The following is a 40687-nucleotide window of genomic DNA, read 5'->3' as shown; positions in this document are numbered from 1 at the left end:
TCTCAGCGAAGAAGGCGAACTATACGCCCCTACATCCACCCTGTCAACTACTTCCTCCTCTTATTTTTATACAATCCACCAAACCACTGTTCTAATAAGGTTTATTTTTACCGCTCTCGCCTCGGTTATTGGTCTTCATTCAGTCATTTAACTCAATCCCTCACTTCTTATGACTCTTATCTTGCTTCGTTTGCGTTGGTGAGATGATTTGTAATATTTGCTGACGCTTTTCTTGGCTTAATTTGGTCAAATCTAATGTCTGCTTGGCGAGTACACTATATATCTCCTGCTCTGTTGTGTTTAATGCCTGCCAATGTTTTGCGATTGTGGTGCTATCGCCACGTTTTATTGGCCCTGTAAGGGCTTCTTCCGGAACCATTGTTTGTAGTTGGTTTAGATTTTGCTGCATGAGCTGATTTACCAGTCGTTCAGCCAGGCTTTTCGGTATAGACAAAGAAGTAAGTATATTACGTGCATATGCATTTAAGGTAACTAGAAAATTAGCACTGGCTGATAGTGCGGTGTGATAGCGGCTTTTCTGGTTTGCATCAATAATAAAGCTATTTAATTTTGCAGCCTGAGCCAGTTGTTGCAGTATAGGTAAAGCAACTTTATCGCCTTCTATGGCGCACATGTGTCCGGCTAATTGATTTAAGGCTATTTCGATTGAGGCAAAAGGAAATACCGGATGCAGGGAGCCTGCCAGTACTTTATTTTGGTTTGATTTTAATATTTTGCTGTCTAATGCACCGCTTAGGTGAATAACTAATGAATTGGGTGTTAGGCAATGATTTTGTTGAATTTGCCAGCTTATTTTTTCGATAGCCTGATCGCTGACACCTATAACATAAATATCAGCTGGCGGTAGATTGCTCAATTCTTGGCATAGTTGAACAGAAGGTATATGGTTTTTAAGATTTTGCGCTGTAGTGAAGCTGCGATTCCATGCTGCCTGTATATTTATTTGCTTGCTCTGATGCCAGATGATGGCGAGGCTGGAGGCTACTTTACCGGTACCGATGATATTTACACGCAGTTGGGATGACATATTGAGTTGTGGTTGAATGGTGGGGATATTGGTCATTATGGGTTTTATAGGGTTGATTAGGTAATTATTTTGCTGAAGGATATGAGTTGTAATTGAAGCCGCTTAACCAAAACGGTACACTTCGGTACTTACTCTTTATTCTAATCATAATTTTTTGGGCAAACACGTTAATGAAACCAGCTTTTAATGTGAAATCCGCGCGTCTAGATACTTTGTCGGTACAGTTGCTGACAGATGACCTGACTTTGATTAACCATGAATTAAAGCAACGTGCAGAGCGTTTTGGTAATTTGCGTAATATGCCTTTTACACTTGATCTGCACAATCTTGCCAATCCGGCAACATTGGACTTGGCTAAAATTGTGGCACTGTTTTCACGTTATCATTTGCGTATTATTGCTATCCGTCATTCTGATGCAGCCTGGGTCAGCTTAGCCAAACAACATAATATAGCTTTCAGTATTTTACCGGAAGAACAGGCTAACAGTAGGGTTAAAGCTGTGGCTGATGCGCTGGTTCAGCCTTCTGCCGATGTTAATGACAAAATAAATTCTTCAGTTGCTGCAAGTGCTCTGCCTACGTTGGTCATTGATCGCACCATAAGAACTGGTCAGCAAGTATATGCGGAAAAATCAGATTTGATTGTTCTGGGTTTGGTCAGTGAAGGGGCGGAAATCATTGCTGATGGCAATATTCATATTTATGGTCCTTTACGCGGACGAGCTCTGGCCGGTGCGGCGGGGAATAAGGAAACACGTATTTTTGCTCAGTCTATGCAAGCTGAGCTGGTATCTGTGGCCGGTATTTATCGTATTTTTGACCAGCAGTTGCCGGCGCATCTGGATCGCCATCCGGTACAGATTTTCCTGCAAAATGACCGGCTGGTACTCAGTGCGATTCAGGCGCATTAGTTAATTCAGGGACACGCATCGGTGTGTGGCTGATTTGTGAATGTTTTGTAGATTCGTTTATATAACAAAAGGAATTTAATTGTGGCAAAGATTATTGTGGTGACGTCAGGTAAGGGCGGCGTGGGTAAAACCACGACCAGTGCCAGTATTGCAACTGGACTGGCTTTAGCCGGCCATAAAACTGCGGTAATTGATTTTGATGTGGGTTTGCGTAATCTGGATTTGATTATGGGTTGTGAGCGCCGAGTGGTTTATGACCTAATTAATGTTATTCAGGATGAAGCTACGCTGAATCAGGCATTAATCAAGGATAAACACTGTGATAATCTTTATGTGTTACCTGCTTCGCAAACTCGTGATAAGGATGCACTGACCCGTGATGGGGTGGAAAAGGTGCTGAAGGATTTAACAACGAAGATGGGTTTCGAATATGTGGTTTGTGACTCACCGGCAGGCATTGAGCAGGGTGCGTTGATGGCCTTGTATTTTGCGGATGAGGCAATTGTTACCACTAACCCAGAAATTTCCAGTGTGCGTGATTCTGACCGTATTCTGGGTATTTTGTCGAGCAAATCCAGACGAGCTGAAACCAACAGTGAACCGGTAAAAGAACATTTGCTGATTACGCGCTATTCACCTGAACGTGTAGACAAAGGTGAGATGCTGTCTGTACAAGATATTCAGGATATTTTACGTATTCCGCTGATTGGTGTGATTCCAGAATCCCAGAACGTATTGCAGGCTTCTAATTCTGGCACGCCGGTAATTTTGCAGGAAAATTCGGTAGTGGCGGAAGCTTATAAAGATGTTGTTGCGCGCCTGCTGGGTGAAGACCGTCCAATCCGCTTTGTGGATGCTGAGAAAAAAGGCTTTCTCAAGCGTCTGTTCGGAGGTTAAGACATGTCTATAATGGATTTTCTTTTTGGCAAAAAGCAGCAATCCGCTCAGACAGCGCGTGACCGTTTGCAGATTATTATTGCGCAGGAACGCGCTACTCAGACTCCGGATTATTTGCCTACGCTGCAAAAGGAACTGTTGCAAGTACTTTCAAAGTATGTCCATGTTTCTTTAGACGATATTCATATTTCTCAAGAAAAGAAAGATGGTATGGATGTCTTGGCACTTAATATTACTTTACCGGAAACAGGAAAGAAAAAGGCCAGTGAATGACGCTGACTGAATTGCGCTATATTGTGGCTGTTGCTCAGGAAAAACATTTTGGGCGTGCTGCCCAGCGATGTTTTGTTAGCCAGCCTACTTTATCTATTGCAATTAAGAAGCTGGAAGAAGAGCTGGGGCTGACTTTATTTGACCGCAGTAGTAATGAGGTAATGACAACTGATGCTGGTCAGCGCATTGTGCTTCAGGCTCGCCGTGTGCTTGAGGAGGCTGACCGCATTAAGTTGATGGCCAATCAGGAGCAAAGTGAGCTTGAAGGAATTTTCAAACTAGGGCTGATATTCACTATTGCTCCCTATTTGCTTCCAAAGCTGATTTTATCTCTACGTCAGCTGGCGCCAGAAATGCCTTTACAGCTGGATGAAAATTATACGGATGTTTTAAAAGAATCGCTTAAGCGAGGCGATTTGGATGCGATTGTTGTTGCAGAACCGTTTCAGGAAAACGGTTTGCAAACGATACCGCTTTATGATGAACCTTTTTTTGTTATTGTGCCTAAGGGTCATGCATTTGAGCATTTGGACGAGGTAACGCCGAAACAGCTGGGTGAAGAACGGGTGTTGCTGCTGACTGAGGGTAACTGTATGCGTGATAATGTGCTGGATAGTTGTCAGGAACTGGCTTCGCGCCAGAAAATTCTGGGCCTATCGAACAGTATTCAGGGCAGCTCTATTAATACCATCCGGCATATGGTGGCCAGCGGTTTGGGTATCAGTGTGATGCCAGCGACTGCTTTAACGGATAATGATCATTTATTATTCAGCATTATTCCTTTTTCAAAACCGACACCTGAGCGAAGAGTGGTACTGGCTTCACGTCGTAATTTTGTCCGGCCTAAGGCTTTACGTATTATCAAATCAGCTATCCTGTCTTCGCAGTTAACCGGCGTGAAGTTTATCCATGATGTGGATTAATATCTCGCTTTTATGAAAAACGTCTGTGTCTAAGCAGGCGTTTTTTCATTAGTCAGTTTGATTATCAGTCTTTTTCAAAATGGATAATTTGGTCTATAGCTATGGTTTGTTTTAGCAGATAAACCTGAAGCGTTTGAATGAGACATTTAGATTTTAAAGGAATTTTGCATGATTGCTTTAATACAACGCGTTAAGCAAGCTAATGTGGAAGTAAATGGCGAAACAGTTGGTCAGATAAAACAGGGATTACTGATTTTATTAGGTGTTGAACAGGGAGACGATACACAAAAGGCTGAACGTCTTTGCGATAAGGTACTTGGTTACCGTGTTTTCAGTGATCAGGATAATAAAATGAATCTGAATGTTAGGCAGATAGGCGGGCAAGTATTGGTGGTATCACAATTTACACTGGCTGCAGACACTAAAAAAGGCACCAGACCTAGCTTTACTAGAGGTGCTGCGCCGGCTGCAGCAGAACGCTTGTATGATTATTTCGTTGAATTGTGTCAAAGGCAGATTTCCACTGAAACCGGTATTTTTGCAGCCAATATGCAGGTCTCTTTGGTAAATGATGGACCGGTAACTTTCTGGCTTCAGGTTTGATAATTTTCTACGATTGTTTTTGCTATTTTGTAATCAGTGATATTTAATACCGGTTTAATTCCTGCCTGAGTACGCGGATATTGGCCTGCCTATCATTAACATTCTGCTGCCAACGCTGAATCTGAACGGCGATACCTTGTTTTTGCGCTTGACGCAGTTGCTGTTGTGCAGCAGCCAGTGCCCGCTGTTCACTGACGATATCACGTTGTACAAGCTGTTTCGGTGTTGGCTTGGGTACGATGATTATTTTGGCTGGGACGGTAGGTTGGGTATTCTTGATTTTAGGTGATGCTTCTGACTTCGGCATTTGCTGACGCAGTAGAATACCGATTTTAGGAGCTGGAGGGGTTTTCATTAGGTCGCCATCACGTCCGAATTCAGCGCTGTACCATAACCGCTGTAACTGTTCTAAACCAGGTGCATTCTGATTTTCTAATGAATATTTTTTTAAATTGTCACCATCGGTAGGCGGATGTTTGGCTATCTGGCAGTGCACGTCTAAAGGTTTAGTTGTGTAACTGACATGGTTATTGGCCAATGGACATGCATACCATGTCACTTGTGTCGGTTCGCTAGCGGTAACATTGGCAGTTGAATTATCTTCAGCCCAAGCTAGATTTAAATATGTTGACAATAGTATGCCGATACTGAGATGGAGGCTGAGTTTGAACTTGTTTTGCATGGCTAAGGCTCATTGCGTCTAATCTGAATCAAACACCCTAAACAAGTTTGTATCACATTTATTCTGCTTTTGGTATTTAATTCCAAATTATACCTGTATGGTATCTGGATATAATTTTGTAACAAATTATTGATGTATCTTTGCTTCCTTTAATTTTATTATACCAAAAACATAATTATCATGTTTCTTGTTGCGGTGGAATCTGGTACTTTCTATTGTTTGATAATGTATTTGAGTAGCGGTTTTTAATGTTGGGCGCAAAAACAGCCTTGCAGATGATCATTAACTAGTCCCATTGATTGCATAAATGCATAACAAGTGGTGGGACCGACAAAACTAAAACCGCGTTTTTTCAGCGCTTTTGACATGGCCGTACTTATTTTTGTCTGAGTCGGCACTTCGGATAAATGCGAATAATGATTGATAATCGGCTGATGATTGACAAACGACCAGATAAAATTAGCAAAATCTTCTCCCTGTTCTTGCATGGAAAGATAGGCATGCGCATTATGGATAATTGCCTGTAATTTGCCCGGATGGCGTATCAGTCCCGGATTTTGGAGTAATGGCTCAATATCATTGATGGTTATAATTTTTTGCGGATTGAAATCATAAAAGCAACGCCGGTATTCAGCACGTTTTTTTAATACCGTTATCCATGATAGTCCGGCCTGCTGGCCTTCTAGACAGATTTTTTCAAACAATTTTTGGCCGTCTTTCTGCACATGCCCCCATTCATTATCATGGTACTGCTGATATAGTGGATCAGCGTTGACCCATTCACATCTTGTTATTTGTTTTTGCATTTTATGTTTGGCACTGGATTGAAGGAATTAATCTGTCTGAACATTTATGATATTTAGTTTAAGTATGTCTGAATGAGTGTCACGATGCCTAATAGACAGAACAAGACGCAGGCACCTATGCGGATGCGGTTTAAGGGCAATCGTTGCATGAGCCAATTACCAAAAAATATGACTGGAACATTTGCCAACAATAAGCCTGCTGTACTGCCCATAACTACAGAAAATAAATCCCGATACTGTGCTGCCAGCAATATGGTAGCAATTTGGGTTTTATCCCCTACTTCAGCCAGAAAAAACAAAACAGATGTAGCCACAAACGGCCCGTAGCGCATGAATCGGGTATCTACACCATCATCCTTATCTGGTTTTAATAGCCACAATCCCACGACTAAGAAACTGATACCGACTACCCAGCCCATTAACTGCGGGGTAAAAAATCGTGCGACTTCTACGCCAAACCATGCTGAAACAACGTGATTAAGTAATGTGGCACATAACATACCAGCAATAATGGCATATTTACGCGCAAAGCGGGTAGCCAAAAATAATGTCAGTAATTGAGTTTTATCGCCAATCTCAGCCAATGCAACAGGAACAACGGAAGAAAGAAAAGCATGAATCATTATGAGATACCGTAGGCGGGCATAGACAAAAGACACGATAAAACGCCCGCCATTGCAGTTTTATCCTGTCTCAAGTCTCGTTAATCCACCATCTGGTTAGACGTTACGACCATACAGCAAATGCTGCAAATATGTTGATCGTAACCACAGGTATTGGAGATATTACCTGTGAAACTACTCCCTTAAGGCACTGCATCATAACCGAATCCGGACGATATTAACAAGCGAATTTCTGAATTGACGCATTAAATTTGATTTTAAACAATAAAACAGGCTGCCAAACCTTTTGGCAGCCTGCTGCTGTGAAGATAACAGATTAATAGTAACCCAAAACTTTCCACCAAACTCCGCCAATTACAACGAAGATAGCAAGTTCAATCACGCTCATGATGAAACCAATTTTCCACCATTCACCTAGGGTCACAAAGCCGGAACCGAATACTACAGGTGAGGTACCGGTGGCGTAATGAGTCAGGGTCATCATAATGCTGGAAGCAGCAGCCATCATCAGCGCAAACAGCATGGGCGGCGCACCCAATGCCAGACCAGCTGAGTAAAAGGCGGCAAACATAGCGGTAATATGAGCCGTGGTGCTGGCAAACATATAATGTGCATACATATACGCCAGTAATAATAGTGTACAGGCACCCATCCAGCCCATACCCAGACTACCAATACTGCTTTCCAGTACCCCGGAGAACCATGTAATCAGTCCCAGTTTATTCAGGAACGTTGCCATCATTACCAATGCAGCAAACCAAGTGATGGTATCCCACGCACTTTTTTCTTTCAGGATGTCATCCCAGCTCAATACGCCGGTTAAAAGAAGAAGCGACAAACCGATAAACGCGGTGGTGGTCGGATCTACCGCAAAGGATTTACCGAACAGCATGGCCGGAATACCTGCCCACAGAATCAGCAATACCGCAAAAATACCCAGCATGATTTTTTCATCACGTGTCATCGGGCCCTGTTCTTTCAAACGCTCTTTGGCAAAAGCCACTGCATTCGGAGTGTGCTTGATTTCAGGCGGATACAACCAGTAGATAATCAGTGGCATCAAGAACATCGCTACTAAACCGGGTACCAGCATGGCCAGCGCCCAAGTACCCCAAGAAAGATGAATATCGCTGTTGGTGGCTTTGGCTACCAGATCCACAATCAAAGGATTGGGTGCTGTAGCGGTAATAAACATAATTGAACTGATGGGATTAGCGTGGTAATTTACCAATGCCAGAAATTTACCCATGCGTTTTTCGGTGCCCTTTTCAGGGTCTGAATCATAGCTGGATGCTATAGATTTCATGATTGGGTGAATGATACCACCACCACGGGCTGTATTACTGGGGGTTACTGGAGCCAATAATAGTTCCACCACTGCCAGACTATAGGCCACACCCAGGGTACGTTTACCCCACAAGCCGATAAACAGGTAACCAACACGAGCGCCCAAACCAGTTTTCAGCAAACCACGAGAAATCATGATTGCTACGCCAATCAGCCAGATAAGTGGATTACCAAAGCTGCTTAAAGCATCATTCATGGCTTTGCTGGGTGTGTCTGCAGTAACACCAGTTACGGCTACCAGCATAATAGCGATGATAGACAGCGCACCAATGGGCATAGCTTTGCCGATAATAGCTGCAATCACACCAACAAACATAGCCAGCAAATGCCAAGCTTGAGGAGAAACCCCTTCTGGTACCGGGATGGCAAACCAGACTATCAGGCCGATTAACAGCGCTACGGCAGCGGGAATGGGCTTGAACCCAATTTTGACAGGCATACAACTTACTCCTAATCATGAAGAAATAGATACAGCCAGACAGAAATCATTAATGTCTTGAGTGATTGTAAACTCATATTGAAAAACACCGTCTGACATAGCGCAAATTAGTATCAGACGGCATCGACAAAAGCAGGATGATTTTACTGTTTAAGCCTGAATGAATATAACATACAACCATGTAAGCAAACGCTATTGATATTAAAGCAGACATTAGGGGTGCAATAATTTGGATAAAATTTGCAAAACTATGCTTGAAATCGTATCAGGTATACCCATTTACGATTCATTAGCAATAGTATAACGGTGGTTTCATACTGCCTATTTGCAACTGTAAGATAATGCTGCAAATCACGAAATTAAATAATTAGGAGATTTTAAATATGGCAAAAGTAATCGGTATTGATTTGGGTACGACCAACTCATGTGTTGCCATTTCAGAAGGTGGCCAGACAAAAGTAATTGAAAATGCGGAAGGTGCACGTACCACACCTTCTATTGTGGCTTATCTGGACGACAATGAAATTCTGGTTGGTGCACCTGCCAAACGTCAGGCAGTCACCAACCCTAAAAATACTATTTATGCAGTAAAACGTCTGATTGGACGTAAATTCGACGATGCTGAAGTACAGCGCGATATCAAATCCATGCCGTTCCAGATTGTTAAAGCCAATAACAACGATGCATGGGTGGAAGCACATGGTGAAAAACTGTCTCCTCCGCAGGTTTCTGCTGAAGTACTGCGTAAAATGAAAAAAGCAGCCGAAGATTATCTCGGTGAAAAGGTTACTGAAGCTGTTATCACTGTGCCAGCCTATTTTAACGACAGTCAGCGTCAGGCTACCAAGGATGCCGGCCGTATTGCTGGTCTGGATGTAAAACGCATTATCAACGAACCTACAGCTGCTGCTCTGGCCTTTGGTATGGACAAAGGCGAAAAAGGCGACCGTAAAATTGCCGTTTACGACTTGGGTGGCGGTACTTTCGATATTTCCATTATTGAAATTGCCGAAATTGATGGCGACAAACAGTTTGAAGTACTGGCTACCAATGGCGATACCTTCCTTGGTGGTGAAGATTTCGATCAACGTTTGATTAACTACATCATCGATGAATTCAAAAAAGATCAGGGTATCGACCTGAAAAATGATGTAATGGCATTGCAACGTCTGAAAGAAGCCGCTGAAAAAGCCAAAATTGAACTTTCCAGTGGACAACAAACTGAAATCAACCTGCCTTACATCACCATGGATGCGACTGGCCCGAAACATCTGGCCATGAAAATCACCCGTGCCAAATTTGAAAGTCTGGTTGAAGATCTGATTACCCGTTCTATCGAACCTTGCCGTACTGCCATCAAGGATGCTGGTTTAAGTGTGAACGACATTAACGATGTGATTTTGGTAGGTGGCCAGAGCCGCATGCCGAAAGTACAGGAAGCTGTAAAAGATTTCTTTGGTAAAGAACCACGTCGCGACGTTAACCCTGATGAAGCAGTGGCTGTTGGTGCAGCAATTCAAGGGGCAGTACTGGCCGGTGACCGTAGCGACGTATTGCTGCTGGACGTAACCCCGCTGTCTTTGGGTATCGAAACCATGGGCGGTGTGATGACCAAGCTCATCAATAAAAACACCACTATTCCGACCAAAGCAACTCAGACATTCTCTACTGCTGAAGACAATCAAAGTGCTGTAACCATTCATGTATTGCAGGGTGAACGTGAACGTGCTTCTGCTAATAAGAGTCTGGGACAGTTTAATCTGGGCGACATTCCGCCGGCTCCACGCGGTGTACCACAAGTAGAAGTAACTTTCGATATCGATGCTAACGGTATTTTGCATGTTTCTGCCAAAGATAAAGGTACAGGTAAAGAAGCTAACATTACTATTCAAGCTTCATCTGGATTGAGCGAAGAAGAAATCGAACGCATGGTAAAAGATGCAGAGGCCAATGCAGAAGAAGACCGCAAACTGGCTGAACTGGTAAGCAGTCGCAATCAGGCCGAAGCTCTGATTCACTCCGTGCAGAAATCTTTGAGCGAATACGGTGATAAACTTGATGCAGCTGAAAAAGAAAAAATCGAAGCAGCCATTAAGGAAGCTGAAGAAGCTGTTAAAGGCGAAGACAAAGCTGCAATTGATGCTAAATCAGAAGCACTGGGTTCAGCCAGCCAGAAGCTGGGCGAAATGATGTATGCTCAGGCTCAGTCAGAAAGCCAACAGGCTGGAGCACAAGCTGATCAGGCTCAAAGCAAAGGTAACGATGATGTTGTTGATGCTGAATTTGAAGAAGTAAAAGATAAAGAGAAAAAAGACTAAGTTTTTCCTTTAAAATAAAACCCCGCTAACAAGCGGGGTTTTATTTTAGGCGCGTCAAGGAAGAGAAAGTCTTTTTACTGAGAATAATATTGCTCACAAGCTGAATTTGGATATTAAGAGGAGTATAAATAATTATGCAGGCATACGTTCTGGCTACTAACAAAATGTTGCTTTACTCTTCAGATTTTGGTTAACCTAGCAAATACCCTGCGTGATTGTAAAAAAAACAGACATGTCTGTGAAACGGCCGTTACAATAAGTACATTAATTATTGACTATAAATATATTTCTACCGGAGTAAAAGATGAACTTTTATATTTTGCTTATCCTGCTGGGCGTTTGCTGTGCCATTTTAACAGCCGGATTTTGCGGACGTTCTCAGCGCTGGGGACCGTGGACTATGCTGGCAGGCATCAGCTGTCTGCTGATTCTGATTATGTTGATGATTTATAAATTGTCCCGTGTTGTCGGTTTGTAACTTACTGGTGTTCAGTCCGTAAGATTCAGGCGAAAATTCAGGATAATAATTACATTTACCAAAAAACTGAAAATTAGGTATCTACATGCAAAACAAATTAAGCAAAATAACCTGTATTGAAGATTTGCGCAAAGTGGCCAAGCGCAAAGTACCGAAAATGTTTTACGACTACGCCGATACTGGTTCATGGACAGAAACTACCTATCATGCCAATACCACCGATTTTCAGCCGATTAAGCTGCGTCAGCGTGTACTAACTGATATGACCGGCCGTACACTGGAAACTACTATGGTAGGGCAAAAAGTGAAAATGCCGGTTGCAATCGCTCCTACTGGCCTGACTGGTATGCAGCATGCCGACGGAGAAATTCTGGCGGCGCGCGCTGCTGAAAAATTCGGGGTCCCATTCACTCTATCCACTATGTCGGTCTGCTCCATTGAAGATGTAGCAGAAAACACCAGCACTCCTTTCTGGTTTCAATTGTATGTAATGCGCGACCGCGAATTTATGCGCGACCTTATTCGCCGTGCTCAGGCTGCCAATTGCTCTGCTCTGGTCGTTACTGCTGATTTACAGGTAATGGGGCAGCGCCATAAAGACATTAAAAATGGCCTATCTACCCCCCCCAAACCCACTTTGCGCAACTGGATTAATCTGGCCACAAAACCGGAATGGTGTCTGGCTATGCTTAATACCCAACGCCGGACTTTCCGCAATATTGTTGGTCACTGTAAAGGCGTAGCTGACATGTCTTCACTGGCTTCATGGACAAGCGAACAATTCGATCCGCGTCTAAGCTGGAAAGACATTGAAGAAATCAAGAATTTATGGGGCGGTAAATTGATTATCAAAGGGATACTGGATGCTGACGATGCTGAAATGGCAGTCAAATCCGGTGCTGATGCAATCGTGGTATCTAATCATGGCGGTCGCCAGCTAGATGGCGCTCCCTCTACCATTCACGCTTTACCCAATATCATCTCTGCCGTGGGCAACGACATCGAAGTATGGCTAGACAGTGGTATCCGTACAGGTCAGGATGTATTAAAGGCCATGGCCATGGGTGCCAAAGGTACACTGATCGGCCGTGCCTTTCTGTATGGCCTGGGTGCATATGGTGAGGACGGCGTAAGACGCGCTCTCGAAATCATCTACAACGAATTAGATACCACCATGGCTTTTACCGGCCACACCGATATCAAAAAAGTTAATACCGATATCCTGATACCCGGCACTTATCCTGTTGCCAGTTAATTCTGCTTAAATGAGCAAGTTTAAGGCTATTTGTCTATGACAAATAGCCTTTTCTGCTGTTACAGATAAATCAATCTATGTTTATCACCATTCTGCCGCCATACAAACAAGCAGCAACAGGTGACAAAGCCACAACAGGCGGCTATGCTTGCATTTTTATTGCTCTATAGGTTGTTATGAACATCACTGAGAAAATTGCTGACGAACTGAATGTAGCTGCGGCACGAATTCAGGCTGCGATTGACCTACTGGATGATGGTGCCACTGTACCGTTTGTAGCCCGCTACCGCAAAGAGGCCACTGGAGGACTAGATGATACGCAATTGCGCACCCTTGCCGAACGCCTTCAGTACCTGCGCGAATTGCAGGAACGCAAGCAGACTGTCCTGTCCAGTATCGAAGAACAAGGAAAACTCACTGATGAGCTGCGGCAAAGTATTGCTGCAGTAGATAACAAAACCGCGCTGGAAGATATTTATCTGCCCTACAAACCCAAACGCCGTACCAAAGCACAAATTGCGCGAGAACACGGACTGGCACCACTGGCCGAAGCTCTGCTCAATCAGCCGCAGCTGAATCCAGAAGCAGAGGCGCAAAACTATCTGAATGAAAATGTAGCCGATAGCAAAGCTGCACTAGACGGTGCGCGTGCCATACTGATGGAGCAGTTTGCCGAAGATGCTACGCTAATTGGCCATCTGCGCGATAAACTGTGGCGAGAAGGTGAAATCCACGCCACCGTACTCGAAGGACAGGAAAGCGCTGGCGAAAAATTCAAAGATTATTTTAATCACCGCGAACCGATACACAGTATGCCCAGCCACCGCGCATTAGCTGTTTTACGCGGACGCAATGAAGGCATACTGGCACTAAACCTAAAATATCAACCGGACGATAAACCAGTCGGCGAACAAAGTATTTACGAACAGTTGATTGCCGAGCAATTTGGTATCGCTGACAATGGCCGCCCTGCCGACCGTTGGCTGCGCGACACCGTACGCCTGAGCTGGCGCGCCAAAATCTTCCTATCGCTGGAATTGGACGCCCTCAACCGGCTAAAAGAAAATGCTGACCAGGCTGCCATCAGCGTATTTGCGCAAAACCTCAAGGATTTACTGTTGGCAGCTCCGGCAGGTCGTCTCACCACCATTGGCCTCGATCCCGGTATCCGTACTGGCGTTAAAGTCGCGGTAGTAGATGATACCGGCAAACTACTGGAAACCGCCACCATCTATCCCCATCAGCCCCGTAACGACTGGCAGGGTGCCCTCAACACCTTGATGCATCTGGTTAAACAGCATAATGTACAACTGATTGCTATTGGGAATGGCACCGCCAGCCGCGAAACCGACAAATTAGCAGGCGAACTGATACGCGCCTTGTCCGACCGCAAACTACAAAAAATTGTTGTCTCCGAAGCCGGCGCTTCTGTCTATTCCGCTTCCGCACTGGCTGCCAAAGAGTTTCCTGAGCTGGATGTTAGTCTGCGCGGTGCCATATCCATTGCCCGTCGCCTGCAAGACCCGTTGGCCGAATTGGTGAAAATTGACCCCAAATCCATCGGTGTGGGCCAGTATCAGCATGATGTGAATCAGACCCAGCTAGCCAGAAGTCTAGATGCCGTAGTTGAAGACTGTGTGAATGCCGTTGGCGTAGATGTTAACACCGCTTCCGTAGCATTGTTGGCGCACATTTCTGGCCTCAACAGCACGCTGGCGCAGAATATTGTCACCTATCGCGACCAGAATGGCGCCTTTGCAAATCGTCGCACTCTGATGAACGTACCGCGTCTGGGCAGCAAAACTTTTGAACAGGCAGCCGGTTTTCTGAGAATTCAGGGTGGTGATGAACCACTTGACGCAAGCGCCGTACACCCAGAAAGCTATCCCATCGTTGCCAAAATGCTCCAAACCACGCACCTGCGTGCCGAAGAACTCATTGGCAACCGCAGCGTCCTCAAAACCTTGAAACCGAGCGATTATATCGACAGCCACGTTGGTCTGCCGACCATCAACGATATTCTTGCTGAGCTAGAAAAACCTGGCCGCGACCCACGCGGCGAATTTCAGACTGCCACCTTTGCCGACGGTATTGAAGACATAACCGACCTTAAAAGCGGCATGATACTTGAAGGTGTAGTTAGCAACGTAGCTGCATTCGGTGCATTTGTTGATATCGGCGTACATCAGGACGGTCTCGTCCATGTTTCAGCACTGGCCAACCGCTATGTTGCCGACCCGCGTGACGTTGTGAAAGCCGGCGATGTGGTAAAAGTAAAAGTTGTCGAAGTCGATGTCGCACGTAAACGCATTGCTTTATCCATGCGCCTAAACGACGAAACCAAACCAGCAGCATCCAGAAGTGACCGCCCACGCAGACAACAAGACAAAACCGGACATAACAGCGGCATCACAGATAATGCCATGGCCGCAGCATTTGCCCGCCTGAAACAATAGCTGGCGCACCAATATAACCCATATAACAACAGGGGGGTTGATACCCCCCCTTATTTTGTAGCCTAGCCAGCAATGCAGAACTAGCGACAATCTTTACCAGACAAAGTGATGCTTTGCTGTGAATGATCCTGAAACGTATACACATAAACAAAATCAAATCCACCCAACAGCATTCGCCGTGTCAGAGGCTGACGACAGCTGTGCATGAGCTCTTTTTTCACAGAATCAACATTAAAATTATCTCGCTTACGCTTTTCGTCCAGCATCGTATATGAATAATAAATCGTGTGATTATGGCGTACAGCTGCATTAAACCTTATCTGCTTATGCTGCTGTGGCAATTTTTTTTGCAACACCATCAGCTGCTGATCAACAGAAGTAGTTAATGCTGGATCGATTACCAGCGGCATATGCCGCGGCTGGCTGGCGGCAGAAGCTTCCACAGCATCCACAGCTTGCTGATGGCAACCTCCCAGCAGACACATATAAAACAGCCCGCAAATTATTTTTTTCATAGTACGCTTTCCGTAGTGGCAAATTCGTTATCCGGCTGTACGAACACTAGCACCGCCTCTCCCCTATAATTGATTGGATAACGAAAAAACAGTGTAGCACGTCCGCGCTAATTTTCTACTTGTTTAATCACCTGATTCAAATCGTCCATATTTAGGTTTTTACGCAGATACTCCTCGCTCTGGGGCAATGCAATTTCTATTGACTGCTTACGTTCAAACGCCAGCTCCGCTTTGGCAGCACGAAAATCAATCACATGTCCACCTAGTTTGCGTGTGGTATCAATAAAATGCAAATGGAAGCCGGCTACCGACAGCTCCTTGAAAAACTCCGGCGTCCAGAACCCAATCAGCGAACCGCTGACAGCCTCCACTGTATCCACCACCTGTTGCTTAAACACCTCAACCACAGACGGATAGGGTTTCTGCTGCGCATACGGGCGGCGGATTTTCAGTTCATCAAAACGGGCATTGATTCTCACCGCAACAAACACATTATCCATAGGCAAATAGTTGGACAGATGGGTATACAGATTGTCTTTACAGATATCCACCACATCTACCACCTTGTCTGGTTGAAACGTGGTAACCTGCACAAATGGCAACAGCTCTTCATCGCCCATCACCTTTACCGCTTTATCGCCATCAGCCTCCAGAAAATCCTGATCAATGATTACCTCACCTGCTAACGCGTGCGAGCAACCCAGACCAAAATTGCCATATTTTTTTACCTCCCCAACCGCAAATACCCCATCGAACAAGCCTGCCATCAAAGCATTAATCGTAGAAAACTGCCGGATTTCTTTTTGCATGTATATTCTCCTACATAATTTATTTACATATTAATTAATTGTATTCCATTTAGCAGTTTATAGCTAATATCAGCCATCAAGCATATGTCGAAAAAATGAATTATCAATAAATCAATCTACATAGATTTTTTCCTTAAGTACGCTCTTCAATATTTTTCGGCAGATTAGTTTGCTTTACGAAGGGAGCAGCCATTAACAACGCTATCAAATATCAGACTACCAGCATCACAATAACAACATCACCTGCATGATTGCAAAACGCCTCTGTCCGGTATGTTTCATCGAACCAGCGGATAGAAAGTACAAATATTCAGTATTTATGAACTGGCCTCCATCAACTATGATTGTTAGCCTACACCCACTAATTTCGATACAAACATCAAAATCATCTGTAAACCACTGCTTGATCATCAGCAATTGTCCAAACACGAGCACTAGTCACCACACTCACCGGCAACCTAAACAGAAGCATTAACTGTATTTAGCCTAAACTCGCCCACACAGCATAAACATATTGTCATAATATCTTTTTCAAAAATGGAAAATATTGGCGGTTTTATTTTCATAGATTGTTCTTAACGAATATTGATAGTATCTGGAACAATTAATTTAATTTTGGTGTAGCAATGAAAACCTTTATTTATTTTTTTCTCGCCGCTAATGCTGAAATCAGTGGCTGTTTTTCTTTCTGGGCATGGCAACGTATGGGTAAATCTGCATGGTGGACATTACCGGGCACATTATCGCTGCTGCTATTTGCATGGCTGCTCACTTTGGTAGAAAGCAATATTGCCGGCCGAGCCTATGCAGTATATGGTGGTATCTACATCTGCTCATCACTGCTGTGGTCATGGATAGTAGAAAAATCCATGCCAGATAAATGGGACATCAGCGGCGCACTGGTATGCCTCCTCGGCGCTGCCATGATATTGATGGCACCACACAGCTAAGATTGTAATTCATAATTTATTCAGACAGATTATCCCGTAATAAAGCATGGAAAGTGACAAGTAGGCAGGCTACGTCTAAACTTGTACTTTAGCTGAACAGACAATGGCTGTAGATAATTATGCTACTAAAAAGTTTACTTTCGCTGTCATTAGGTACTTTTGCGCTGGGCATGGCAGAATTCAGTATGATGGGTATTTTGCCGGATGTAGCTGCTACTTTGCATATCAGCATTGCACAGGGCGGGCATTTTATCGCTGCTTATGCGATCGGTGTATGCTGCGGTGCATGGCTGCTGGTATTAAGTTACCGCCTACCGCCGAAAACTATTTTGCTGTCACTGTCGGTACTGATTGCCATCGGCAATCTGCTGGCATCCATTGCACCCGGCTATAACACGCTGCTCGTAGCGCGTTTTATTTCCGGCCTACCGCATGGAGCGTATTTTGGTATCGGCTCGATTGTTGCCACTAAACTGGCGCCACCTGGCCGTTCCGCGCAGGCTGTAGCGATGATGATTGCGGGTATGACGGTTGCCAATCTACTTGGCGTACCCGTAGGCACATGGCTAAGTCTGCATTTAAGCTGGCGGCTGGTATTTGCTTTGGTAGCCGTGGTGGCAATTGTGCTAATTTTTACCTTACAGCGTTTTATTCCGCAGATGGAACGGCTACCTGATACCGGCATTCTGGGGCAATTCCGTTTCCTGAAATCAGCCGCACCATGGTTGATCTTAGCGGCTACCACCTTTGGTAATGGCGGCATTTTTTGCTGGTTCAGCTATATCCGTCCCTTATTAACACAGGTATCCGGTTTCAATGGCAATCAGGTCAGCCTACTAATGGTACTGGCTGGTGCCGGTATGGTAGCAGGAAACTGGTGTGGCGGCCGTCTGGCGGATCGCTATACCCCCGGCCAGGTAGCTGCCAGTTTGCAAGGGCTGGCCGCAGTGTCATTGTTACTGATTTTTGTGTGTTCATCTGTCGGCTGGCTGTCGGCCACACTGATGTGTGTATGCACATTCTGTCTGTTTGCAGTATCAGCACCACAACAGCTCCTATTGCTGCGCTTTTCGCCCGGTGGTGCGCTACTGGGTGCAGCCAGCGTACAGATGGCGTTTAATCTAGGAAATGCCATTGGTTCATACAGTGGCGGCGTGGCCATCAGCCATCAATGGGGTTATCAGTATCCGGCACTGCTCGGGGTACCGTTAACTTTAATCGGCTGTGCCTGCCTACTGTGGTTTCACCGTCGCTACGAAAGTCAAGGACGAGCAATCTGAAGCATACGGAGGTAATGATGAGCGATACAATACCGGAAAATATCCAGCAACGCCTGCAACTGGCAATTAAACATGGTAATCAGGCCGAGCAGCAGCGTCTGTGGCATGAGTACAGTAGTCTACAGGGCTTTAGCAACGAGTGGGTCATGTCAGCACGACTGGGTCAGGACGGCTATACGGAGGAACAGGCACATATGGTAGCCTGTCTATTTGGCCGTTGTTAGCATGCACAATGACACAACAGGAATATATGACTGAAATTATTATTGAAACCCATCCACTAGCACCGTTTCTGCCAGCCAATGCAAAGCTTCTAATGTTAGGGTCCTTTCCGCCACCGGCCACACGTTGGAAAATGGATTTTTACTATCCGAATCTGCAAAATGATATGTGGCGCATATTCGGGCTGGTGTTTTTTCAGAATAAAAATTATTTTCTTAATAATGATCTAAAAGGCTTCAATGAGCCTTTAATTCGCGCTTTTCTTAACCAACGTGGCATTGCCATCAACGATACAGCCTTTCAAATCAAGCGCCTGCAAAACAATGCGGCGGATAAATTTCTCGAAGTGGTAACACCAGTAGATTTATCGGCATTACTGGTACAGATTCCAGACTGTCGGCACATAATGACCACAGGCGACAAAGCCACCACCACTTTATTGCAACTGCTCCCGGCAGGAACTCCGGTACCAACTATCGGCCATCCCAGTGAAACCATACTAAACGGACGGCAGCTGACCCTTTCCAGACTGCCTTCTTCTTCGCGAGCTTATCCACTCGCACTTGAACGCAAAGCACAGGTTTATCAAGATTATTTTACTAACATCGGTTTATTAAACTGATTTTTAATTTTCGGGAAAACATTAATGCATATTCTTATTTTCGGTGCCAGCGGCGGCGTGGGCAAAGCTTTGGTCGAACAGGCACTGGCAAACGGTGATGAAGTGACAGCAGTAGTACGTTCGCAGAAAAAACTTAATATCCAACACCCTAAATTACATATTCGTCTTTGTGACGTGTTTGAGAAAGCCGATGTAGCAGCATTGTTTACAAACAACAGCCATTACAACGCAGTGGCCTCGGCTCTTAACACCAACCAAGGCATAAAGCCAGGCAATGATTTGGAACGTATGCTGAGCAATATCACCCCACAAATGCAACAGTATGGCATTAAACGCATCGTTTATTGTGCCTCCGCCGGCGTAGACAATGAGCTAGAAGGTGAACGCGGACAGGCCGCAATGGAGTTTTTACGCCACCCGCTGGCTGACCATCGTGCCGCTATAGCGCAAATTCAGGCGGCCGGTTTAGACGCAACCATCGTACGCCCACTTGGCCTAACCCACGACACCCTAACCGGAAAATATACTGAGGCAGCACAGGGCATACCAGCAGGCAGTGGCCGCATAGCCCGAGCCGATGTGGCGCACTTCATGCTAAAAGCGTTACATGATGATGCCTATATCGGCCAGTCTGTCGCTTTGTCTGGCGTATGAATACAAAAACTACTGCCAGAGCCAAGCTCTGGCAGTAGTTTTATTTTAATCAATTGTCTGCCACAACAGATAATCGGATTTTTATTTGTGAATTTTTTGGTAAAACGACGCTTCACCCTCGGGGCGGGTTTTAAACCTTTTATGCAGCCAGTAATATTGTGGCGGCTGCTCTCGTACTCGTGCTTCGATAAAATCATTCATTCGTTGCGTATCGGCCACTATATCTTTACTGGGGAAATTATCCCATTGCGGATAAAACCGCAAGGTAACCTTGCCATCTGATTCCCGTGTCGGAATTGCTGGAACCACTTTAGCATTGGTTAAAGCAGCGATACGGCTCAGCCCAGCAATCGTCGCTGTGGGAATGCCGAAAAAGTTTACAAAAATCGATTCTCTTCGTCCGAAATCCTGATCGGGCAAATATAAAAACGGCGCACTGCTGCTTTTGATTTTTTTAATAATCGCACGCAGCCCTTCAGTGCGCCCTATCAGAAACACATTATTATAGCGATGGCGTCCCTTGAGAATCTGCTCATCCATCTGTTTATTTTTCTGATGTGAATACACACTGATTAAAGGCACATCTTGGTTGAGCGCATACACCGCCGCTTCAAACGCAGTAAAGTGCGGATAGAGTAAAATTACTTTTTCACCGGCGGCCAGCGCTTCATCAAGATAATGTTTGTCTTGATAGCGCACCAATTTTTTTAAACGCGCGGCATCACCATACCAGTACAGCCCGTATTCCAGCAGCAGCATAGACATATGATAGAAATGTTCGCGCAATACTTTACGTCGCTGCTGTTCCGTCCATTCGGGAAAACAATGGCGCAGATTAATCAAACCAATTCGCCGCCGTGGAGCAACTGCATAATAACTCAGCCAGCCCACACAGCGTGCCAGCGCATGAATCGCCCCTAATGGCAGCAACTGCAGCACATATAAAAAAGCAAAAGCCAGTTTCATCATCATTACAATCTTACCTACTGGTTATTTTCAACCAGTCCAGCATTAAACGCCGTCTATTGTACACAAGCTGCTGTCAATTTACATTCACAGTTGTATCTAAGCCCTTTTCTTATCACTCACAGCCAAACAAAACCGGTTCATAAAAACACGGCCTGTATCGCAAGTACACAGGCCGTATCAGATAACCCAAGCTAGCTTAATGAGCTCCGCCACCTCCGCCACTGCCAAATGGCGGTTTAGCAAACCACACCAGCACAATCAGAACTAAAAATGTCATGCCATACAGCCAGAATAAATCATTGGCACCCATAATATGCGACTGCTGACCGATAGTCTGCTCGATTGAGCCTAATGGCTGCACCCCACTCATACCCAGCTGACTCATTCCCTGAATCGACTCATTCATAGTACTGTTATAAGGATGAATGTTCTCCACCAATTGTGTATGGTGTAATGCTTCGCGTTTATCCCACAATACATTAACCATCGACGTACCAATACCGCCGGCTAAAATTCGCACAAAATTAGAAATACTGGAAGCACTGGCAATCTGAGAACCAGACATATTCGACAAAGTGATTTGGGTTAACGGCATAAAGAACATCGCCATTCCAATACCCTGCACAAACTGCGGCCAGAATACATCCATAAAACTCATACCGGCATTAAAATTAGTCCGCCAGAAGAAACAGATGGCGTAAACGGTGAAACTGATGGTCACCAATACCCGCATATCCAGCCGGTTGCCAAACTTACCAATTAGCGGCGACAGCAATACTGGGAAGATACCAATCGGTGCCGTTGCCAGCCCTGCCCATGTTGCAGTATATCCTAGCTGCATCTGCAACAGCATCGGCAATAGCACAATTGCCCCCATATACGTCATATAGGCAGTACTGAGCGTAATCACCCCTACAGTAAAATTACGGTCCTTAAACAAGCGCAAGTCTACAATCGGATACTTGGCATACCATTCCCAGATAATAAAGTAGCTCAGGCACACTACCGCAATTACCGCAAGCGTAATGATTTCATTGGATGAAAACCAGTCTAGCTCATGGCCACGGTCAAGCATCATCTGCAATGCACCCACACCCACTACCATTAGCGACAGACCCATACGGTCAATAGGCTGGTGTTCAGTTTCGGTTTCACGTTTTTTGAGCATCTGCCAAGAAATACCGGCAGCCACCAAACCAATTGGTACATTAATAAAGAAAATCCAGCCCCAATGCCAGTTGTCACTGATGATACCGCCAAGAATCGGCCCAAAAATCGGCGCCACAATAATCACCATCGACCACATCGCCAACGCCATCGGGCGTTTTTCCGGCGGATAGGCTGCCATCAGCAGACTTTGTGACAGCGGAATCATCGGCCCAGCCACTGCACCCTGCACCACGCGGAAAAACACCAGCAAGGCCAAACTAGGCGCAATACCACATAAAAAAGAGGCAAGCACAAACGACAGTGTCGCCACCACAAATACTTTTACTTCGCCAAAGCGTCGCGCCAGCCAGCCTGTGAGTGGTACCGAAATAGCATTGGCCACGGCAAACGCCGTAATTACCCACGTACCCTGACTATTGGCTGCACCCAAATTACCAGTAATGGTGGGCAAAGCCACATTGGCGATAGTGGAATCCAGTACCTGCATAAATACGGCTAGTGACAGCGCCACCGTAACCAGAGCAAGAGCCGGACCTTTCAAGGGAGAATGCGTCATTCAAGCAAAGCCTTAATACAAAAACCTTCTCGGTGTAGCGTCAGCTCATTTCATGCCTCATGAGCACGAATATTCCTACTCACCAGAGAAAGCTTCTGAAATTAAAATAAAAATCAAGCCAGATCAACATCGCAGTAACCGCCACTGGCAAGAGAACAATCACCCTGCGCCAGCAGCAATCGGATCATAATTAGGCAGAACAGAATTAGGGCGCGTACTGGGCAAAAATTTGCTCAATCATATTATTGATTGGCGTCCAATCAATCGCAGCCATATTGCCATTAGTAGGAATCGCCGTAGCAGCAGTTAAATCCTGACCATCCTGATTACGCGTATTCACTTCTACATCCATAGACAGACCTACCCGCAGCGGATGCGCAGCCAGCTCTTTAGGTTCCAGCGCAATCCGCACCGGCACACGTTGTACAACCTTAATCCAGTTACCAGTCGCATTCTGCGCCGGTAAAAGGGAAAACGCAGCACCAGTACCGGCAGACAGACCAGCCACCCTACCGTGATAAGTCACTTTACTGCCATACACATCCGCTTTAATTTCCACCGGCTGACCAATACGTATTTTCGCCAGCTGGCTTTCCTTAAAGTTCGCATCTACCCAGACATTATTCAGTGGCACCACCGCCATCAGCGCCGCACCAGTTGCCACTTTCTGGCCTACCTGCACATTGCGTTTTGCTACCTGTCCATCCACCGGAGCCTTGATTTGCGTACGCTGTAAATCCAGCCATGCACTTTTCAGATGACTAACAGCGGTCATCACAGCTGGCTGCTGACGCAGCGGCACATTGTGGCCAAGCACAGCTTTAGCTGCATTTTCCTGCCCCTGCATGGCCTTCAGGTTTGCCTGCGCTTCCACTACCGCATCACGGGCATGGCTTAATTCTTCCGCAGAAATTGCATCGGTACCAGCCAGACTCTGGCGCCGCTGTAAATCAGCTTGCAAACGTTTTAACTGGGCCTGTTGCGCCGCCACCTGTGCACTGGCCTGATGCGACTGAGCCGTCTGCTGCTTATTCTGACGAATCGCATTAATCAGCTCATCATGCGCCCGCTCAAACGCCAGCTGCATATCACTGTTATCCAACTCTACCAACACCTGGCCTGCCTTAACAGTCTGTGTATCATCCACGTTTACCTTTTGCACCGTGCCGGTAATTTGCGGCGTAATCTGCACCAGATGGCCATTCACATATGCATCATCAGTGGATTCCTCATGCTGCCATACCAGCAGATACATCAGCAGAAAGCCCAGCGCAATCAGCACAAATACCACCGTCAGCAACACCAGCTTACGCTTGCGTCCGGCGGGCACACGTTCTGACTGCGGTTGTACCGTTGGTTGAGAGGTAGTCACTGCCTCATTGGTTTGCTTTTGTTCACTCATACGTCAATAGCTCAAGAAAATAGGAAATTAACACTCAGTTACTGATTATTGCCACTTGCAGGAATTTTAAAACCACCACCAAGCGCAGCATGCAGGTTATTCCAGCTCTGTTGCCGCCACGCAGCGGTTTTTGCTAAATCTGCCTGAGCACTTAAAGCTGCATCCTCGCGTTGCAACTTGGTAAGCGCATTCTCCAGACCAGCTGCATGGCGTCTACTGCTGGATACAGCATTTTTCTGCGCCACTTGCCACGCCTGCTGCTGTAAAGGCAAGGCTTCAGAACTACGCTGATAGTCACTGACAGCATCGGCTGCTTGCTGCAAAGCCGTCAGCACCGTTTTATCGTATTGCGCCACCTGCTCATTGTAAGCAGAACGTTTACCAGCCAAAGCAGCCTGCAAACTGCCTGACGTAAATATTGGCAACGAAATAGCCGGCACAATACCCAGCATGCGTGAAGAAGAATGCACCAAGTCAAACGCATCAACATGCGCCAAACCTGCCAGTCCTTGGATTTCTATATTCGGATAAAACGCTGCTTGTGCCGCTTTAATTCCAAAATAATCCGATTGCAGTAAAGCTCGTTGCGCCGCAATATCCGGTCGCTGCCCCAGAATATCGGCATGTAAACCATTTACCGCCACTTCTGGCACTTTCCCCAGCGGCTGCGGTACCACCGCTGGCATCTGAGTAGGTGAAACACCTATCAGCGCAGCCATACTGTGCCGGGCACGCTCTATATCCGCCTGCGTCTGGCGCAAAGCGCTTTGCATAGCCAGTACATTTTGCGACACAGCATATTCATCACTTGCTGGTTGAAGACCAGCACGAATCCGATTCGCCACCAGTTTCTGCAACGCTTGATTCACCGAAATACGCTTTTGCAACACATTAGCCTGCTCCTGCAACAATTGCCATTGCGTATATTGCGACACAATACTTTGGCTTAGTAGCAACCGTGCCTGCTCTTGCTGATAAGCAGCAGCCACACGCGCACCTAGTGCTGACTTAATCAAATTACGCTGCTTACCCCAAAAATCAAAAGTATAATTAACTGCCAGCGCAGCCATTTCATTACTGAACACATGATTCGGGTCATCACCCGCTCTGTTTGAATCTGGTTTCGGATTTAGGTAAGCGGCCACACCATTAGCCTGCAAAGCTACCTGTACGCCAGCCTCCCCTTTGGCTCCACGCCATTGCGCTTCAGCCTCAGCAAAACGAGCAGCGGCCACGCGCAAATCCGGTGCACTGGCTAGCCCCATATCCATCAACTGGTTCAGCAACGGCTGATTCAGACCGAGCCACCAGCTTTGCTTAGCCTGTATAGTTTGACCGGCTGGCAAATGCAGCTGGGCTGCATCCTGCGGGCTTTGTAACTCAGGCTGGCGGCCAAAATTGGCACAGGCAGACAACAACAGCAAAGCCAGCGGGCTGACAAGAGATAACTGACGCAATCGGCGCGCAGATACAGTTAATTTCATGCAAATCTCAGCAAAAAGTTAAGCAGCAGTTAATAACTTTGTTAAAAGCTGCTGCAATTGTTCATATTCTGGTTCACTCAGGGCTGACCATACCCTCCGGTGCACCTCATTGGTTTCCGGACTGACACGTTGAATCAAATCCTCACCGGCCTTAGTTAATTTCAGCGTAATTTTGCGCCGATCTAAAGGATGAGTTGAACGAGTAGCCCAGCCATTCACAACCAGATCATCAGATAAACGCGTAGCACTAGTACGGGTGAGATTAAGAATATTGCTTAGTTCCGAAGGTAAAATCTCATGATTTGGCCGCGCATACACAGCCAGCAGCGCATGCCACAAGCTTTCGGACAAATGGTGTTTATGCAAACGCTCATTCAGCTGATTGTGAATCGTCGCATGCACCAAACGCACCAGACGGCTTAGCATCACCAGCTGAACATTCATGCTCGGCATTTTCACTGCCAGCACCCCCAAAGTAGCTTCCAGTTCGGCAGCAGGAAGAGAAAAACCCATTTCAGAGCACCTCAAAGTCCATAAAATAAGCCATTATAATAAATTTATCACTTATTATAAATGGAGCTTATAGTTTGGCAGAGAATATTCCAACCCCAAAATAGTCACTAAAGCATCAAATTTTTAAAATTTTTTGCTTATCAATCTGCATGCTACAAAATTAATTTACACCACCCATCCCATACCAACATTATTTTCCGGTACATCAGCATAATCAGTAGCTCAACAAACTGAACCATCAGACAACACTAGCAAAAACCATCAGCCGCCAGCTGTATCGTTGCAGAAAAGAAACATCAAGCTATTCAACCACACTAAACAGCAGCCCGAATAAAATTATCCAATTCGCAAATACAACTTATTAATAAACCGCTACAGACATCAATCGGATAAGTGTTTCCTAAACAAAATAAAAAACAATTACCCCAAACCACCCTAAATCGTTAAGACCATAATTATATTTAATAACAGATTAAATATTTAGAGTTTTTGAAATTTTTTACGCCGTATTAACCAGATACCGGCTTTTTCTGGCTAGTGTCAACAACCTTTCACACCAGCCAGCAACAAAATTGCACCATACACTATGTACAAAACTCCCGTTTTCTTAGCAAACCAACCACCAATACGCACACAAACTGTCACTTCAGCTCATTTCACGACCAATCGTCAGCCTGCTTTAACCATTATTTTTCTCTTTTATACAAATATCCTTATCAGCTGCATACAACAAAAAACAGGCTGCTTAAAAGCAACCTGTTTGTATCAACCCATCCAAATTAGATACCCGCAGCCTCACGCAGCAACTGAGCTTTATCCGTACGCTCCCAAGTAAATTCCGGCTCTTCACGTCCAAAATGGCCATATGCTGCTGTTTTAGCATAAATAGGACGCTGTAAATCCAGCATTTTAATAATTCCTTTCGGACGCAAATCAAAATGCTGTTGCACAATCTCAATAAGCCGACTCTCCTCAATCTTACCGGTACCGAAAGTATCGATTGCAATCGAAGTCGGCTGCGCAATACCGATTGCATAGGAAATCTGAATTTGACACTGGCTAGCCAGACCGGCAGCCACAATATTTTTCGCCACATAGCGGCAAGCATAAGCAGCAGAACGGTCTACCTTGGTGGGATCCTTACCCGAAAATGCGCCACCTCCATGCGGCGCTGCACCACCGTATGTGTCCACAATAATTTTGCGTCCAGTTAATCCACAGTCGCCCTGCGGCCCACCAATCACAAAACGTCCGGTCGGATTAATCAGATACTGAGTATCTTCAGTTAGCATTTCAGCAGGTAATACCGGCTTAATAATCAGTTCCTTCACCGCCTCAACCAGTTCCTCACGCCCGATTTCGGGATCATGCTGCGTAGACAGCACCACCGTATCAATGCGCTTCACCTTACCGGTGTCACTATCATATACACAAGTCAGCTGAGCCTTTGCATCCGGACGGAGCCACGGCAGTTCACCGCTTTTACGTACTTCACTCTGGCGCTGCATGAGACGATGCGCATAATAAATCGCAAACGGCATCAGCGTCGACGTTTCATCACAGGCATAACCAAACATCAGCCCCTGATCACCGGCACCCATATCCAGATCCAACCCCTCACCCTCATTCACACCCTGCGCAATGTCAGGCGACTGTTCGTCATAACAAACCATGACTGCACAGCCACTGGCATCAAAACCCAGCTCGGATGAGTTATAACCAATACGCTTAATCGTATCGCGGGCAACTTGTATATAATTAATATGTGCGCGTGTGGACACTTCGCCGGCCAACACACACAAACCGGTATTAACCAACGTTTCAGCAGCTACGCGCGCTGAAGGATCCTGCGTCAGGATAGCGTCTAAAATAGAATCGGATATCTGGTCGGCAACTTTATCCGGATGTCCTTCCGAAACCGACTCAGAAGTAAACAGAAATTCACTCATAATTGGCGGATACTTTCTGATGCTAATATTGCTTTATGGGCAGTTATAGATGCTTTTGTTACAATGTCGCCCAAATTTTGATTTGAGATACAGAACAGATGCAAAAGCTGGTTTATTTCGTATTTTCCTTATTGGCGTTAATCCCCTTGCCAGTTTTACAGGGCATCGGCTCAATACTGGGGCGCCTTGGCTTTTACTTCGCCACCAGTGAACGTGAACGCACAACCAAAAATCTGCATTTTAGCAAAATTGCTGCCAACGACCAACAAGCAGAAAAACTAGTCAAATCCATTTTTGCTGAAACTGCCAAGAGCGGATTAGAGCTGTCCATCGCATGGACCCGCTCCAGCAACCACATCGTATCCTTGTTCAAAGAAGTGCACGGCTGGAAACACATTGAAGAAGCCATTGCAAATAAACACGGGCTGCTCCTTATTACCCCGCATCTAGGCAATTACGACCTTGCCGGCCGCTACTTGAGCGAAAAACTGCCATTCCCTCTCACTGCCATGTACCGGCCACCCAAAATAAGCTGGCTGGAAAGCATCATGAATAACGGCCGCGTGCGTGACAATGGCTACACCGCACCAGCCAACATGCAAGGCGTGAAACAAGTAGTACGGGCATTAAAAAACAAAGAAGCCACCATCATCTTGCCTGATCAGGTGCCTGGAGAAGGTGAAGGCGTCTGGGCCAACTTTTTCGACCGGCCAGCCTATACCATGACACTGGCTTCACGGCTCGCCATCATGCCTAATGTAACAGCCCTATTCTTTTGCGGCGAACGCCTATCCCATGGCCGCGGCTTTGCCCTGCACATCGCCCCACTTACTGGCACACTCACCGGCAACAGAGAACATGATGCACAAATCATTAATAACAATGTTGAAGAGTGGGTTAAACGTTTTCCCAGCCAATACCTATTTGGCTACAACCGTTATAAACAGCGCCAGAACAAACCCGCACCCTAGGCTAAATCATTATATATAAATAGAAATTTAGCCAATTTCCAATATCGTGTTGTTTATCTGAAAAAAATAATTACACAGACATGGCAATCTTCTCAATTAAAATTGACATCAACACACTTTGTAGCAGCACATAAAAACAATTCAAATATGTGCTTTTAAACATAATTAATTATCATTAAATTTATAAAAATAGCATCTCAACAAATAAAATTTTCATTCAAGATAATTAATTAAACCCAATAATCACCATAAAACAATCACACCACAACTGAACTAAAAAAATGTTTTCCTGACCTTTGTTTGCGCTATAGTGCTTGATTAGTTAGCGTTAGCAAATTAATACGCTTGTCGATAGATTAACCATCATCATTTACCATAACATATTGATTTATATTTAATTTAAATATATAAAAGCAATGATACAACATTCAAATTACGGCAGCACCTGCCCGAAATCGCACAACAGGTCAGTCAGGAACAGATGGTAAACTTCAGCGGCATCCTCGTCAGTCTTACAGGCAGCTTACCCCAAAGTCTCAGCACACCGACTATTCAAAGCAGCGCCATACATAACTTACCTTGCTAGTTGCTCTTACAAAAACTGCTTATCAAGTTAACTCATAAGCAGTTTTTGTAAGAGCAAGAAACAAATTTTTGTATCAAATTGCTGCCATACGGCTAATATTCAGAATCCTCAATTACAATATAATACAACTAACTTACGAAGACATCACACCAACTTTCAATGTTGGTACTTGTTGTGTTTTTCTCGACCTTATTAGGAAAAGCACAGATTAGACACTAAACAACTTGCTACACAAATTTGGAAAACCACAAATCTTTGTAGCCAGAGAAAATACTGTACTTTTGTGATATGCATTTCATCTTTCTTACTAAGCGTACCCAATACTTCCAGAATTTGGTTGCTCAAATGATTAAATATTCACTTCAATCAATTAATTCTCGGTTTTACATACACGCTTAAGTTTACAAATTCTAGAATTGAATATTTTCAATTTCAAATTGAAAATAATATTCAGTTTTTTACAACACTAATTCTAAAATAATTTTACATATAAATCATTTAAAAACAATTATATATACAAAAATAAATGCATTTGATTTGATAAGAATTTAGATTTTAATAATCAATATAGTGGAATTTAATTAAGTATAATAAAATTTTAATCAAACAAGTAGTTTAATAAAGTGTTCTACTATCTCAATATGTATTCGAATAAATATTATGAAATATGAATTCCAAATTTCTAATTCTATACTAGAATGGATTGCACACTCACGATCAATGGATGTTAGAACTTTCGCGCAAGATATCGTGGAAACCGAAGAACAAATTGAAAAATTCGTCAATGGTATAATAAATAAAACTCAGGCTTCACGTATAGCTAAACTGGCAAACATTCCTTTCGGATTTTTATTTTTAGATAAACCACCAGAAATAACACGCCCAACATTACCAGATTTCAGAAATACACAACAAGCTGTACCTTTGAGTACTGATTTCTATGATACTCTTGAAGATATAAATAATAAGATAGAATGGTATAGAGACTTCCTCAAAAAAGAAGACATATTTAATAAACTTGATTTTGTAGGACGTGTTAATTACAAAATTTCTGAACCGGAATACGTTGCTCAAAATATAGCAAAGTCTATTGGTTTTAATATCGAAACCGATTTAGATTCATTCAAAGAAGAAAGTGTATATTTTAAAAACTTAGTAACTCGATTTGAGAATCTCGGTATTTTGATTTTTCAGAATAGTATTGTCAAAAACAATACCAAAAAACCGTTAAGTGTCAATGAATTCAGAGGATTTGCAATTACCGACGATTATGCTCCCGCTGTTTTTATTAATACTAAAGATTCAAAAAGTGCTCAAATTTTCACATTGCTTCATGAAGTTGCTCACCTATGGATTGGAAAAGAAGGGGTGTCTAATTGGCCTGATAACGATAATGCCATGGAGGCATTTTGTAATGATGTAGCAGCTCATTTTTTAATGCCTAATGATATGTTTAAGCAAAAATGGCAGAAAGAAAGAGAGAGATTCCCTAATTCTGATATATACGACACTATTAACGTAATTAGTAGGAAATTTAAAGTCAGCAGACTTGCTACTACAATTAAAGCGGTAAAACTGAATTTAATTGCTAGTTCTTACATCAATAGTGTGAAAAATCAACATAATGGACAACAATCAAAGAAAGCAAATACAGGCGGTGATCCTTATAGAAGTTATCCTCTACGCAACAGCACGCGCTTAACTAAAATAATTCTGACACAAACAATAAATCAACATATCTTGATATCAGAAGCGGCCAAATTATTAAACCTGAAATCACCTTCAGTAATGAATCTATATAGCAAAATGAAGGATAATATTTAGTATGGGAAAATTCTTAATTGACGCAAACGTTTTTATTCAGGCAAAAAATTTTCATTATCAATTCTGTTTCTGTCAAGGATTTTGGAATTTTTTATTAAATCTCCATGAAAAAAAGATTCTTTATTCGCTCAAATCCGTTTATCATGAATTAGTTGAGGTTAAAAAAGATGAGTTAGCAATTTGGGTACAAAAAAATATACCTGAATCATTTTGGCTGGATGACTATGACGCTATAGAAAAATATGCTGAAATTATTAAGTGGGCTCATAATAACCCAAGTTTTAAGCCAGTGGCAAAAAAAAATTTTGCTGATTTGACAACTGCGGATCCATGGCTAGTCTCATATGCGGCTACATTTAATTACTCAATAATTTCTCAGGAAAAATCTAATCCATTTTCACCTAGAAAAATTTATTTAGCCGATGCAGCCAAAGAGTTCAGAGTCCCCTATTTTACTATTTATGAATTTCTAACAGAATACGCCAAAGCAGACTTTTGCTGTAAAGAAATTAATGAAATTTCTGATATTGAAAACCCATCTGAATAGTATTAATTTTCAGATTAATTTTCTGTCTATTTATCAAGCATACAAAAAAAGAGCCACATGGCTCTTTTTTTGTATTTGTAAACTGTGTTGGCAGTGGCAATACAGATTAACGTTTTGAGAACTGTTTCGCACGGCGTGCTTTGCGCAGACCGAATTTTTTACGTTCAACTTCACGTGCATCACGAGTAACCAGACCAGCAGCAGACAGAGTTGGTTTCAGCGCTGCATCGTAGTCAATCAATGCACGGGTAATACCGTGACGAATCGCACCAGACTGGCCGGTTTCACCGCCGCCTACAACGTTTACTTTAATGTCGAAAGATTCTAGATTTTCGGTCAACACTAATGGCTGACGTACAATCATGCGGCCGGTTTCACGACCAAAGAATTCATCCAGCGGACGGCCATTCACAATAATCTGACCGCTACCTTTTTGCAGGAAAACACGAGCCACTGAACTTTTGCGGCGACCCGTGCCGTAGTAATATTTACCGTTCATTGCGTGTCCTTAGATTTCCAAAACTTTAGGTTGTTGAGCAGCATGGCCATGTTCTGAAGTTGCATATACTTTCAGTTTTTTTATCATAGCGTAGCCCAACGGGCCTTTAGGCAACATACCTTTAACGGCTTTTTCCAGCGCACGGCCAGGGAACTGGTTTTGCATTTCAGCAAAGGTACGCTCGTAGATACCACCCGGGAAACCTGAGTGGCGATAGTATTTTTTGTCAGTCTGTTTCTGACCAGTTACACGCAGTTTGTCAGCATTGATTACAATGATGTAATCGCCAGTATCAACATGTGGCGTGTATTCTGGCTTATGTTTGCCACGCAGACGGCGAGCGATTTCAGCAGCCAGACGACCCAGAACTTTGTCTTGAGCATCAACCACATACCAATCGCGCTTCACCTCATGCGGCTTAGCTGAAAAGGTTTTCATAGGAGCTAATCCAGATAAATATACGAAAGCTTCTAATATTAAAGATTAATCAAGTGATTGTCAATTGCTAAGCTTGGTCATACAACAATCTCTCTATCCTCAGCAACATAGGCAGGCTGTGCTTTTCACGCTTGCCAGCCTGTCTAACCGATGCGCCTGAAGGGCGGTAAACATGCCAGTAATTGCTTGCCGTAGCGCGCTGTCAGAATACGGTTATCCAGAATAGTTACACGGCCATAATCTGTTTCGGTACGAATCAGCCGTCCAACGGCCTGTATCAGCTTAATGCTGGCTTCAGGCACGGTAATTTCCATAAAAGGATTGCCGCCACGAGCTTCTATCCATTGATTACGGGTTTTTTCAATCGGATTATCCGGCATCGCAAAGGGCAACTTAGCAATGATCACCTGTACACACATTTCACCCGGTAAATCTAACCCTTCAGCAAAACTGTCGAGTCCAAATATAATGCTGGGTTTTCCATCGGTAATAGCCTGATGATGGCGCTGCAAGAGAACTTGCTTAGGTAGTTCTCCCTGCACCAGTAACAAAGGTAAATGGCTGTCGGGTAATTTCAATGCCACTTCTTGCATCTGCCGGCGGGAAGAAAACAGAACCAACGTTCCAATGGCTTCGTTTTCATTAATCAGTTTTGGAAGCCACTGTACAATTTCGCTGGTATGAGCAGCTGCATCTTTCGGACTGGCAGTCAGTGCAGGTATATATAGCTCCCCTTGCTCGGCAAAATGAAACGGGCTATCTAGTGCCAGCATAGTGGTATCTGTTAACCAATTAAGGCCAGTTTGTTTTAGCAGCAAATCAAAAGTACCCAACGAGCGTAACGTTGCCGAGGTCAGTAAAGCGCCTGCCGCACGTCGCCATAGACCACTGGCCAGTTTGCCGGCACTGGTAATCGGAGAAGCATTAAAACTGTAATCAACTTTATCTTTACTCGTTCGGGTAATCCATTTAGCCAGTGGTGCTTCCCCTTCGACATTTTCAGTTGCGAGTAAATCCCAAACATCAACCACTTGCTCTATACGCGCCAGCAACATACCCAGATCACCGCTAAGCCGGTCAAGCAAACTGCTGTCCTGATTTTTATCACGTCGTGCAGCCGATAGAGCCTCATTCAGGCTATTGATGTGTTTAAGCAGCATGCGTGCGGCCAAAGCGGTATTATCAACCAATATTTTCAATGTAGCTGGGATGACGCCATCCGGCCACAACCAGCTACTTTCATCATGGCCATCTTGTGCCGCTAGGCTGGGTTCATCAGCCAAATGCATCATCCATTCCTGCAAATTTTCCTGCAAAGCGGAGGCTGCCTCTGTAGCCATTACAGCAAGTTCACTTTTATCCAGCACACCAGCTACTTTATCCACAACATTACCAATGCGTTCTAAAAACCATAATGCTTGATTCAAGCTATGTTCAGCCGCAAACTGCTGCAAAGCTTTGTGTGGCAAATGGTGCGCCTCATCTATACAATAAAAGCTATTGGAAGGTGATGGCAAAATAACCCCACCACCCATACCGATATCAGCCAACAATAAATCATGGTTAGCCACCACCACATTTACAGTTTCCAGCGTTTCTCGCGCCAAAAAAAACGGACACTCCGGTCGATTGGGACACCCAGCTTTCAAACAGCCGTGGCGGTCATTGGTAACTTTCTGCCACAGACCATCATCAATCTGTTGCGGCCACGTATCTCGATCTCCATTAAAAGTACGGTCAGCAAACTGGTCGGCCATATCACGTAATACCGCCAGCTCCTCACTTTTAGGTTTCCGGTCCCACAACGCCTGCTTTGGTTCGAACCCTTGTAAACTATCCTGTGCGTTCAATTGGGTTAATTGATACAGTTTATAGGGACACAAATAGCGACCACGCCCTTTGGCGAGTGCAAAGCTGAGATTCAGACCACTGTGTCTGACCACAAAGGGTAAATCACGCCCTACAAGCTGCTCTTGTAAAGCTACAGTGGCACTGCTGACCACCAGAATTTTGCCGCGGGTCTGCGCCATAATACCGCCGGCCAACAGGTAGGCCAGACTTTTGCCTACACCTGTAGGCCCCTCCACCACTACAATTGATTCTCCATTGCGCTGTGGTGCTTCTCCACCATCCTCCTGCTGTTGAGTGCGTGAAAATGCATTGGCAATCGCGGCCACCATCTCCCGCTGTGCCTGACGTGGCCGGAAATTAGGCAGACTTTTGGCGATATTCTGGTAATGTTCGCGTATCGCGTTTTTTTCTAAATCTGTGAGCATAACTAGTCAGACAAAATCAAATTGCATAAACACTTATTCTATTTAGTAGTAAAGTTATTTAAAATCAGTATATTCGCAACGTAATTCCAATTATATACTGATATTCCATATTAAATTTCAGCAGGTCCATCATGAACAAAATTATTTATCTTGTTATAACCTGTCTGGTAGCCACAGGCTTGATAGCCTGCTCCAAAACACAACAGGATAACGCATCCGCCACAACGGCTACTAAAAAAGAACTCGTGTTCGGTGCATCCGCCATGCCCTACACCACCATCTTTGAGCAAGGCGTTAAGCCAATTCTGGAAAAACAGGGTTATAAAATTAAAACCTTGAATTTTTCCACGCTGGAAGTGAATAATCAATCTGTAAATAATGGACAGGTTGATTTCAATCTGGATCAGCATACTGCCTATCTGAATGTTTTCAACCGTGAAAAAGGCACACATCTATATCCGCTAGTGCATATTCCAACCGTACCAGCTGCCATTTATTCAAATAAATACACCTCCATCCAGCAGGCACCCAACGGTGCCAGCGTACTGATTCCAAGCGATCCGGCTAATACCTCACGTGCATTACGTATTCTGACCGATAACCACTTAATTCAGTTAAAACCCAACACCAATCCAATACTCGCAACCACACGAGACATTGCCAGCAATCCTAAACTACTAAAAATCAAAGAAATTGATTCAGTTATGATTCCGCGCACATTAAATGAAGTGGACTTCGGGTTCGCCTCAGGGGGCATTGCCTATCAGTCCAAACTGGATCCGAAAAAAGCTGTTCTGCGTGAAAAGGTGATTCCAGAAATGGAAATGGTGGTCACCATCAATGAAAAAAACAAAGACACACAATGGGCAAAAGATTTAAAAGCAGCTTATCAGTCAGATGAATTTAAACAATTTATGCAGAAATACAATCAGAACCAAATGTGGGTAATGCCACAGGCTGAATAAGCTGCCTGATAATACTTCTTTTCTGAGGATAACCGGTAATACTTTACAAGTATTACCGGTTATCTATTTTATAGTTATTTGCCACGATATAGAATCGCAGCACCATTTTTTATCAGCCTGAAGGCAAATTCCATTCTTAAAACAACATAACATTAAATTTAAATACATTTTATAATATAAAGATTACAAAACTTATCTGCACAAGCATGACTCTCTATAGCATCAAACCTGCTTTTCAAAAATTGCTACGTCCACTAATGTTTTGGCTGTACAGAAAAGGCATTACAGCCAACCACATTACGCTAACTGCTATCGGCCTTTCAGTCTTAATAGGTGCCATACTTGCTCTGTTTCCTTATCCCAAATTATTTTGGCTGTTGCCTATTACTTTGTTTGTCCGCATGGCGTTGAATGCACTGGATGGTATGCTGGCACGCGAATGTAATCAACAAAGCCGGCTTGGTGCGGTATTAAACGAGCTTGGCGATGTATTATCTGATATTGCGCTGTATTTACCATTCATATTATTACCACACAGCAATACAGCCACCGTACTGGTTATGCTGTTCTGTGCAGCCTTAACTGAATTCAGTGGCATTCTCGCGCAAACCATTAACGGCATTCGCAGCTATGCTGGCCCGATGGGAAAAAGTGACCGTGCGCTGATTTTTGGTAGCTGGTCTTTACTAATAGCTATCTGGCCAAATTTAACAATTTGGAATAATTTCATCTGGTGTGCCTCTATCCTCTTATTGATTTGGACTTGCATTAACCGTTGTCGCAGCGCCATACACGGAGGCCGTTAATATGCTGCTACAAAAATCCCTATTGGTTATCTTCAGCCTTTTACTGTTGGCAACGATAATCAACGGACTACTAGCATGCTTGCAAAAAAATAAAGATTGGCGCGAACTCACCCTGCGTATCCGCACATGGTGGGTAATTGTTATTTTGTTTTCACTAGCACTGATCAGCCCATGCTGGCTTGGATTAAGTTTTTTTGCTTTAGTGAGCTTTATAGCTTTAAAAGAATATTTAACTCTGGTTCCCGCCCGCCATGCAGACAGAATGCCCATATTATGGATGTTTATTACCATTCCGATTAACTACTGGTTAATCGGCATCGACTGGTACGGATTGTTTATCGTATTCATACCAGTATATATGTTTCTATTTTTACCAGCTCGTATGGTTATTGCTGGCGATACCAGACATTTTTTGCGCACAGTTTCTCAGCTCCAATGGGGATTAATGACTACTGTATTTGCTTTCAGCCATGTTGCCTGTCTGCTGGTATTACCCAATGATAAGCAGCAAACTGGAGCTTTATTAGTTCTGTTTCTCGTTGGACTGACAGAATTCAACGATATTACCCAATATATATGGGGTAAGTCACTGGGCAGAATCAAAATTACCCCTAAAGTAAGCCCGAATAAGACGCTAGCTGGGTTGCTCGGAGGCATTGGCAGCACCACAATTGCGGCCATGCTGTTAGGTCCGGTACTGACCCCGCTAAGCTGTGGAATGGCTTTACTGGCCGGCCTGATTATCAGTATTAGTGGTTTCTGCGGCGACATTGTGATGTCAGCCATCAAGCGCGACATTGGTATTAAAGACAGCGGCACACTGCTTCCCGGGCATGGTGGCATTCTTGACCGTCTTGATTCATTGATTTTTACCGCTCCGGTATTTTTCCATTTTGTTCGTTATTTCTACTACTAAACCATGCTTAAATCATTACTCAAACCATTATTTGCCCTATGCATCGTATGGCCAGTTATGCGTTTATGGCTGGGTTTACGTATCCACCAGCACCAGAATCTGCCTAAACAAGGGCCGGCTATTCTCGTTGCCAATCACAATAGCCACATGGATGTGTTTGCATTAATGTCACTGTATTCTCCCATTCAACAGCGTCAGATTCATCCAGCTGCTGCTGCAGATTACTTTCTCAGCAATAAATGGATGGCATGGTTTGCACTAAATGTCCTGAATATTATTCCGGTTACACGCCAGAATAACGGTCAGGGTAATCCCTTGCAAGGCTGTGAAGAAGCCTTATGCAAAAACAAAATTCTGATTTTATTTCCAGAAGGCTCCCGTGGTGAACCTGGAAAAATGCAGCCCTTAAAATCTGGTTTATGGTATTTAAGTGCCACCATGCCTGACGTACCAATTATTCCGGTATGGTTGCAAGGCACTGAACAGATTATGGCAAAAGGAAATCGCATTCCTTTGCCGCTGTTTATCGATGTCAATATCGGCACACCAATGTATTTCCAGCCTGACAAAGAACAATTTAAAACAGAGCTATTAAACCATTTATTAGCATTGCGTCCTCAATACAGCAAAAAAGATTTCGTCGACTGAACAATATCAGGCCACAAATGATAGCTGCTTAGGGTTTAAATCAAAAAGCTCATTTTCAAATCAATGGGGTCTTAATTAGGAACATTTAAGTACTCCAACATTCAAATCCACACTGAGTTTCGTGTAAACGATCTACATAAGCATTCCTCCAACAGCAATTTACTACGCACATCCTTAAGCAATTTAACTGCTACCATAACGGATTTTGTGATGGCATCAATCACCCGTGGCACTCACTATCAAAAATGACTCTTTAGTTGCAAACTTGCCAGAATAGATTATGCATAATATCGTTTAGAGAAAAATAAAATTACTGGTCAGCGAAGCGGCTTCTTAAAAAATTATTAAATATTAATGAATGGAATATTTTAGTTTTTTATGGTTCTACATCACATTCATAAACCAAAATAATAAATAATTTAGCAGACAGAAACCTGATAAATTATCTATTTTTTCCCCAAAGAAAAATTAATCAATTTATGACCGTACGAATTCATATAGACAAAATGATTTGCGCATGAAAACACAGTTTTATTCTTCTAAGCATTTATTCAACTGAAGTGGCAATTTTCTTATACAACAGCCTTATTTTTGTCGCACCCCTTATATCTGAATTACAGCAAGTTTTCCTGCGACGCCAGACATGCTTTATATGCTTATAGACTTTTACTACGCTCATTACCGCTCAGTTTTACACCCAAGCATGTAGAAAATTTCATACTAGGTTGCCAAGTTAATCAAAGCAATTATTCTAATCTTATAAATATTTATCCTCATTATGTACCGTTTCATGCTCCACCATTTTTTGTCACATCCATCCAAACGTTATCATTTGGCATGAAGGCGCAATAAAACTGACTTACAGGAATGCTACAACACATTTATAAAATTGGCATTATACTGAATTACTCAAAAAATCAACAAGTTCAGAATACAATAAATCATTATTGATGATATAGCTGCCATGATCATGGTCTGGCACAATTTTTAATTTGGAATGGGGCAAAGCTTCAGCAATTGAGCTAAATACCTCAGGATGATAAATATCATTTTCCGCCCCAATCACAAAAGCTGGCACAGTGACATCCTTCAGAGAAGATATATCAATCTGTGGCTGCTCCAACATCATTTTATATAACGGATCACCTGTTTGTTCATAGTACTGCTGCATAAACTCAAAAGTTTCAGCATTAAAATCCGCAGGCGAAAGATTCACTCCTAATAATGCCATCTTTGAAATCACAGACTGATCGTGTAAAGCAAGTAATAAAGAAACAATTGCACCATCACTGAAGCCAATAATATTAACCGGATCAATGGACAAAGCCATAATCAATGCATAAATATCATCTGCCATCACTTTATAATCATAGATAGTAGTTTTTTCACTTAAACCATGATTGCGGCTATCCACTGCATACACGGTATAATTATGGTGAAATTTTTGAATCAGTGGAGCAAAAATACTGTGATCTTCACCGTTCCCATGCAATAGTATTAAAGCCTCCCCGCTTCCTGATTTTTTATAATTAATATTAATACCATTTACATTTATCATTTAGTTTGTTCCATTTTTCTGTTTTTATTTCAGATAATTATCTATTGATATTGGAATAAGTTAAATAATATCATCAATCACAGAAATACAAACCAATTATTATTTAGTAATACAACATCTGTCTTATCTGATATAAACTAAGGTTCATATTATTTATTGATTCATTTAAATGAGCCTGAACATAGTTTTATATCAACCTCAAATACCTGCTAATACAGGCAACATTGCCCGCACCTGTGCTGGTACTGGTACCAGCCTGCATTTAATTCACCCTCTTGGCTTTTCAACGGACGACCGTATGCTTAAACGTGCCGGTCTTGATTACTGGCCTTATGTCGATATTCATTATCATGACAGTCTAGAAGCTTTTATTGAAATGACCGAAGCGCAAGCCAATGCACAAGTGTATCTAATCGAGACGTACGGCACACGTAACTACACAGGATTTGACTACAGCAACAGCAGGCAAGCAATCTATTTCCTCTTCGGCCGCGAAACC

General features: G+C 43.8%; 39 protein-coding genes. 22 read left to right on the top strand and 17 right to left on the bottom strand.

What is annotated here, in order from left to right; translation table 11 throughout:
- Positions 1-160 precede the first annotated feature (160 nt).
- A complete protein-coding gene (locus J3U64_RS09540; RefSeq protein ID WP_267409066.1) occupies positions 161-1084 on the bottom strand; it encodes a Rossmann-like and DUF2520 domain-containing protein in 924 nt (307 codons plus the stop codon).
- A 134-nt stretch (positions 1085-1218) separates the two neighbouring features.
- Between J3U64_RS09540 and minC the strand changes: the two genes are divergently transcribed.
- The 5 genes from minC to dtd all read left to right on the top strand — a co-directional run bounded on the left by minC (position 1219) and on the right by dtd (position 4655).
- Positions 1219-1959 (top strand): septum site-determining protein MinC, encoded by a 741-nt coding sequence (gene minC / locus J3U64_RS09535; RefSeq protein WP_267391986.1) that lies wholly within the window; start codon positions 1219-1221, stop codon positions 1957-1959.
- Between the two features lie 81 nt (positions 1960-2040).
- Positions 2041-2856 (top strand): septum site-determining protein MinD, encoded by an 816-nt coding sequence (gene minD, locus J3U64_RS09530; protein WP_100140915.1) that lies wholly within the window; start codon positions 2041-2043, stop codon positions 2854-2856.
- A 3-nt stretch (positions 2857-2859) separates the two neighbouring features.
- Positions 2860-3129, top strand: a complete 270-nt coding sequence (gene minE / locus J3U64_RS09525; RefSeq protein WP_100140914.1) for a cell division topological specificity factor MinE — start codon at positions 2860-2862, stop codon at positions 3127-3129.
- A complete protein-coding gene (locus J3U64_RS09520; RefSeq protein ID WP_100140913.1) occupies positions 3126-4052 on the top strand; it encodes a hydrogen peroxide-inducible genes activator in 927 nt (308 codons plus the stop codon). The genes minE and J3U64_RS09520 overlap by 4 nt, the downstream gene beginning before the upstream one ends.
- A 168-nt stretch (positions 4053-4220) precedes the next feature.
- Positions 4221-4655, top strand: coding sequence for a D-aminoacyl-tRNA deacylase (gene dtd, locus J3U64_RS09515; RefSeq protein WP_267391985.1), 435 nt, complete (start codon positions 4221-4223; stop codon positions 4653-4655).
- Between the two features lie 43 nt (positions 4656-4698).
- Here dtd and J3U64_RS09510 read toward each other — a convergent pair whose 3' ends face one another.
- The 4 genes from J3U64_RS09510 to J3U64_RS09495 all read right to left on the bottom strand — a co-directional run bounded on the left by J3U64_RS09510 (position 4699) and on the right by J3U64_RS09495 (position 8540).
- The gene (locus J3U64_RS09510; protein WP_267391984.1) at positions 4699-5337 is read right to left on the bottom strand and encodes a hypothetical protein; all 639 of its coding nucleotides are present in this window, start codon (positions 5335-5337) and stop codon (positions 4699-4701) included.
- A gap of 245 nt (positions 5338-5582) precedes the next feature.
- Entirely contained in the window at positions 5583-6143 is a 561-nt protein-coding gene (locus tag J3U64_RS09505) for a DNA-3-methyladenine glycosylase I (protein WP_323811404.1), read from the bottom strand.
- A gap of 53 nt (positions 6144-6196) precedes the next feature.
- A complete protein-coding gene (locus J3U64_RS09500) occupies positions 6197-6763 on the bottom strand; it encodes a TMEM165/GDT1 family protein (RefSeq protein WP_267391990.1) in 567 nt (188 codons plus the stop codon).
- Between the two features lie 319 nt (positions 6764-7082).
- A complete protein-coding gene (locus J3U64_RS09495; RefSeq protein WP_267391989.1) occupies positions 7083-8540 on the bottom strand; it encodes a DASS family sodium-coupled anion symporter in 1458 nt (485 codons plus the stop codon).
- 395 nt (positions 8541-8935) lie between these two features.
- Here J3U64_RS09495 and dnaK point away from each other — a divergent pair, with 395 nt between their 5' ends.
- The 4 genes from dnaK to J3U64_RS09475 all read left to right on the top strand — a co-directional run bounded on the left by dnaK (position 8936) and on the right by J3U64_RS09475 (position 15059).
- Positions 8936-10870, top strand: a complete 1935-nt coding sequence (dnaK, locus tag J3U64_RS09490; protein ID WP_267409065.1) for a molecular chaperone DnaK — start codon at positions 8936-8938, stop codon at positions 10868-10870.
- 304 nt (positions 10871-11174) lie between these two features.
- Positions 11175-11348 carry a hypothetical protein gene (locus tag J3U64_RS09485; protein WP_267409064.1) on the top strand — a complete coding sequence of 58 codons (174 nt, stop codon included), beginning with the start codon at positions 11175-11177 and terminating at the stop codon, positions 11346-11348.
- 85 nt (positions 11349-11433) lie between these two features.
- On the top strand, positions 11434-12603 hold the full coding sequence (locus tag J3U64_RS09480) for an alpha-hydroxy acid oxidase (protein WP_267409063.1): 1170 nt from the start codon (positions 11434-11436) through the stop codon (positions 12601-12603).
- Between the two features lie 176 nt (positions 12604-12779).
- Positions 12780-15059, top strand: coding sequence for a Tex family protein (locus J3U64_RS09475; protein WP_267409062.1), 2280 nt, complete (start codon positions 12780-12782; stop codon positions 15057-15059).
- Positions 15060-15139: 80 nt separating this feature from the next.
- Here J3U64_RS09475 and J3U64_RS09470 read toward each other — a convergent pair whose 3' ends face one another.
- Together J3U64_RS09470 and budA are read right to left on the bottom strand one after the other, a co-directional pair.
- Positions 15140-15574: a hypothetical protein gene (locus tag J3U64_RS09470; protein ID WP_267409061.1), complete on the bottom strand. Its 435-nt coding sequence runs from the start codon at positions 15572-15574 to the stop codon at positions 15140-15142.
- A gap of 107 nt (positions 15575-15681) precedes the next feature.
- Positions 15682-16383, bottom strand: a complete 702-nt coding sequence (gene budA / locus J3U64_RS09465) for an acetolactate decarboxylase (RefSeq protein ID WP_267409060.1) — start codon at positions 16381-16383, stop codon at positions 15682-15684.
- 626 nt (positions 16384-17009) lie between these two features.
- Between budA and J3U64_RS09460 the strand changes: the two genes are divergently transcribed.
- From J3U64_RS09460 to J3U64_RS09440, 5 genes are all read left to right on the top strand, one after another.
- Positions 17010-17333, top strand: coding sequence for a YnfA family protein (locus J3U64_RS09460; protein ID WP_267409059.1), 324 nt, complete (start codon positions 17010-17012; stop codon positions 17331-17333).
- Between the two features lie 119 nt (positions 17334-17452).
- Positions 17453-18613 (top strand): MFS transporter, encoded by a 1161-nt coding sequence (locus tag J3U64_RS09455; protein ID WP_100156103.1) that lies wholly within the window; start codon positions 17453-17455, stop codon positions 18611-18613.
- Positions 18614-18630: 17 nt separating this feature from the next.
- On the top strand, positions 18631-18837 hold the full coding sequence (locus J3U64_RS09450) for a cyanate hydratase (protein ID WP_267409058.1): 207 nt from the start codon (positions 18631-18633) through the stop codon (positions 18835-18837).
- A gap of 26 nt (positions 18838-18863) precedes the next feature.
- On the top strand, positions 18864-19457 hold the full coding sequence (locus tag J3U64_RS09445; RefSeq protein WP_267409057.1) for a uracil-DNA glycosylase family protein: 594 nt from the start codon (positions 18864-18866) through the stop codon (positions 19455-19457).
- 24 nt (positions 19458-19481) lie between these two features.
- A complete protein-coding gene (locus tag J3U64_RS09440; protein WP_267409056.1) occupies positions 19482-20111 on the top strand; it encodes an NAD(P)-dependent oxidoreductase in 630 nt (209 codons plus the stop codon).
- A gap of 81 nt (positions 20112-20192) precedes the next feature.
- Here J3U64_RS09440 and J3U64_RS09435 read toward each other — a convergent pair whose 3' ends face one another.
- The 6 genes from J3U64_RS09435 to metK all read right to left on the bottom strand — a co-directional run bounded on the left by J3U64_RS09435 (position 20193) and on the right by metK (position 28154).
- On the bottom strand, positions 20193-21077 hold the full coding sequence (locus J3U64_RS09435; RefSeq protein ID WP_100156118.1) for a lipid A biosynthesis lauroyl acyltransferase: 885 nt from the start codon (positions 21075-21077) through the stop codon (positions 20193-20195).
- 199 nt (positions 21078-21276) lie between these two features.
- A complete protein-coding gene (locus J3U64_RS09430; RefSeq protein ID WP_267409055.1) occupies positions 21277-22806 on the bottom strand; it encodes a DHA2 family efflux MFS transporter permease subunit in 1530 nt (509 codons plus the stop codon).
- Positions 22807-23011: 205 nt separating this feature from the next.
- Complete coding sequence (locus J3U64_RS09425) at positions 23012-24208, bottom strand: efflux RND transporter periplasmic adaptor subunit (RefSeq protein WP_267409054.1); 1197 nt, start codon at positions 24206-24208, stop codon at positions 23012-23014.
- 38 nt (positions 24209-24246) lie between these two features.
- Positions 24247-25692, bottom strand: a complete 1446-nt coding sequence (locus J3U64_RS09420) for an efflux transporter outer membrane subunit (RefSeq protein ID WP_267409053.1) — start codon at positions 25690-25692, stop codon at positions 24247-24249.
- An 18-nt stretch (positions 25693-25710) separates the two neighbouring features.
- Positions 25711-26205: a MarR family winged helix-turn-helix transcriptional regulator gene (locus tag J3U64_RS09415; protein WP_100140896.1), complete on the bottom strand. Its 495-nt coding sequence runs from the start codon at positions 26203-26205 to the stop codon at positions 25711-25713.
- Positions 26206-26984: 779 nt separating this feature from the next.
- A complete protein-coding gene (metK, locus tag J3U64_RS09410) occupies positions 26985-28154 on the bottom strand; it encodes a methionine adenosyltransferase (RefSeq protein WP_267409052.1) in 1170 nt (389 codons plus the stop codon).
- 98 nt (positions 28155-28252) lie between these two features.
- Here metK and J3U64_RS09405 point away from each other — a divergent pair, with 98 nt between their 5' ends.
- The 3 genes from J3U64_RS09405 (at position 28253) to J3U64_RS09395 (ending at position 32082) form a co-directional block, all read left to right on the top strand.
- A complete protein-coding gene (locus tag J3U64_RS09405) occupies positions 28253-29125 on the top strand; it encodes a lysophospholipid acyltransferase family protein (RefSeq protein ID WP_267409051.1) in 873 nt (290 codons plus the stop codon).
- A 1336-nt stretch (positions 29126-30461) separates the two neighbouring features.
- The gene (locus tag J3U64_RS09400) at positions 30462-31535 is read left to right on the top strand and encodes an ImmA/IrrE family metallo-endopeptidase (protein ID WP_267409050.1); all 1074 of its coding nucleotides are present in this window, start codon (positions 30462-30464) and stop codon (positions 31533-31535) included.
- 1 nt (position 31536) lies between these two features.
- Positions 31537-32082, top strand: a complete 546-nt coding sequence (locus tag J3U64_RS09395) for a DUF4411 family protein (RefSeq protein WP_267391968.1) — start codon at positions 31537-31539, stop codon at positions 32080-32082.
- 106 nt (positions 32083-32188) lie between these two features.
- On the opposite strand, the gene rpsI is transcribed toward J3U64_RS09395, so the two are convergent.
- The 3 genes from rpsI to dinG form a co-directional block, all read right to left on the bottom strand.
- Entirely contained in the window at positions 32189-32581 is a 393-nt protein-coding gene (rpsI, locus tag J3U64_RS09390) for a 30S ribosomal protein S9 (protein ID WP_100140893.1), read from the bottom strand.
- Positions 32582-32590: 9 nt separating this feature from the next.
- Entirely contained in the window at positions 32591-33019 is a 429-nt protein-coding gene (gene rplM / locus J3U64_RS09385) for a 50S ribosomal protein L13 (protein ID WP_100140892.1), read from the bottom strand.
- Between the two features lie 143 nt (positions 33020-33162).
- Positions 33163-35295, bottom strand: a complete 2133-nt coding sequence (gene dinG / locus J3U64_RS09380; RefSeq protein WP_267409049.1) for an ATP-dependent DNA helicase DinG — start codon at positions 35293-35295, stop codon at positions 33163-33165.
- Positions 35296-35426: 131 nt separating this feature from the next.
- On the opposite strand from dinG, the gene J3U64_RS09375 reads away from it, so the two are divergent.
- The 4 genes from J3U64_RS09375 (at position 35427) to J3U64_RS09360 (ending at position 38630) form a co-directional block, all read left to right on the top strand.
- Entirely contained in the window at positions 35427-36260 is an 834-nt protein-coding gene (locus J3U64_RS09375; protein ID WP_267409048.1) for a MetQ/NlpA family ABC transporter substrate-binding protein, read from the top strand.
- A 206-nt stretch (positions 36261-36466) separates the two neighbouring features.
- Positions 36467-37066: a CDP-alcohol phosphatidyltransferase family protein gene (locus J3U64_RS09370; RefSeq protein ID WP_100156112.1), complete on the top strand. Its 600-nt coding sequence runs from the start codon at positions 36467-36469 to the stop codon at positions 37064-37066.
- A gap of 1 nt (position 37067) precedes the next feature.
- A complete protein-coding gene (locus J3U64_RS09365) occupies positions 37068-37982 on the top strand; it encodes a phosphatidate cytidylyltransferase (protein WP_267409047.1) in 915 nt (304 codons plus the stop codon).
- Positions 37983-37985: 3 nt separating this feature from the next.
- Complete coding sequence (locus J3U64_RS09360; protein WP_267409046.1) at positions 37986-38630, top strand: lysophospholipid acyltransferase family protein; 645 nt, start codon at positions 37986-37988, stop codon at positions 38628-38630.
- An 895-nt stretch (positions 38631-39525) separates the two neighbouring features.
- On the opposite strand, the gene J3U64_RS09355 is transcribed toward J3U64_RS09360, so the two are convergent.
- A complete protein-coding gene (locus tag J3U64_RS09355) occupies positions 39526-40188 on the bottom strand; it encodes an alpha/beta fold hydrolase (RefSeq protein WP_267409045.1) in 663 nt (220 codons plus the stop codon).
- A 169-nt stretch (positions 40189-40357) separates the two neighbouring features.
- Between J3U64_RS09355 and J3U64_RS09350 the strand changes: the two genes are divergently transcribed.
- Positions 40358-40687: tRNA (cytidine(34)-2'-O)-methyltransferase (locus tag J3U64_RS09350; protein ID WP_267409044.1), on the top strand; the 330-nt coding region annotated here is incomplete at its 3' end.

It is taken from the genome of Snodgrassella sp. B3800 (genome assembly GCF_026535865.1).
GTDB classification, from domain to species: Bacteria; Pseudomonadota; Gammaproteobacteria; order Burkholderiales; family Neisseriaceae; genus Snodgrassella; species Snodgrassella alvi_E.
This window is presented reverse-complemented; position numbering and strand designations above follow the sequence as displayed.

Bases quoted from the DNA above. Each gene is read 5' to 3' on its own strand.
- minC (WP_267391986.1), top strand. From the start codon at position 1,219: ATGAAACCAGCTTTTAATGTGAAATCCGCGCGTCTAGATACTTTGTCG.
- J3U64_RS09540 (WP_267409066.1), bottom strand. From the start codon at position 1,084: ATGACCAATATCCCCACCATTCAACCACAACTCAATATGTCATCCCAA.
- J3U64_RS09405 (WP_267409051.1), top strand. From the start codon at position 28,253: ATGCAAAAGCTGGTTTATTTCGTATTTTCCTTATTGGCGTTAATCCCC.
- J3U64_RS09425 (WP_267409054.1), bottom strand. From the start codon at position 24,208: ATGAGTGAACAAAAGCAAACCAATGAGGCAGTGACTACCTCTCAACCA.
- J3U64_RS09355 (WP_267409045.1), bottom strand. From the start codon at position 40,188: ATGATAAATGTAAATGGTATTAATATTAATTATAAAAAATCAGGAAGC.
- J3U64_RS09435 (WP_100156118.1), bottom strand. From the start codon at position 21,077: ATGAAACTGGCTTTTGCTTTTTTATATGTGCTGCAGTTGCTGCCATTA.
- J3U64_RS09370 (WP_100156112.1), top strand. From the start codon at position 36,467: ATGACTCTCTATAGCATCAAACCTGCTTTTCAAAAATTGCTACGTCCA.
- J3U64_RS09415 (WP_100140896.1), bottom strand. From the start codon at position 26,205: ATGGGTTTTTCTCTTCCTGCTGCCGAACTGGAAGCTACTTTGGGGGTG.
- J3U64_RS09420 (WP_267409053.1), bottom strand. From the start codon at position 25,692: ATGAAATTAACTGTATCTGCGCGCCGATTGCGTCAGTTATCTCTTGTC.
- J3U64_RS09505 (WP_323811404.1), bottom strand. From the start codon at position 6,143: ATGCAAAAACAAATAACAAGATGTGAATGGGTCAACGCTGATCCACTA.
- J3U64_RS09430 (WP_267409055.1), bottom strand. From the start codon at position 22,806: ATGACGCATTCTCCCTTGAAAGGTCCGGCTCTTGCTCTGGTTACGGTG.
- J3U64_RS09360 (WP_267409046.1), top strand. From the start codon at position 37,986: ATGCTTAAATCATTACTCAAACCATTATTTGCCCTATGCATCGTATGG.
- J3U64_RS09470 (WP_267409061.1), bottom strand. From the start codon at position 15,574: ATGAAAAAAATAATTTGCGGGCTGTTTTATATGTGTCTGCTGGGAGGT.
- dtd (WP_267391985.1), top strand. From the start codon at position 4,221: ATGATTGCTTTAATACAACGCGTTAAGCAAGCTAATGTGGAAGTAAAT.
- J3U64_RS09395 (WP_267391968.1), top strand. From the start codon at position 31,537: ATGGGAAAATTCTTAATTGACGCAAACGTTTTTATTCAGGCAAAAAAT.
- J3U64_RS09455 (WP_100156103.1), top strand. From the start codon at position 17,453: ATGCTACTAAAAAGTTTACTTTCGCTGTCATTAGGTACTTTTGCGCTG.
- J3U64_RS09440 (WP_267409056.1), top strand. From the start codon at position 19,482: ATGCATATTCTTATTTTCGGTGCCAGCGGCGGCGTGGGCAAAGCTTTG.
- J3U64_RS09510 (WP_267391984.1), bottom strand. From the start codon at position 5,337: ATGCAAAACAAGTTCAAACTCAGCCTCCATCTCAGTATCGGCATACTA.
- J3U64_RS09450 (WP_267409058.1), top strand. From the start codon at position 18,631: ATGAGCGATACAATACCGGAAAATATCCAGCAACGCCTGCAACTGGCA.
- dnaK (WP_267409065.1), top strand. From the start codon at position 8,936: ATGGCAAAAGTAATCGGTATTGATTTGGGTACGACCAACTCATGTGTT.
- dinG (WP_267409049.1), bottom strand. From the start codon at position 35,295: ATGCTCACAGATTTAGAAAAAAACGCGATACGCGAACATTACCAGAAT.
- J3U64_RS09375 (WP_267409048.1), top strand. From the start codon at position 35,427: ATGAACAAAATTATTTATCTTGTTATAACCTGTCTGGTAGCCACAGGC.
- J3U64_RS09365 (WP_267409047.1), top strand. From the start codon at position 37,068: ATGCTGCTACAAAAATCCCTATTGGTTATCTTCAGCCTTTTACTGTTG.
- rplM (WP_100140892.1), bottom strand. From the start codon at position 33,019: ATGAAAACCTTTTCAGCTAAGCCGCATGAGGTGAAGCGCGATTGGTAT.
- metK (WP_267409052.1), bottom strand. From the start codon at position 28,154: ATGAGTGAATTTCTGTTTACTTCTGAGTCGGTTTCGGAAGGACATCCG.
- minE (WP_100140914.1), top strand. From the start codon at position 2,860: ATGTCTATAATGGATTTTCTTTTTGGCAAAAAGCAGCAATCCGCTCAG.
- J3U64_RS09485 (WP_267409064.1), top strand. From the start codon at position 11,175: ATGAACTTTTATATTTTGCTTATCCTGCTGGGCGTTTGCTGTGCCATT.
- rpsI (WP_100140893.1), bottom strand. From the start codon at position 32,581: ATGAACGGTAAATATTACTACGGCACGGGTCGCCGCAAAAGTTCAGTG.
- J3U64_RS09475 (WP_267409062.1), top strand. From the start codon at position 12,780: ATGAACATCACTGAGAAAATTGCTGACGAACTGAATGTAGCTGCGGCA.
- J3U64_RS09445 (WP_267409057.1), top strand. From the start codon at position 18,864: ATGACTGAAATTATTATTGAAACCCATCCACTAGCACCGTTTCTGCCA.
- J3U64_RS09520 (WP_100140913.1), top strand. From the start codon at position 3,126: ATGACGCTGACTGAATTGCGCTATATTGTGGCTGTTGCTCAGGAAAAA.
- J3U64_RS09460 (WP_267409059.1), top strand. From the start codon at position 17,010: ATGAAAACCTTTATTTATTTTTTTCTCGCCGCTAATGCTGAAATCAGT.
- budA (WP_267409060.1), bottom strand. From the start codon at position 16,383: ATGCAAAAAGAAATCCGGCAGTTTTCTACGATTAATGCTTTGATGGCA.
- J3U64_RS09480 (WP_267409063.1), top strand. From the start codon at position 11,434: ATGCAAAACAAATTAAGCAAAATAACCTGTATTGAAGATTTGCGCAAA.